We start from the raw sequence: 56,469 nt of genomic DNA, 5'->3' as shown, positions 1-56,469 counted from the left end.
CGACTGGTTGTTGACGGTGGCGGTGTACCAGTTCGACGCGGCGACGCCGGCCGGTCCCGGGTAGAGGCTCAGCGCCGGCCCGGCGCCGGGGGTGATGTCGCCGTAGGGCAGGGTGGCGCGGTGCGCGGCCACGTCGTTCAGCGTCGCCGCGGTCGAGCTCGCGATGCTGCTCGCGATCGAGTCGACGGTGCTGATGGAGCCGTTGATGTTCGTGACGGTGCCGCCGAAGTCGTACTGCTTGCCGGTGTAGGGCGCGCCGTTGGCGGAGGCGGGGTCGGCGGCCAGCGCCACCAGGACGACGGCGGCGAGGCCCGCGATGAAGGACTTTCGCATTGCAGCTCCCGAATCTGGCTCAGCCGAAGCGCAGCTGGTGCTCGGCGGTGGGATCCCAGGTGTTGAGCCCCGGCTGCCCGAACGCGGGCGCCAGGACGTAGTGGTCGAAGGTCTCGGCCAGCCGCTCGCGCAGCAGCGCGTGGTGGCGGGCCACCTCGCCGGCGGCGGCGGGGTCGTCGACGAGGTTGGTCAGCTCGTAGGGGTCGGCCTCGAGGTCGAAGAACTGCCAGGGCGTGCCGCCGTGGGCGTCGCCGAGGACGGTGTACTTGTAGCGGCGGGTCCGCAGCCCCCGCCAGGTCTCGGCGTGGAACGGGATGTTCGGGCGCATCTCGGCGACGAACTCCAGCAGCACGCCGTCGCGGTCGAGCCGGTCGGTCTCGCCGCGGGCCAGGGGCGTGAGGTCCCGGCCGGGCTTCGGGTCGCGCGGGGCGATCCCGGCCAGCCCCAGCAGGGTCGGGAAGAGGTCCTCGGTGCACGTCGGCTCGTCGAGCACCCGGCCCCCGCCGCCGACGTTGCCGATGATGAGCGGGGTGCCGATCGACTCCTCCCAGGGCCGCTGCTTGGCCAGCTCCCCGTGGCAGCCGAGCAGCTCGCCGTGGTCGGCGGTGAGCGCGATGACGGTGTCGTCGAGCGTGCCGGCCGCCCGCAGCGCCGCCACGAGCCGGCCGATGTTGTCGTCCAGGTTCTCGATCATCGCGTAGTAGACCCGCAGGTCGGCCAGCAGGCCCTCGCCGTGCGGGCCGCGCTTCTTGTACTGCTTGTCCGGCTCGACGTTCTCCCGCAGGACGATGTCGCGGTCGCGCCAGCGCTCGAGGTACTCCGGCGGCGCGGTGAACAGCGGGTGCGGCGGCTCGACGGAGAGCACCGCGGCGAAGGGCCGGTCCCGCGGCGCCGTGGCGTACTCGGTGGCCATCGCGAAGAGGTCGTCGGTCTGGTAGCCGGGCAGCTTGCGCATGGTCGGGTCGTCGTGGGTGGAGTACCAGGTGTCGTACGGGTCGTTGGCGATGTCGAAGCCGGCGAAGTGCCCGAAGCGGCCCTGGAACGGGCGCGGGACCGGGGTCCGGGACGCCTTGACGACGGTGTGCCCCGGGTAGTGGCCGAAGTTGCCGTACAGGTGCCACTTGCCGAACATCGCGGTGTCGTAGCCGTGGTCGTTGAACTCGTCGGCGAGGGTGCGCTCGGCCGGCGACATGCGCCACTCGATCGACGGGATGAAGCGGGTGTGGGCGTACTCCCCCGTCATCAGCGTGAAGCGGAACGGCACGCACACCGGGTAGGTCGACGACGCCTGGGTGAAGCGGGCGCCGGACTCGGCGAGGGCGTCGATGTTGGGCGTGTGGACGTTGGGGTCGCCGTAGCAGCCGAGCGCCTGGCGGCGCAGCTGATCGGCGATGACGAGGATGACGTTGGTCATTTGAGGCCGCCGGAGGTGAGGCCAGCGACGAATCGGCGCTGGAGCGTGATGAACAGCAGGAGCACCGGGACGAGCATGAACAGCGCGGCCGCGCTGGTGAGGCCCCAGTCGGTGGAGTTCTGGTCCTGGAAGGACAGGAAGCTGGTCGAGATCGGCCGCTTCGACGGGTCGTGCACGAACGTGATGGCCCAGAAGAACTCGTTCCAGGCCCACAGCCCGACGACGAGCGCCACGGTCATGAAGCCGGGCCAGGCCAGCGGCAGCATCACCTTGCGGGCGATCTGCACCTCGGAGGCGCCGTCGAGCCGGGCCGCCTCGACGAACTCCTTGGGCACCTTGACGAGGAACGAGCGCAGCATCAGGGTCGCAAACGGCGCGTCGGTCGCCCAGTAGATGACCATCAGGCCGAACAGGCTGTCGGTGAGGCGCAGGTCGGCCCAGAGCGAGAACAGCGGGACGACGAACAGCTGCACCGGCATGGTGCTGCCCAGGAACAGGTAGGCCAGCACCCCGCCGCCGCCGGGCACCTCGAGGTGGCTCAGCGCGTAGGCGCCCAGCCCGGCGATGACGCAGGTGCCGAGCATCGCCCCGAGCACCAGGATCGCGCTGTTGCGCATGGTGGTGCTGAAGTCGCCCTGCGACCAGGCGGTGGCGAAGTTGTCGAAGGTGATCGAGGTCGGCGGGGCCAGCGGGCTGGAGCCGATCTCGGCGTTGTTCTTGAACGCGTTGAACACCATGATCACGAACGGGCCGACGGCGAACAGCGCCAGCACGGTGAGCACGAGGTAGGCCACCGGGTGGCGGCCGCCGCCCGAGGGCCGTTTGCGTGTGGCCTCGGCGACCGGCGTGGACAGCTGCTGCGGTGGCGCGACGGTGGCCGTCACTCCTCCCACCCCTTCCGGCGCAGCCAGGCGTAGGCGGCCAGGACGAGGCCGGTGACCGCGGTCATGGACAGCCCGAGCGCGGCGGCGTACCCGGCCGAGTACTGGTTGAACGCCTGGTCGTACATGAGCGTGGAGACCACGTCGGAGGAGTTGGCCGGCCCGCCGTGGGTCATGATGAAGATGTAGTCGAACGCCTTGAGCGACCAGATGACCGTCATCAGCACGATGAACACGAGCGTCGGGCGGATGCCGGGCAGGGTCACCGACGTGAACTGCTGCCAGCGCCCGGCGCCGTCGAGCCTCGCCGCCTCGTAGAGCTGCACGTCGACGTTCTGCATCGCGGCGAAGAAGATGACCGCGAGGAAGCCCCACCAGTGCCAGTCGACGACGAAGTTGACCGCGTAGAGCGACGTCGCCGGGTCGCCGAGCCAGGCCTGGTCGAAGCCGAGCTGGGCGGCGATGCCGCTGTTGGGCGACAGCAGCATCTTCCAGATCGCCGCGTTGATGACGGAGGCGGTGACGTACGGGATGAAGAACAGCGTGCGGAACACCATCCGGAAGCGGCGCACCTGGTTGATGAGATGCGCGCCGAGCATGCCCAGCGCCATCGGCACGCTGAGGAACAGCACGAACCAGATGGCGTTGTGCAGCAGGGCCTCGTGCACCGCCGGGTCGGTGAACGCCCGGGTGTAGTTGTCGAAGCCGATGAGGTCGGCCGAGCCGATGCCGGTCCAGTCGGTGAACGAGTAGTACACGGTGGCGATCGACGGTCCGAGCACGACGAGCACGTTGAGCACCAGCAGCGGAGCCAGGAACGCCCAGCCCACCAGCGCCCGCCGCCACACCGCCCGGCGCCGGGTCGGGCCCGGTGCCGGGGCGGTCAGGGTGCTCACTGCGACGTCCGCGGCATCAGCTGCGGGATGTTGCCCTGCTGCCGCTCCGCGGTGAAGGTCGTGGCCAGCTGCTTGCAGTACTCGGCCGCGGTGATCTTGCCGGTGAGCACCTGCTCCAGGCCCTCGTAGACGAAGACGTCGGACTTCGGCGGCCACCAGGTCCAGGTGACGTACCCGTAGTTGCCGCTGCCGACCGCCTTGTCGACCTCGGTGAGCACGCGGGCCGCGCGCGGGTCGGTCTTCTGCGGGATCTCGTCGGCCTTGAAGGCGATCGGGATGTTGTACGTGGCGGGCACGTCGGACATGCGCTGCAGGGCGGCGGTGCGGTCGCCGTAGTACCAGTTGAGGAAGGCCGCCGCGGCGTCCTGGTTCTTGCTGGCCTGGTTGATGGCGAACGAGCCGCCGATGCCGATCGCGTAGCTGTCCGCCTTCGCGGTCGCCGACAGCGGCGGCATCGCCATCCAGTCCCACTCGTTGGTGTTGTTGCCGGCCTTGCCGAAGAACGCGCCGATGTTGCTCATGTACCACTCGCCCTGCGGGATGGTGGCGACCGTGCCCTTGCCCAGGCCGGCGCCCACCTCGGCGGCCGGCACCGAGAAGTACTTGCTGGCACCGCCGCCGATCCAGCCCTTGTCGAAGTAGGACTTGAGCAGGCTGACCGTGTCGACGAAGACCGGGTCGGAGAACTGGGTCTTGCCGGTCAGGGCCTGGTAGACCGCGTCGCCGCCGGCGAAGTTGTTCCAGAACAGGGTCATCAGCCACTCGCCGGCCGCGGTCCAGTCGGTGTTGGACGAGCCGAACGGGGTGATGCCCTGCCCCATCGCGTCGGCCGCGAACGCCTCGAGGTCGGCGCGGTTCTTCGGCTGGGTCCAGCCCTTCTGGGTGAAGAGGGTCTTGTTGTAGTACAGCAGCATGGTGTCGACCCGCATCGGCAGCGCGTAGAGCTTGCCGTCGGTGGTGAAGGCCTGCACCGCCCAGCCGGCGAGCTTGTCGTTCCAGCCCCACTGCTTGGCGTACGGGGTCAGGTCGGCCAGCAGGTGCGCCTTGCTCCACGCGATCGTCTGGGTGGCGCTCGGGCCGCGCACGATGTCCGGGCCGGAGCGGGCCTGCAGCGCCGTCTGCACCTGCTGGCGCAGGTCCTGGCCCTTGTAGTAGGTCGTCTTGACGGTGATGCCGGGGTTGGCGGCGTGGAAGGCGCCGATCACCTTCTCGTCGAAGTACTTCTGGTTGGCGTCACCGGTGATGTCGATCCACAGGGAGACCTCGCCCTTGCCGCTGCCCTTGCCGGCGTCCGCGCCGCCCCCGCACGCGGACAGCAGGCTCGGGGCGGCGAGGCCGGCGCCGGCCAGACCGGCGGCGGACAGGAAACGGCGGCGGCTCAACGAAGTGGTCATGACGAAACCTCATTCGGGGGTGTAGGGGTGATCTCGACCCGTTGGGTGGCGGTGCGGCCCTCGGTGACCCGCAGGGCCACCCCTCCCGCGGGGAGCGAGCCGTCCTCGAGGTCGAACAGGGTGTCGCCGTCGACGCCGGCGCGGATGCGGGTGCCGGTGACGGTCAGGGTGAGCTGGTAGGTGGTGCCGTAGGTCCACGGGAACGGGCGCTCGGCGAGCACCCTGTCGCCGCACACCAGCCGGGCGGTGTCCGGCCCGGCCAGCTCGAGCGCGTAGAAGCGGCGCAGGCCCTGGACCCGGGCGGCGAGTCCGGCGGCGGCGGCCAGGTGCGGGGTGACGTCGGCGGTCACCGTGTAGTCGCGCCACTCGAGGGCCCCGGTGACGAGCATGCCGGTGCCGGTGTTCTGCACGATCCGGAACGGCTCCGGCCAGCGGGCGTCGAACCGGTCCAGCGCCGGCACCCAGGCCCGCCGCCACATGGTGCCGCCGTCGTCCGGCCGGGTCAGGGTGACGCCCGGCGCGCCGCTCCAGTCGAGGTCCCGCAGCGTCGCCGGGCCCTCGGTGCGCAGCCCGACCGCGACGACCGGCCGGCCGCCGAGGTCCGGCACCGTCCACTCGGCCCGTCCGTCCACGAAGGACGGACCCTCGACCGTGCGTACCTCGTCGGCGCCGGTGTAGTACGACAGCACGAGCCGGGCCGGGCCGTCGCCGTGCGCGACGATCGTCTGTCCACTGTAGAGCGACGGGCTGGCGACGAGCGCGTAGATCGGCATGTCGCGGGCCTCGGGCGGGATGAACGTCGGGGTCAGTACGGTCGCCGCGCCGGCGATGGCCAGCCCGTCGCCGTGGTTGGCCACGCCGGTCCGGCCGTCCTCGGCCCGGAAGCCGTGCACGGAGCCCGGCAGCGCGAAGCCGAACCGCGGCGAGGAGGGCGCCGGTGGTTCCCCGGCCCGGGCCCGGCCCAGGCCGGCCAGGGCGAGGGCCTCGCGGGCGGCGTCGGTGACGCAGCCGCCGCCGTCGGCCGCGGGCAGGTACATGCGGTCGGCGACCGGGCCGCGCCAGTCCTGCCGGGACAGCCCGGCCAGCCCGCCGAACACGCCGCAGACCGCCCCGACGTTGCCGGCGTTGGAGTCGGTGTCCCAGCCGGACGTGCAGACGACGGTCATCGCCCGGTCGAAGTCGCCGCCGCTGTGGGCCAGCGCGGCCACGACGATCGCGTGGTTGGGCACGACGTGGCAGTTGCCGCCGTAGCGGTGGTAGCCGTACTCCTCGTCGATGCGCTTGCGGGTGGCCTTCCAGTCCCCGTCGCGGGCCCAGGCGCGCACGTCGCGGTGGATCCGGGCGATCAGGCAGTCCGACGGCACCAGCGCGATCGCGGTGTCCAGCAGCGCGTCCATGTCCGTGGCGGTGAACGCCCCGGCGACGAGCGCGGCGACCACCCGGGCCGCGTGGATCGCCTCGCCGTCGTGGCTGACCCGGGCCGCCCGCTCGGCCAGGTCGGCGGCCCCGGCGGGGTCGCCCGGGCAGGTCAGGGCGAAGCCCTCGACGAAGATCTGCGCGCCGACCTGCTCGGCGACGACCAGCCCGTTGCGCGCGATCGAGCCGCTCTCCGGCGGCCGGATGCCGGCCCGCATGCGCAGGTAGGCGGTGTGCTCGGTGGAGTTGCCGAGGCCGCCCCACCACAGCACCGACGTGTCGGGCACGATCTGGTCGAGCCAGGTGTCGCCGACGTCGGCGCTGCTCGGGTCGGGCCCGGCGGTGCGCAGGGCCCGCGGGAAGACGAACGTGCCGCTGATGTCGTCGTCGGTGACCAGGAACAGGTGGTGCTTGAGGGCGACGTCGGCGCGGTCGTTGACGTAGTAGGTGATGTCGCCGAGCTCGGCCTGGATCTTGTCGAAGGTCCAGCCCTCGTACGGGCGCCCGAGGTAGACCGCGATGATCTTCCCCAGCACTCCGGCGTAGACGCGCTCGGCGTAGTCGGCAGGCAGAACGGTCATCAGAACGGCACCCCCGCGCGAAGGACGATGTTGGCGTACGGCGTGTCCTCGCCCGTGCGCACGACGGCGCGGGCGTGGGCGGTGCGGGCCTTGAGCTCCTCGTGGCCGACGAGCTCCAGCGGCACGTCGCCGAGGCCCTCCCGCACGGCGGCGGCGAGCTTGTCGTCGGCGAGCTCCTCGGCCATCGTGGCCGCCTCGACCACCAGCTCCCCGAGGACCGGGCGCAGGACCGTGAGGAAGCCGGGCTCGCCGCGGCTGACGACCAGGTCGATGATCTCGACGCCGGCCGGCACCGGGAGCCCGGGGTCGGCCACGACGAGCAGGTCCCCGTGGCCCATCGCCGCGACGACGGCGAGCAGGCGCGGGTGCCAGAGTCCGGTACGGCGCATCAGGACCACCCCCCGGCCAGCGCCTCGACGGCCGCCCGGCCCGGCAGCGCGGCCTGGGCCCCGAGCCGGCCGGTGGCGAGGGCGCCCGCGGCCGCGCCGGTGCGCACCGCGTCGGTCAGGCCGCCGCCGGCCGCGAGCCGGGCCGCGAGCCCGCCGCAGAACGCGTCGCCGGCGCCGGTCGTGTCGACCACGTCGGCCGGGAACGCGGGCTGGTGCCAGTCGCCGGCGTCGTCGGCGGCGACGGCGCCGTCCGCGCCGAGCGTGATGACGCAGGCGTCGGGCCCCTGCTTGCGCAGCGCGGCGGCGACCGCGAGCCAGCCGGCCGGCTCGGCGGGGACCGGGCCGGCGGCCATCGCCACCGCCTCGGTCTCGTTGACCACGAGCACGTCCACGCGGCCGAGCAGATCGGCCAGGTCCGGGTCGTCGCCCTCGGGCGACGGCGCCGCGTTGAGCACGACCCGCGCCCCGGCGGCCCGGGCCGCGCCGGCCGCCGCGAGGCAGGTCGCCACCGGGATCTCGAGCTGCAGCAGCACCACGTCGCCCGGCTCGACCACCGCCGGCAGCTCCGCGAGACCGGCGGCGGAGAAGCGGAAGTTGGCGCCGGAGGAGACGACGATGGTGTTTTCCCCGTCGGCGGCGACGACGATCTGCGCGACGCCGGTGGTCGCGCCGTCCATCGTGGACAGATGGGCCAGCCCGATGCCCTCGGCGCCGAGCGCGGCGCGCAGCTGGGCCCCGAACGCGTCGGCGCCGACCGCGCCGAACAGCAGCGTCAGCACGCCCAGCCGGGCCGCGGCGACGGCCTGGTTGGCGCCCTTGCCCCCGGGCAGCAGCGCGGACTCGCTCGCCCGCCCCAGGATCGTCTCGCCGGGCTCCGGCAGCCGGTCCACCCGCGAGATGACGTCGACGTTGACGCTGCCGACGACGATGACCTTGTTCACCGCGCCCCTCCTTCCTGTTCCGGTGCCTGCTCGTGCTCGTCCGCGGCCTCGCCGCCCGGCGGGTCGGGGCACCCGCAGGAGCCCCGGGCCAGCAGCGTCACCGGCAGCACGGTCAGCTCCCCGGCCTCCGCGTCCCGCTCGGCGTCCATGGCGTCGAGCAGCCGGTCGACCACGACCCGCCCCATCCGCGCGAACGGCTGCGCCATCGTGGTGAGCGCCGGGGTCGTGTAGGCGGCCGCGGCGATGCCGTCGAAGGAGGCCACGGCCACGTCCTGCGGGCAGCGGATGCCCAGCTCCTGCAGGGCCCGCAGGACCCCGATGGCCTGCTCGTCGCTGGCCACGAACACGGCGTCGAAGGCCTGGCCCGCGAGCAGCTCCCGGGCGCCGAGGTAGCCGGCCCGGCGACCGAACGCGCCGTGCCAGACCGACATCTCGCTGGGCCGCACGCCGGCCTCGGCGAGCGCGTCGCGCCAGCCGTTGACCCGCTCGTTGGCCGGCACCACGTCCTGTGGCCCGGAGATGCAGGCGATGGCCCGGCGCCCGTGCTGGATGAGGTGCTCGACGGCCTTGCGGGCGCCGGCCCGGTTGTCGGCGAGCACGGCCGGGGCCGCGGCGCCCGGGATGCGGCGGTCCAGGGTCACGAACGGCACGCCCGAGCGCAGCAGCTCGGGCAGGCACCCGGCCGGCCCGTGGGCCGGGACCAGGAACAGCCCGTCGACCTGCCGGGCCAGGAAGGTGCGCACGTAGGTGGTCTGGCGGTCGTCGTCCTCGGCCGCGTTGCCCAGCAGCAGCGTGTAGTTCTCGCGGAACGCGGCCTCCTCGATCGCGTGCGCGAGCTGCGCGAAGAAGGGGTTGGAGGTGTCGGGCACGACGAGCCCGAGCGTCATGGTGCGGTTGGTGCGCAGCGAGCGCGCGATCCCGTTGGGGCGGTAGCCGAGCTGCTCGATCGCGGCGAGCACCCGGGCCCTCGTCTCCGGCGAGACGCCCCGCGGCCCGCCGTTGAGCACGTAGCTCACGACGGCCGGCGAGGTGCCGGCGAGTTTGGCGACATCAGCACGACGCGTGACCACGCATCCTCCAAGCAACCCGTGTTGCAGTTGATGTGATTGCGAGCATGTGACGAGCACGTTTACACGAGCAACACGTGTTGATTTGCCGTTACCCGATCGTGATCAATACCGTACGGTGCGCGCCAGCCCGGTCACATGACGTGACGAGGGTCACAGCGACGGGGGCCCGGCGCCCCGTCGGCCGCGGCGATCCCCAACCAAGTTCCAGCGGATTCCCAACCTCGCGGCCATCGTGGGTCGGCACACGACGAAAGGGACTTCATGCGCACCATTTTTGTCACCGGCTCGGTCGACGGCATCGGCCTGCGAACCGCGGCCCAGCTCGTCGCCGAGGGTCATCGCGTGATCCTGCACGCCCGCGACGAGGACCGCGCGGCGGTCGCCAAGGCGGCCCTGCCGGAGGCGGCCGGGATCGCGGTGGGCGACCTGAGCTCGCTCGAGGAGACCAAGGCGCTCGCCGGGTCGCTGGCCGCGTTCGGCCGCTTCGACACCATCGTGCACAACGCCGGGATCGCCCGGCTGGACAGCCCGCAGCGGGAGCTGACCGGCGACGGGCTGGAGTCGACCTTCCAGGTCAACGTGCTCGCGCCGTACCTGCTGACGGCGCTGCTGGCCCAGCCGGAGCGGCTGCTGTTCGTCTCCTCGGCGATGGCCGCGGACGGCGTCGTCGACCTCGACGACCTGCAGGGCGAGCGCCGGCCGTGGAACGGGACCGAGGTGTACTCCACCTCCAAGCTGCTGGACCTGATGCTCGCCGTCGCCGTCGCCCGCCGCTGGCCCGGAACGCTGAGCAACGCGGTCGACCCCGGGTGGGTGCGGACCAAGATGGGCGGCGACGCGGCGCCGACGAGCCCGGACGACGCCGCGCGGGCCCAGGTACGCCTGGCCGCCGGCACCGACCCCGACGTCCTGGTCAGCGGGCACTACTTCAGCGAGCGCGAGTGGCAGCCGTCCGCGGCCGTCCTGGACCCGGCGCTGCTGGAGAGCCTGCTTGCCCGCTGCGCCGACCTCACCGGTGTCCCACTGCCCGAGGCGTCCGTCCCGCCCGCGCATCCGGCACCGTGACCCCGGGCGAGATCACCCCGGCGCCGAGCGCGCGCGGCTGATCCCCGAGCGGGGAATCACCGAACGGGGAATCACCGAAGGGGGGATCCGACCGGAGCCAGGCCATCGTCTGCTCCACCGAGCGGTCGCGCCCGCGCGCCTCGGCCGCCGCGAACCGGCCCGGCGGGCTGCCCGGCGCAATCTCCGCGAGGTAGCCCGCCAGCTCGGCGTCCATCGCCTCGGCCTGGTATCCCGCGCGATCGCCCAGCGACCGCACCGTCGCGCGCAGCTCAACCGCGTCCTCGGCCCGGCCCGCACGGTCCATGAGGTGCGCGTGCATCGCCACGCTCACGAGCCACCCGGTCGTGTCCGCGCTGCGGTGAGCCTCCTCGAGCATCCGCCGGACCAGCACCGCGGCCGGGACGGGCCGGTCCAGCGACAGCTCGATCTTGCTCATCAGCCACAGCACGGACACCGTCGCCCAGCCGTGGCCGCACCGGTCGGCCTCGTGCAGGGCGGCGGCCAGCGTCGCCTTCGCCAGCGACGCGGGGCCGCACCGGCGCTGCGCCTCGCCGAGGCACATGAGCGCCTCCGCGGCCGTGGCCCGGTGCCCGACCGACCGGGCGAGGGCCAGGGCCTCGCCCGCGTGCCGCATCGCCACCGCCACGGTGCCGCCGCCGGCCTCGAAGTACGCGATCGTCGCGAGGACCTGCGCCCGGACCCCCAAGTCCTCGGTGGCGGCACCGTGCCGGGCGGCCACCGCCAGCGCCTCCGCGACCTGGTCGAGCGCCCCGCCGACGTAGCGCAGCAGCGCGAGGCCCATGGCCGCGCGGGCGAGCGGCGCGTGCCCGTGCAGCCGCGGATCGGCCCGCCGCAGCGCGAGCTCCAGATAGTGCCGGCCGTCGCCGGCGCGGCCCTGCCGGTACCAGAACCAGTAGAGCCCGCCGCCGATGCGCAGCACGGCCGCCGTGTCACCGGCCGCGCTCGCCCTTCGCAGCGCCGCCCGCACGTTGTCGCTCTCGATGTGCAGCCGCCGCATCCACCGGGCGCTGCCGGGCCCGCGCAGCTCGTCGCCGGCGACGTCCGCCAGCTCGCCGACCCAGGCAGTGTGCCGGCTGCCCAGCACCTCACGGCGGCCGGCGGGCGTGCGGCGCAGCGCGTACTGCCGGATCGTCTCCAGCATCACGTAGCGCCGGTCGTCGCCGTCGACCACGGTCGCCACGGTCACCAGGGACTTCTCCACCAGGCTGGTCAGGTCGGCCAGGGCGTCGCCGCGCCCGGTGACCGCCCTGGCCGCGGACAACCCGAACCCGCCCTCGAACACCGCCAGCGCCTGCAGCGACTCCCGTTCGGCGCCGTTGAGCAGGTCGTACCACGAGTCCATCAGGCCCAGCAGCGTGGTGTGCCGCGAGCTGGTGCGCTCCCCGGCCAGCAGCGCGAACCGGTCGTCGAGCCGGTCGAGGATCTGCCGTGGGGACAGGACACGGCACTGCGCGGCGGCGAACTCGATGGCCAGCGGCATGCCGTCGAGGGCCGCGCAGAGCCGGGCGATCACCCGCCGCTCGTCCGGGCCCGGCGACCAGCCGCTCAGCACGGCGGCGGCCCGCGCGACGAACAGCGTGACCGCCTCGCCCTCGACGCCGCCGGACAGCGGCGGCACCTCGAACAGGTGCTCCCCGTCGACGCGCAGCGACTGGCGGCCGGTGGTCAGCACGCGCACGTTCGGGCACGCGCCGAGCAGCGCGGAGACGACCGCACCGACCGCGTCGGCCAGGTGCTCGCAGTTGTCCAGGACGATCAGCATCGTGCGCGTGCGCAGCGCCGCGATCAGGGTGTCGAGGCCACCCGTGCCGGTGATGCGCAGCGCCGCGCAGAGCCGACCGGCGAGTTCCGCGGGCTCGTGCAGGCCGGCCAGCTCGACGAACCACGGGCCGTCGGCGTCGCGGCGCGCGCCGGCCACCGCCAGCGCGAGCCTCGTCTTGCCCATGCCGCCCGCGCCGGTGAGGGTGACCAGGCGGTGCCGGCTCAGCATCTCGGACACCACCTGCCGTTCGCGGGCCCGCCCCACCAGCGCCGAGATCGGGTGCGGCAGGTTGCCCGGGCTCCCGGCGGCCTCGGCGCGCTCGACGGGCGGCGCCGGCGTGAGCGCCCGGTCCAGGATGTCGTGGTGCAGCCCGGCCAGCTCCGGCCCGGGCTCCACGCCGAGCTCGTCCATCAGGCGGTTCCGCGCCTCCCGCAGCGCCGCCAGCGCGTCGCCCTGCCGGCCCTCCCGGTACAGCGCCCGCGCCAGCAACGCCCAGCCCCGCTCCCGCAGCGGGTGCTCGGCCAGGAACGCCCGCAGCTGCGCGGCGGCCGTCTCGTGCGCGCCCGACTCGATCAGCGCGGCCAGGCGGTGCTCCGCGGCCCCCGTCCGCAGCTCCTGGAGCCGCTGCGACTCAGCGAGGGCGAACGCGTGGTCGGCGCAGTCCGCGTACGCCGGCCCCCGCCAGAGGGCCAGCGCCTCGTCGAACCGGGCCAGCGCCGAGCGGGCGTCGCCGCCGGCCAGCAGGTCCCGGCCCCGGGTCACCGCCGCGGCGAACCGGTCGGCGTCGAGCGCGGCCGGCCCCAGCCGCAGCGCGTAGCCGGCCCCGTCGCGGACCAGCACCCGCCCGGGCTGCCGGGGCCGGCGGCCGGGCTCGAGGGCCCGGCGCAGGACGGACAGGTAGCCCTGCGCGGTGATCCGCGCGCTCGGCGGCGGTTCGTGCGGCCACAGGCAGTCGACCAGCGCGTCGATCGACACGAACCGGCCGCCGGCGATGATCAGGCGGCACAGCAGCGTCCGCGGTGCCGGGCCGCCCGTGGCGACGGCCCGGCCGTCGTGCCGCACGACGGTCGGGCCGAGCACGCCGAGCGTCAGGTCTGCCCGGGCCTCGGATGCAGCGGCCATGTTCACGACACCTCACGTGCGGTTCTGGATCTTTCCGTGACCGCCCACGGTTCCCGATGCGACCCTCGACTGTCAGCCGCATGTATGACAGCTGCGGGCCCGGCCGCGACGGTGGCCGCCCCGCGGCGCCGGTCAGCGCCACTCGACGAAGATCGCGTCGGCGCCCAGGGCGGACAGCTCGCCGGTGCGGTCCACCCGCTGTGGAGCCGAAGCCGGTGTCCGTCGCGGTGAGGTCGGTGAGCCGCCCGCCGCGCTCGACGTAGCCGGCGTGCGTCGCGCCGCTGCCGCCGTCCCGGATGACCACGGCCATCTTCGTGAAGTCCCGGTCGAACAGGGACCGGATCAGCCGCACGGCCGCCGCGCCGCCCTCGCCGTCGCGCGTGCTGCGGCCCAGGTCCCAGCGGGTCGGGCGTGCACAGCGCGACCAGGCCCGAGCGGACCTCCGGGGCGGCGCCGGCCTGCTGCTCGGTGGCCAGGACAGCGGCCGGGACCGGCCAGCAGCGTTGCGCTCGGGACCGCGAGGAGCCTCCTGGAGATGGGCATACGGATTGCGCCCTCCGTCCCGGAACTCATGCCGGCCGATGGAGCGCGGCGAGCAGGGACGCCCAGGCCAGGGCGAGCCCGATCGCGAGTGCGAAGACGACGTTGACCGGGCGCGATCCCTGCAGGGTGAGCAGCAGGCTCCAGGTGACGAGGAAGGCCGCAGCCGTCACGCCGCTGCAGGCCGCAAGGCCGCCGCGGCCGGTCGCGGCGAACCGCCGGGCGAAGACGAAACAGGCGGCGGCGAGCGCGAGAAAGGCGACCCCGGCGACGAGGAGGTGCGCCGCCGCGTGCCAGCTCATCGTGGCCGGGATGCCCCGCGCCGTGCCCGGTGGGAAGCCGTCGGCGGGGTCGGCCCGCAACGCGGCGGCGCCGAGCATCCCGGCCCCGAGGACGGCGATCAACCGGGGCCCCCACGTGGCGCCCGGGCCCGCCGCCCGCCCGAGGACCCGGTGCAGCCCGACCGCACCCGCCACGAACAGCAGGCCGCTGACCGCGAAGTTCGCGATCTGGATCCATCCCTGGTCGCCGTTGCTCAGCATGCTCGCCGGGTGCCGGCCGATGTCGAACCCGTCCCTGGTGAGCATCTGCAGGACGACCACGACGATGTAGAGCGGCCCGGCGAGCATGCCGCAGGTCAGCAATGCCTTGGTTGATCCGGCGGCGTTGTCGAACGTGTGCATGCCAGGACTATGTCAGCCTCGACTTAATTAAGTCAAGGCCTATATAGCCAGGCCGCCACCGGTCAGCAGGGCGTGAAGAACACCTGCCGGATGCCCGAGGTCACGCCCCAGCTGCCGGCGGGCTGGCCGCAGCCGGTCCACGACTGCCCGATGAGCTGGGTCTTCGCCGAGTCGGCGTAGTAGGCGAAGACGATGAGCAGGTCCCCGCCGGGTGGCGGCACCGGGATCGCGCTCGCGGGGGCCTGGGCGCCGGCGATGACGGCGCCGGTGACCACCAGGGCGAGCAGGGTACGGCGGAGCATGTCCTCTTCCCTTCGACGATGGGCTGTGGAGACGATGGGCTGTGCAGACGATGGGCTGTGCAGACGATGGGCTGTGCAGACGATGGGCTGTGCATCGGCTCGGCCGCGCGGACGGCGGGACCGTCCGCCCGGCGCGTTCAGGCGTCCGGCTCGATGTCGAAGCGCAGGGCCGACTCGGCGGCGGACAGGGACTCGGCCACGGCGGCGCGGCCGGGGCCGGAGGCGAGCAGGTAGCCGAGCTTGGCCCCGGCCCGGGTGTAGGGCACCACGGTGTCGCCCAGCGCCGCGGCCACGACCACGTCGGCAATCCCGGGCACCGCGCGCGCGGCCTCGATCCCGTCGACGCCGACGAGCTTGCCCTCCACCGGCGCGCCGAGCACCCGGAACGCGGCGTGACCGCGCGGCTCGGCGGACACCTCGACGCGCTCGCCGAGCGCCATGCGCACGTACACCTCGGTCGCGTCGACGCCGTAGGCGAGGCCGAGCAGCTCCGCGACGCCGTTGCCCCCGGTGCGCGCGCCCCACTCCCCCACCACGAGGCGGTCGTCGGGGGTGAGCAGCAGGTCGGCGTTGAGGGCGCCCCAGCGGTAGCCGAGCGCGGCGCACAGTTCGTCGAGCACCGGGCGGGCGCGCTCAGCCAGGTCCTCGGCCCGGTCGCCGCCCGGCATCCAGTGCTCGGTGGTGACGAAGTACGGCGGGTCGGTGAGCCGCCGCTCGGTGACCCCGGTCGCGGCGATCCGGCCGTCGACGACCACGGCCTCGGCGGTGAAGTGCCGGCCGGTCAGGTACTCCTCGACGATGACGACGTCCCGGCGGGAGAACGCGGCGGCCGCGGCGAGCGCGGGGCCGAGGCCGGCGGGCTCGGCGACGCGGGTGATGCCGCGGCTGCCACTGGAGTCGGTGGGCTTCACCATCAGCGGCCACGGCACCGCGGCGTCGCGCAGGCCCTGGCGTGCCTGCCGGTGCGGGCCCTGCCACCAGCGCGGGCCGGGCAGGCCCAGGCCGTCGCAGACGGAGCGGAAGTAGCCCTTGTCGACCGAGGCGCGCACGGCCTCCTCCGACAGCCCGCACGGCAGGCCCAGCCGGGTGGCCAGGGCGTACTGCGACGGCAGGTTCACGTCGCTGGCCGGGGACACGACGCCGTCGACGCGCCGGCCGCGCAGGGCGGCCACGATCGCGGGGACGGCGAGGGTGCTCACGTTGAGCAGCTCGTCGGCGACGGCGGCGCCGGGAGCGTCGGCCCGCGCGTCGGCGCAGATGGTGTGCACGCCGAGCGTCCGGGCCAGGCGGAGGGTGCCGAGCGCGCCGTCGGCGCCGCCCAGCACGAGCAGCGTCGTCATGAGGCGGCCGCCAGCCGGGCCGGGCGCTGGGCCGGGCCGGGCTCGAGCAGGTCGGCCGGGGCGATCGGGATGTTCGCCTCGCGCACCAGGAACAGCGGCGTGCGGGGCTGGCCGCGGCCGATGTGCACCAGGTAGCGGCCCATCACGGCCAGCGCGGCGAGGGCGATGCCGGCGGCGAGGCAGAGCAGCACCGAGGCGGAGACGCCGGCGAGGGTCACCGCGAGGCCGGCGAAGGCGAGCAGGGCGGCGAGCAGGCAGGCGGTGACCGCGGCGGCCATGGTCCGGTCGGAGTACGACACGAACAGCTCCACCGAGTGGCGGGCGAGGCCGCGCCAGCGGACCTTGGGCTCGCCCCGCAGCCGGGGGCGGTGCGCGGTCGGCACCGTCGTCCACGCGGCGGTCAGCCGGGGCACGGTGGCCAGGAAGTAGGGGGTGCCCAGCCGCAGGTCGACGATCCGGCGCGCGAGCGAGGCCCGCACGAGCCGGAACGTGGTGGCCCCGGCGGGCAGCTCGATGCCGAGCAGCCGGCGGGCGATGAGGTCGTGGATCTTCGAGGAGACGCGGCGCGACCAGCGGTCCTTGCGGTCCACCCGGATGCCGAAGACGGCGTCGTAGCCGGTGCGCGCGGTCTCGATCAGCCGGCGGCCCTCGGCCGGGGGGAATTGCAGATCGGCGTCGAGGTGCAGGATCCAGTCGTTGCGGGCGTAGCGGTATCCGGCCGAGAACGCCGGTTCCACCCCGAAGTTGCGGGTAAAGGATAAATAGGACACTCGTCGATCGCGGGCAGCCAGGGATCGTATTCGATCCAGCGTCTCGTCGGTGCTTCCGTCGTCCACGAACAGGATTTCGAGGTCATCGAATCCGGCCAATTCGGTCACGATCTCCTCGTAGACCGGGACGATGTTCTCCTCCTCGTCAAGGCAGGGAACGACGACCGTCAGCGTAAATGGATGCACCTGTAGGCCTTCCATCGTCACGGGGGTTGCACCGATCGCAGCGATGACTGCTGTCAATATCAATACCATCGTCGGACTTCCGATCCAAACGATCGTTTGAAACGATTACGATCAATGATCAAGGCGTCCACCGACGACGGGACTCTTCAATGTATGTACTCGGGTTGAGCCAACACCACGACTCGGCCGCCGCTCTGCTGCTCAACGGACAGATCGTCGCGTTCAGCGAAGAGGAGCGATTCACCCGAATCAAGCACGACGGGGCGTTCCCGGCGGAGGCGGTCAAATGGTGCCTCGCCCACGCCGGCATCACCCTCGGCGAGGTCGACCACGTGGCGTACTTCTGGCAGGCCCCGCGCGAGGTCCTGCACGCCGGCACCCATTTCCTGCGGCACCTGCCGGCGACCCTGGCGGTGTTCCGCAACGACGGCGGCGACTACGCGGAACGGGCCCAGAGCATGCGCTCGACGCTGTCGGGCGGAGGGGCCCAGACGCACTCGGACGACTATCACGTCGGCGGGGCGCTGTTACTGCACCTGCGCCGGTCCATGACGCTCGGGCGCATCCTGCGCGAGGCGGTGGGGTACAGCGGCAGAACGCACTTCAAGGTGCATCTCGTGGACCACCATCACGCCCACGCCGCCAGCGCGCTGCACCTGTCGCCGTGGACCGACGCGGCCCTGATCACCTGGGACGGCATCGGCAGCGACGGCACCTCCACGTTCCTCGGCGTCGCCGAGGGGGACCGGATCGTCGACGTGCGCCGGGTCAAGTTCCCCCACTCGCTGGGCGCGATGTACGCGTGCGTCACCGGCTGGCTCGGCTTCCACCCGGCCAAGGACGAGGGCAAGATCATGGGGCTGGCCGCCTACGGCAAGCCGACGTTCGTCGAGGACTTCCGCGAGCTGATCCGGCTCGAGGACGAGGGCCGCTACGCGCTGGACCTCAGCTGGTTCCGCCACCACGCGACCGGCAAGCACCGGGTCTCGCAGAAGTTCGTCGACCGCTTCGGCGAGCCGCGGCCGAAGACCCGCGACGCGGTGCCGCAGCACTACGCCGACATCGCCTACGCGCTGCAGAACACGCTGGAGGAGGCCGGGCTGCACGTGGCCCGCTGGCTGCAGGCGCACACCGGCCGCACCCGCCTGTGCACCGCGGGCGGGGTCGCGCTCAACAGCGTCATGAACGGCAAGATCCTGCTGGAGACCCCGTTCGAGGAGTTCTTCGCCCAGCCCGCCTCGGCCGACGACGGCTCCGCGCTCGGCGCCGCGATGATCGTCAGCAGCCGGCACGGGGCGCCCCGGCACCGGGGCAACTACATCTTCCTCGGGCCCGAGTACACCGAGGCCGAGATGGAGAAGGCGCTCGCCGAGGCCGGGCTGGCCTACACCCGCCCGGAGCGCATCACCCGCACGACCGCCGAGGCGGTCGCGGCCAGCAAGATCGTCGGCTGGTACCAGGGCCGCATCGAGGCGGGCCCGCGGGCGCTGGGCAACCGCTCGATCGTCGCGGACCCGCGCGGCTTCGACACCAAGGACCGGCTCAACGAGAAGGTGAAGCACCGCGAGCCGTTCCGCCCGTTCGCGCCGTCCTGCCTGGCCGAGCACGCGGGCGAGTACTTCGCCAGCGGCTACCCGAGCCCGGTGATGCTGCTGGTCTTCGACGTGCTCGAGCACCAGCGCACGGTGGTGCCGGCGATCACCCACGAGGACGGGACCGCGCGCGTGCAGACCGTCTCGCGCGAGGACAACGCGCTGTACCACGAGATGATCACCGAGTTCCACGGGCTGACCGGCGTACCGATGGTGGTCAACACCTCGTTCAACGACAATGAGGAGCCGATCGTCTGCACCCCGGCCGACGCGGTCCGCTGCTACCTCAAGACCGGCATGGACGCCCTCGCGCTCGGCCCCTTCTGGACGGAGAAGTCGTGATCCGACGCTGGGGCTGGCTACTGGCGGGCGTCGCCGGCGGCGCGCTGACCCTGCTGCTCATGGTGGTGATGCCACCGGACCGGACCATCGACAACCCCGCGGAGTTCGTGCTGCGCCTCGCCCCGGTCGTGTTCGCGGTGCTCGCCATCGGCGGGTTCCCGCAGCGGCCGGGGATCGGCCTGGCCCTGCTCGCCGTGGTCGTGGTCGGCTACATGGGCGTGGTCGACACGCTCTACACGCTGCGGGTGCTCGGGCTGGCCGACGCGACCGACCAGTCGGCGGCGTTCCCGTCGTTCTACCAGATGGCGATCTTCGTCAACGCGTTCACGATCCTCGCGGTGCTGTTCGGCTACCGGCTCGGCGGCGCGCCGTCGGGCCGGGTGCTGCGGCTGGGCTTCGCGGCCACGCTGGTGCTCGTCTCCGGGCTCAACGACATCACGTTCTTCTACCTCTACGACTGGCCGGAGGGGCGCCCCGAGCGCTTCACGTGGGCCTCGCACATCACGGTCTTCACCGGCTCGCCGGCCTCGCCCGCGGGTGCGATCGCCTTCTGCGCCGTGCACCTGGTGCTGGCCGGGGTCGTGCTCGCCCTGCCGTGGCTGCGCACCCGGCTGGACCCCCGGCTGCCTAGTCGACCAGCGTCAGCAGCTTCCGCGCCACGTTGATGCCCTGGCGCATCGCCTGGTCCATGTCGATGTACGTGTAGGTGGCCAGCCGGCCGGCGAGGACCCGCGGCGGGCCGGGAAGCTGGGCGAGCAGCTTCTCGTACTTGCGGTGCAGGTCCCGGTTGGTCCCCTGCACGTCGTCGACCGGGTAGTGGCGGGCCGGGGCGTTGGGGTACTCGTAACTGACCATCGTCCCCGGCTCCCGCTGCCCGCTCATCCACTTCGTCTCGATCGCGCGGGTGTGCGGGTGCTGCAGGCCGGGCGTGTTGAGCACCCCGGCCGACAGCACGTGCTCGGCGTCGGGGAACCAGCGGTGCACGAAGCGGACCCCGCGCCAGGCCAGCGGGCCCAGCGCGTCGGCGAAGAAATCGTCGAGGGCGCAGGTGAGCACGACCGCGGCGGCCCCGGCGCACAGCTCGTCCCAGTCGGCGACGGTGACCGGCGTGCCCAGCGTCACCGGCACGCCGCGCAGCAGCCCGTCGACGAGCCGCCGGTAGCCGCCCTCGGGCCAGCCCTGGTGCGGGTCGCGGAACAGGTCGAGGTGGCCGTCCTCGCGCAGCTCGATGCGGCGGGGCGCCCAGACCGCGGCGAGCTCGCTGGGCTCGCAGCCCCACTGCTTACGGGTGTACCCCTCGATGTACTCGCGGTACAGCGTCTCGCCCATGAGCTCGATGCACCACGCCTCGAGGTTGTCCCCGGACGGGCGCTCGGGGCGCGCGGCCAGCTCCCGCTCGATCACCGGCCACTGCGGCAGCTCGCGCAGCTCGGACAGCTGCGGCGGCCAGCTCATGATGCGGCCGAAGACCTCGGTGCGCACGCGGTGGCGGTACGGCCGCATCGGCACCAGCGTGTTGACCAGCCGCCACACCTCCTCGTCGGCGGTGTGGAAGATGTGCGCCCCGGTGGGCTCGTAGAGGATGCCGGCCGCCGACGCGGTGCGCAGCTGCCCGCCCCAGTCCGGGTCGGCCTCGATGACCTCGACCGCCCGGCCGGCCCGGCGCAGCTCGTGGGCGACGGTCGCCCCGGCGAGGCCGGCCCCGACGATGCGCACGGGGCGCGTGGCTGTGATCGACACTGATCAGCCTCCAGACCAGACCTCGGCGTCGGCCAGGAACGCGTTCGCCGAGGTGGCCGCGACCTCGGTGCCGCCCAGGCGCAGGCGGCCGCTCTCGCACGGGATGTACACGTTGGTGAGCCGCAGCCCGTTGCCCGGGAACGCCTCGACGCCGATCGCGCGCGGCTGCCCCGCCCCGGTGATCTCCAGCTCGACGTCGCCCGCGCTCGCGCGCAGCCCGGCGGCGTGGTCGAGCTCGAGGCGGACCGGCGCCACGGTCACGGCCGGCTCGGGCCACGGCAGCCCGGCGACCTCCGGGAAGTGCCGCACGAACCCCTCGCCGAGCCAGCGGCCCAGGTCCGGGGACTCGGTCGCGATCCGGACCTCGCCGTCGTGCCACACCACGAGCGCCGTTCCCGCGCCCCGCACCGACCAGTCGACCCGCCACGCGGAGGCGAACGCGACGGTCCGCTCGCCGTCGTGGAGCGTGAGACCGGGGTTCGCCCCGAACAACAGCACCGACACGCCACGAGCATACAAGCCATCGATGCCCATAAGCTGTTGTCATGCAGGGGAACCTTGCCGTGCAGTTCGCCGACCCGACCGCCGCCGACCCTCCGGCGGGCTGGGCCGAGCTGGTCCGCGACGCCCCGCTGCACCCGGTGTGGGACTGGTCGCTGGTGCGCGCCGTGGCCGCCGCACGCCGTGGGGCGACGGTCGCGGCGGTGGTGCGCGACGGGGACCGGACGGCCGCGCTCGTGCACGCCCGGCTCATCGGGCCGGGCGGGACGGTGGCCGACGTGGAGTGCCCGGGCTCGATGTCCCTGCCCGGCGTGGCGCTGCCCGGTGACCTCCCGCCCGGCCTCGCGCCCGGCCCGCACGAGCTGCTCGGCGCGGTGACGGCGGCGTTCGAGGCGGCGCTGGGGCGGCACCGGCGGCGGATACGCGCGGTGTCCTACCGGCAGGTCTACCCCGGCGCGCTGCCGGTGCTGGCGCGCGGCGTGGGGCTGGTGCGCCGCGGCGACGACGTGGCCGTGCTGCGCAACCGGTTCGGCAGCTACGAGGAGTACCTCGCGACGCTGCCCAGCAAGCGCCGGCGCGACCAGGGCCGGCTGGTGCGCCAGACCGACGGGGACCCCGGCGTGACCGTCCACTTCGGACCGGCGCCGGAGCGCTTCGACGCCGCCGCGTTCCACGCGCTCGCGGAGCAGACCGACCGGCGCAACCACCGCCGCCGGTTCCCGCCGCGGCGGCGCTGGTCGCTGGAGTTCCACGCCGCGCAGGCCGCGGTGCCGGGGGCGCGGCTGCTGCGCTACACCGCCGCGGACGGGCGGCTCGTGGGGGCCACCATCACCTTCGACCACCCGTCGGCGCCGCTGGCCGGGCCGTGGGCGGCGCTGGACCCGCACGAGGGCGGCCGGTCGGGGATCTGGTACGAGCACTTCGCCCGCTCGCTGCGCTGGGCCATCGAGTCGGGGCGCGGCGGGTACATCGCCGGCAAGGGGCTCATGGCGCAGAAGGCCGAGCTCGGCTTCGAGGCGGTGCCCCAGTTCACCGTGCTGCGCCGGCTCGCCGGGGCCGGGTGATCAGCGCGGCCGGCGCAGGACGAGCCACTGGGGGACGATGTCGTAGCCCAGCTCGGCCTTGAGCTCCACCAGCCCCTTGCCGCCGATGACCCCGGCCCGCCCGGACTCGATGGCCCAGCGCAGGATGCGCGCGTGCTGGTCGAACCACAGGCCCCGCGGCCCGCCCTCGTGCGGGTCCAGAGCGCCCCAGGGACCCGCCAGCGGTACCGATGGATGATCGAAGTTGATCCCCAGCCCGACGAGCTCCCCGCCGCGCTCGTAGCGGGCCGCCAGCACCCCCGGCACCGTGGCCATGGCCACCCGCAGCGGATGCGGCAGCCGCCGCGGCCGGGGCCACCGCCGGGTCTCGTGGCGGCCGCTGGTGGTGTCGGCGAGCGCGTTGAAGCGCTCGAGGTCGACGGGGCCGGTGAGCGGGCCGAACGAGGACTCCAGCCCGGGCTCGCGGGCCACGAGCTTGACCTGGCGGCGCTGGCTGGCCCGGCGCGACTGGCTCAGCCCGGCGAGGTAGCGCTCGTAGTCCTCGAAGGTGTTCGTGAACATGGTGACCGGCAGCCCGCGCCCCACCAGGCTCAGGCGCCCGGCCACGACGGGCAGCTCGCCGGCGAAGACCGAGCGGTACGCGACCGCGCGCACCCGCCGGTGCTCCTTGCGCAGCGCCGCCTCGAACGCGGCGAGGGCCGCGGCCAGCAGCGGCCCGTCGCCGGCCGCGCCGCCCGCCGGGTCGAGGACGCCGGGCAGGCCGCCGCGCAGCACCAGGCCGGGCATCGAGGACGAGCCCGGGCAGCCCACGTCGGCCAGCGTGCGGCCCGGGCCGGTCAGCCGGGCGTACACCAGGCCGGCCGTCTCGCCCCCGTCGCGCAGCAGCGCGGCCACGGCGGCGCCCCGGCGCGGGCCGGCCGCGGCGTGCACGACGGACCAGCGCCAGACCGGGTGCGCGGCGCCCTTGTCGACGAAGTCGTCCCAGCCGGGCGGTGGCTCGGCCTGGGCGGCATCGGCGAACTCCACTTCGAGTTCCATGCCCTTAAATATAGGGATGCGTGCGGGAACGGTGGCGCTCCTCGTGGCGGGGCGCGGCACGGCGCGGATCGCGCAGTGGGCGGCCGGCGTCGTGCTGCTGGCCGCCTGGGGCCCGGTCGCCTTCGCCGCCTACGCCGCCGCGACCGGGGTGATGAGCTGGCTCTTCGCCCTCTCGGGGGGCACCGAACGGGCCGCGCTCGTGCTCGTCGGCGCCCCCGGAGGCCGGCGGCTGGAGCCGCTGTTCGTGTGGTTCGCGCTGGCCCCCTTCGCGGTCGCGCTGCTGGGCTGGGCGGCCCTGGCGCTGCTGGTCCCGGGCCACGCCGCGGTCACCTACGCCGCCGCGGCCGCGCTCTACACCGGCACCGGGACCGCCACCGTCCTCGTCGGGCTGTGGCGGCTGCGCGGCGCGGCCCACGCCGACGCCGCCGCGTTCGCCACGATCGGGGCCGGCTACGGCGTCGCGGTCGCCCTGGCGCTGCTGGCCGGGGCCGGCGTCGGGGTCATCCTCGGCGTGCTCACCGCGACCGCCGGGCTCGTCACCGCCGTGCTGCTCGCCGCGCTGTGGCGCACGGTGCCGGCGCGCCCGGCGGTGCCCCGGGCCGAGGCGCTCGCGGCGCTGCGGGCGATGGGCCTGCTCGCGGCCGGCGAGGCGGTCGCGCTGGCCGGGGTCCCGGTGTTGTACGCCGAGCAGGCCGGACGCGTCCCGGCCCAGCAGATCAGCGCGTTCTACGTCGCGATGCTCGTCTCGGGCGCGGCCGGGGTGCTGTGGGGCTACCTGCTGCGGCTGTGGCAGCCGCGGCTCTCGGCCTGGCTGGACGCGCACCCGGGCCCGGCCGCCGCGCTGGTGCGCCGCGTGGCCCTCGGCGCGGCGCTGGCCGGGGCGGGCGTGACCGCGGCCGGCACCGCGGCGCTCGTCGCGTGGGGCCCGAGCGGGCCGCTGCTCGTCGCGGCCGTCGCGGCGGAGATCGCCGTCTACACGGCGGTCACCTGGGCCGGGTTCGTGGTCGAGAGCGGCGACGACCGCGCCCGGGCCCGCTCCACGCTCAGCGGCGTGGTGGCGCTCGCGGTGACCGCCGTGGCCGGCTGGTGGCTCGTCGAGGCCGGCGGGGCCACGGGGGCGGTGCTGGCGCTGGTCGCCGGGCTCGCCGTGCGCGGGCCGCTGCTGCGGGCCGGCGAGCGCTCGGCCCGGGCCGGCCGGTGACCGCCCCGACTTCGTCGGCAGGACGGCCACCGGAGTTCAGCCGGGCCCGTCAGGCCCCCGCGGTCGCGTGCCGGCCGGCCAGGTAGCCCAGCCCGAGCGCGCCGAGCAGGCCGTTGCCGGCCATGTAGCCGTCGGCGCCGGTGCCGCTGATGCCGGCCGCGGCGCCCCCGGCGGCGTAGAGGCCGGGGACGGCCACGCCGCCGCGCAGCACCCGGGCGTCGCCGTCGACGAGCAGGCCGCCCTGGGTGTGGAAGAGCGCGCCGGTGACCCGGACGAGGAAGTAGGGCGGGGCGATCGGCGGCTGCTCCCAGTGGGTGCGGCCGAACCGGTCGCCGGGGCCGGCCTCGGCCAGGGTCCGGGCGAGCGTCTCCGGCGCGCAGCCGATGACGGCGGCCGGGTCGTCGCTCCAGCGCACGCCGCCGGCGGCGTCGAGGTCGCGGTAGTCCTGGAACGGCAGGCAGGCCTCGTGGACCCGGTGGTCGCCGAGCATCCAGCCGATGGCGCCGGGCTGGGCCAGGACGCTGCGGGCGTACTCGGAGTAGCCGACGGTCTCGTCGCCGAAGCGCTCGCCGTGCGCGTTGACCATGATGCCGCCGTGCATGACGGCGGCCCAGGTCAGCAGGGTCGCGTGCGGCATCGCCCAGGAGCCGTGGCCCTGGTAGGCGTCGAGGTAGCCGGTGTCGAGGCCGAGCTCGCCGGCCAGCCGCAGCGCGTCGCCGCGGCAGCCCTCGCCGCCGGCGTAGACCCCGGCGGCGATCTCCGGGATGTACTCCTTGACGAGCTCGGCGTCGGCGCCGAAGCCGCCGGTGGCGAGCACGACCGCCCGCGCGGTGACGGTCTCGGTGGCGCCGCCGGGCCGGGTGAGCACGGCCGTCCACACACCGTCCTGTGTGGACAGTTCGGCCAGCCGGGCGGGGGCGACGATGTCGAGGCCGTCGAGGGCCGCGGCCGCGCGCAGCAGCCCGTCGAGCAGGTCGCGGCCGGCCCGGTTCGCGACGGTGTGGCAGCGGTACCGCGAGAAGCCCGGGTACTTGAAGTCGGTGACGAGCTCGAGCGGGATCCCGCACTCGCCGTCGAGCCACTCGACGAGCCGCGGCCCCACCCCGACGAGCGCCCGGGCGATGGTCTCGTCGGCCCGGCCCTTGGTCTTGCGGGCGATGTCGTCCAGGAACGTCCCGGCGTCGTCGGCGACCCCGGCGGCGGCCTGCCAGCGGGTGCCCGCGGCCGGGATCATCGCGGTGCTCATCGAGGTGTTGTTGCCGCGGGCGAAGTGCTCGAAGGCCTCGGCCACGACCACCGAGGCGCCGCGCTGGGCGGCGGCGAGGGCGGCGCTGAGGCCCGCTCCCCCGGCCCCGGCGACTAGGACGTCGACGTCGGTCATGTGCGCGCCTCCCGGGGGACGTTCCGATTTCGGGAACGGTGTTCCTGCAAGAACTCTAGGGGCGGGACGCGGCCCGGTCAATGCTCGCGCATCGTTCTTGACCTGCCAGAATCAGCGGCGGTACCGTTCTGCGGAACGGAATACCGATTATCGGTACGGACTGGCGGAGGTTCGACGGTTGGAGTTCACACGGGTGGCGCGCACCGACCCGGACCCCGCGGTCCAGGACGCCTACGCCAAGGCCGAGGGCCTCTTCGGGCACGTCAGCGACCTCTTCGCGATCCTCGGCAACGCCCCGGCCCTGCTGTCGGGCTGGATCGACCTGGTGCGCGCCCTGCGTGAGGGCCTTACCGTGTCGCCGGCCCTCTCCGAGCTCGTCATCATCCGCGTCGCCGAGCTGGTCGGCTCGCCCTACGTGGACACTGCCCACCGCCGCCTGGCCGCCGGCCTGGAGCCGCCGCCGGCGCCGCTCGCCGCCGCGGCCCGCCGCCTCGCCGAGGACGTCGCCCGCGACGGGCACGCCGACGAGGAGGCGCTGCGGGTGCTGCGCGCGGAGCTCGGCGAGCGGCAGCTGACCGAGCTGCTGGTGGTGGCCGCGTTCTACTGCGGCGTCGCCCGGCTGGCCAATACCCTCGGACCCCGCAACCGTTGAGCCCGCGGCCCGTAGGATCGGCGGTGCACGATGCTTGACTTCCGCGTGGATGAGGAGCCGGCCCGCATGCCGAAGATCGCCGAGCCGCGCGCCTCGGCCAGCACGGTCGACCGCGCGCTGGACGTGCTGCTGCTGTTCAGCAGCGTGCGCGCCACCACGCTCGGGGTCAGCGAGATCGCCCAGGAGCTGGGCATGTCCAAGCCGGCCGTGCACCGCGTGCTCACCAGCCTGCGCAGCCGCAACCTCGTCGAGCTCGACGAGGAGTCCCGCCGGTACTCGCTCGGGCTGCTGGCGGTCAGCATGGGCCTGCGCTACCAACGCGGCCTGGTCGCCGCCGACGCCGCCATCCCGGCGCTGCGCCCGCTCAGCGACGAGTGCCAGGAGACCACCACGCTGTCGGTGCGCTCCGGCGACCGGCGCTACTACGTCGAGCAGGTCACCCCGGACCGCCCGGTCGTGATGATGGTGCAGCTGGCCGTGCCGTTCCCGCTGCACGCGGGCGCGTCGTCGAAGGCGATCCTGGCGTTCCTGCCGGAGGCGCAGCGGGAGCGGTACCTCACCGGCCGCCTCGACCCGGTCACCCCGCAGACCCGCACCGACCCGCGGAGCCTGCGCCGCGAGCTGGAGCAGATCCGGGCGCAGGGCTACGCGCGCTCGTCCTCGGAGCGCCAGACCGGCGCGGCCGCCGTCGCCGCACCCATCCGCAAGGGCGGCGAGGTCGTCGCCGCGATGAGCGTCTGCGGCCCCGAGGCCCGCTTCGACGCCGACGCGCACGCCGCGCGCCTGCTGGCCGCGGTCGCGCGCATCACCGCCGAGCTGGACGCGGCCGCATGAGCACGAGCGCCAACGGCACCGACCCGGCGGAGGCCCCGGCCGGCGACCTCGGCGGCACCGCGGCGACCGTCGAGCGCGCCCTCGACGTGCTGATCTGCTTCGTGCGCAGCGACGCGCCGGATCTCGGGGTGACCGAGCTGGCGGAGAAGCTGTCGCTGTCCAAGGCGGCCGTGCACCGGCTGCTGACCTCGCTGCGCGGCCGCGGCATGGTGGAGATCGACGAGGCGACGCACCGGTACCGGCTCGGCCCGACGGTGCTGACGCTGAGCCAGTCCTACCTGTCGCGGCTGGACGTGACCGCGCTCGCCGCGCCGGAGCTGCCGTGGCTGTGCCGCGCCACGAACGAGACCGTGACGCTGTCCCGGCGCGCCGGGCTCACCCGCTACTACGTCGAGCAGGTGCTGCCCGACCGCGACGTGGTGCGCATGGTGAGCGTCGGCGTGCCGTTCCCGCTGCACATCGGGGCGAGCTCGAAGGCGTTCCTGGCCCACCTGACGGCGGCCGACGCCGAGACGGTGCTCGCGGGGCCGCTCGACGGACCCGGCGGGCGGCCGCCGCTGGACCCGGACGCGTTGCGCGCCGAGCTGGACGAGATCCGCACACGCGGCTGGTCGCACTCGCAGAGCGAGCGCGACCTGGGCACGGCGTCGGTGGCCGCCCCGATCCTGGATTACCGGGGCGAGCCGCGCGCGGTGATGAGCGTGTGCGGCCCGGCGGAGCGCTTCCGGCCGGAGGCGTGCGCCGCGGCCCTGCTCGAGGTGACGACCCGCCTCTCGCGCAAGATGGGCCACGGCGTCATCGCCTGAGGGACGGAGCCCTCCGGCCGTCCGCTAGGGCAGCGTCCAGCCGCCGTCGACGAAGAGCGTCTGCCCGGTGATCATCTGGTTCTTCGGGCTGAGCAGGAACGCGAAGGGCAGCACCAGCTCCTCCGGCTCCAGCAGCCGTCCGGCCGGGATGCGGGCCACGATGCCCGCGCTGTTCTCCGGCACGCCGAGGTAGTCGCGGTTCTGGTCGGTCAGCGTCGCGGTCGGGCCGACCGCGTTGACCCGCACCCCGCGCGGCGCCCACTCCGCGCCCAGCGACCGGGCCAGCATCGACACCGCCGACTTGCTGGCCGAGTACGCCGCCCACTGGTCGAACGCCGAGGCCGAGAACGTCGAGCTGGTGAGCACGACGGACCCGCCCTCGCCCAAGCGCTCGGCGGCCAGGCGGGTGGTGAGGAAGACCCCGACGACGTTGACGTCGAGGGTCTTGCGGAAGTCCTCGGCGCTGAACGCGATCGACGGCCGCACGAAGGCGATGCCGGCGTTGGCGACGGCGCCGAGCAGCCGGCCGGTGACCGAGACCGCGGTGTCGAACGCGGCGGCCATGGCGTCCTCGTCGGTCACCTCGGCCTCGACCGGGTGGATGGACAGGCCCTCGGCGCCGGCCAGCGCGTCCAGGCGCTCCTTGTCGCGCCCGACCGCCACGACGTGCATGCCCAGGCGGGCCAGGCCGGTGGCCAGCGCCGCGCCGATGCCGCGGGTGGCCCCGGTGACCAGGACGGTCTCGCCCGCGAGGCCGAGCGCGGCGCCGAGGGCCGGCGACTGCGCCGGATCCAGCGTGTTGATCATCTTGACACTCCCTTATGGACAGTGGACGACGAGGTCGACGGCGACGTCGCAGCCGGGCACCTCGTGCGACGACGGCGGGGCCTCGAAGAAGCCGGACGCCGGCAGGCCGGACGAGAAGGCACCGGTCCACGCGCCGGCGAACGCCCCGAGGTCGGCCATGTCGGTGAGGTACACGTCGGCCTTGACGGTGTTCTCGATGCTGGTGCCGGCCGCCTCGCAGATGCGCTGGACGTTGTCCTGGATGCGGGCGACCTGGTCGGCGATGTGCCGGCGGGTGTGCGGGGCGCCGGACTTCCAGCGCAGCGTGTCCGCGGACGGGCCGGTCGCCGTGCGGCCCAGCTGGGTCGAGAGGAACAGCAACGGGCCGGAGCGGATCGCCTGGGCCTCGTGGCCGAGCGGGGCGAGCGCGCCGGGGGCGTGCACGACCTCGCGCTCGCCGCCGTGCTCGGGCCGGGCGACGATGACGAAGATCTCGACGTTGCCGCCGTTGACGCCGCCGATGCCGGTGACCGGGACGATCGCCCGCGCGGGCGGGTGCTCGGGCCACTGCTTGGCGAAGACCTCGTCGACGGCGGGCATGTTGCGGATGCCGTGCGGGGTCAGGTACGTGACGACCTTGACGACGTTGTCCCACCGGGCGCCGCTGGCCTCCATGGTGATGCGGATCTGCCGTAGGGTCTCCTCGACCTCGGCGGCGACCTGGTTGCCGTACCAGATGTGGTGCGGCACCCGGGCGTTCGGGTGCAGGCCCGTCTCGAAGTCGGTGGCGATGAACCCGGCGCTGAACACCCACGGGCCGGACTCGACGCCGACGGAGTAGCCGCCGAGCGGGCTGTGCACGTCGTGGGCGTAGGCGCGCTTGGTGATCCCGCTGCCGGCGCGCAGCGCGACGAGCTGGACCTCGATCAGCTCCTCCGCGCTGACCAGCCGGTCCATGGGCATGAGGCAGCTGGCGGGGCGGTCGGCGAGCAGGAACTCGTCGCGGCTCTGGATGTAGGCGTGGGCCTGGTAGCGCCACTTCTCCCAGAACAGCTCGTAGGGGTCGCGCAGCGGCTCGTGGCGCTCGGCGGGCCCGTGGTAGCTCGGGTGCCACTGGTTGATGGACACGCCCAGGTCCAGGCCCGACCCGGCCGCCTCCAGGGTCGTGGACAGCCGCTGGTACACCTCCCGCACCTGCAGTTTCACCGGGTGCCCGCTGCTGTTGGGCAGCCCGGGCTCGACCCGGGCGGCCGGGGCGAGCGTGCCGGTGCTCCAGTCCACCGCCGACAGCGACGCGGTGAAGACGAACGGCCCGGCGGTGACGGCCGTGCTGCTGGGGTACCACTCCGGGAACTCGACGCCCGGCACCTCGACGACCTGACGGCCAGTGTCACTCATCTCGCACTCTCCTCACGAACTCGCGTCATGTCCAGAGCCCGCGGACGAACCGGCCGCAGCCGGTCTCCTCGAGCAGGTCCCGCTGCACCTTCGCGGCGTTCGCCACGGCCGTACGGCGGTCGGCGCCGACCGGCTCGCCGTCGCGCAGCACGGTGCGGCCGCGCACCAGCACGCGGTGCATCGCCTCGGGCGACGGGCCGCCGGACCACACGAGGTTGGCCAGCAGCGCGGCGGGCGGCGACAGGGTGGTCTCGGCGGACAGGTCCACGACCAGGACGTCGGCGTCCTTGCCGGTCTCCAGCGAGCCGATCCGCTCGGCCATGCCCAGCGCGCGGGCGCCGCCGATGGTGGCCAGCTCGATCGCCCGCTCGGGGCTGCCGAAGAGCAGCTCGGCACCGAAGACGCCCGGCCGGCGGACGCTGTCGCTGACCCGCTGGGCCATCAGGTAGCCGCGCATGCCCATCCACAGGGTCTGCCCGTAGGCCACGACGGGCCCGTCCAGGCCGAGCGAGGTGGTGACGCCGGCCTCGTCGTAGCGCCGCGAGTCGAACGTGACCATGCCGAGGATCAGCTCCATGTCCGGCACCAGCGACACCGACGCCCCGGCCGCGGCCAGCCGCTCGGCCTCGCCGTCGACCAGGCCCTGCGCGTGGATGGCGATCACGTGCGGGGCGAGCATCCCCTCGCTGTCGAGCCACTCGATCGAGCCGCCGGTCCAGCCGCGCCGCTCGGCGAGGTAGCGCTTGTCCATGTAGGACGGTGCGTGGATGTCGAACTGCTCGCCGTGCGCGACGGTCCAGTCGTAGAGGGCGTGCAGGTCCTCCGGCGTGCAGTAGGTGATGCCGATGGAGCCGGCGGTGACGGAGACGGTGTCGCTGTTCCACTCGGCGGCGATCCGCTCGGTCTCGGCCAGGCCGGTCCCGACGTCCTCGCGCAGGTCCTCCGGCACGGTGGTCGGCTCGTTGATGGTCAGCCGGGCGGCGCGCACCCGGATGCCAGCCTCGGTGACCGCGCGCAGCACGCCGTCCATCGAGCGCTTGTGCCGGTGCGTGAAGTGGTCGTCGGCCGTGGTGGTGACGCCGCTGCGCAGCAGGTCGAGCACCGGCGGCAGGGCGGAGGCGTAGGAGCGCTCCTCGTCGCAGGCGCCGGTCATCGGGTAGTAGAAGCCGTGCAGCCGCTCCTCGAACGTGGTCCCCTCGGCCATCCCGCGGATGCAGCCCTGCACCAGGTGCGTGTGCGTGTTCACCAGGCCGGGCAGCACGAGGAAGCCGGGCCCGCCGAGGGTCTCGGCGGCGGTCCACGGCGCGGGGCCGGCGCCGACGTCGGCGATCCGGCCGTCGCGCACGGCCACGTAGCCGTCGTCGATGACGCGCCGGTCGGGGTCGACCGTGACGATCCGGCCGAGGATGAGCGTGTCGCAGGTCCGGGGCGCGTCCATCAGGACTCCCCCTCGAACAGCCAGGCGTGGCCCTCGGGGTCGAGGAAGGCCCGGTAGCCGTCCGGGCCGTCGGCGAGCGTGCCGCCCGCGGCGACCACCGCGTCCGGGTCGACGCCGCTCAGCAGGCCGAGCACCGGCTCGGCGGCCAGGTCGCGGGCCGGGTCCTGGGCGCGGCCCCGGAACGCGATCTGCAGGGTGACGATCTCGTCGAGCGCCATCATGTAGCCGAAGCCCTCGGTGCCGCGCCGCTCCCGCCAGCCCAGGGCCGCGTAGAAGTCGCGGGCGGCCACGATGTCGGCGGCCTGGAAGATGACCCAGCCGATGCCGGTCACGGCCGGGGCCGGGCCGTCCAGCCGCGCGAGGGCGGCCAGGTCCTCCTCCCGGACGCTGTCGTCCATGCGCTGCTGCAGGCCGATCGGCTGGCCGGCCGGGTCGTGGAAGTACCCGAGCAGCGCGTGGCCCTTCATGTCGTACTCGAACGGCCGGTTGATCCAGGTCACCCCGGCGTCGTCGAGGCGCTTGACGGCCGCGTCGATGTCCCAGGTGCGCAGGATCGGGATGACGCCCTGCCGCTCCCAGCGGTCCTGGTACACGGGCAGGTCGGCGTCACCGGGGGCGAGCAGCAGCGCGGTGTCCCAGCCGGTGTCCACGGCGACCCAGCCGGGGCGGGGGCCGTCGGTGATCCCGGCGTCGAAGTGCCGGCGGTAGAACTCGGCGTCGGCCGCGGGGTCGGCGACCCGCAGGACGGCCGCGGTGAGTGCGGGTGGTGTCAACGTTCCTCCAGGAGCAGGTGGGTCAGGGCCGCCGGCGCGTCGAGCATCGCGTCGTGCCCGGCGTCCAGGTCGAGCAGCGGCCAGCCGGCGGCCCGGACCCGGTCGAGATAGGGCCGGGGCGCCGGGTTGGCGGTGCACCGGATGTAGGTGACGGGCGCGGTGCTGGCGCCGCGCAGCCGCAGGGGCTGGGTGAGGCAGGCGAAGGGCTGGGGCCGCAGCCGCCGCTCGGCCCAGGCGCGGACCCGCGGATCGCGGATGCCGAGCCGCGGGGCGCCGGGGACCGGCAGCACCAGCACACCGTCGCGCGCGACCGCGCGGGCCGCGAACTCCGCGCCGCGCGGGTGCACGTCCAGCGCCGACTCGCCGTCGAGCGCGACCGGCGCGTCCAGCAGCACCAGCCGGGCGACCGCGGCCCGGTCGGCCGCGCCGGTGGCGACGATGCCGCCGTAGCTGTGCCCGACGAGGGTCACCGGGGCGGCCGCGGCCCGCACGGCCGCGACCACCTCGGCGATGTGCCCGTCCAGATCCGCCTCGGGGTCCGCCTCGCCGGCCAGGGTCGGGGCCTGCACGGCGTGCCCGGCGGCGGTGAGGGCCGCCGCGACGGGCTGCCAGCACCAGCCGCCGTGGAACGCGCCGTGCACGAGCACGTACGTCCGGGGCATGCTCAGGCGGTCAGGTAGAGCTTGTCGAGGTACTGGTCGGTCTCCACCTCGGACTTGATCATCCCGGCGAGCTTCTTCGAGCCGGCGTCGATCCAGACGTCCTGGGTGAGGAACAGGAACGGCGCGTCGTCGTGCATGATCTGCGCCAGCTGCTTGGACAGCGCGCCGCGCTTGGCGTCGTCGAGCTCGGTGAGCGCCTGCTTGTAGAGCGCGTCGAACTCGGGGTTGCTGTAGTGCCGCGTCGCCGACGAGCCGATGAACCAGGCGAACGCGCCCAGCGGCTCGAGGTAGGGCCGGGTGAACAGGCCGTAGTGGAAGATGTCGGCGCGAGCCTTGCGGGCGTAGAACATGTCGGTCTGCAGGGTGGTGTCGGTCATCGCGGTGTACTGCACCTTGACGCCGACCTTGCCGAGCTGGTTCTGCACGTACTCGCCGATGAGCCGCCGCACGCTGCCCGGGCTCGCGAACGCGCTGGCCATGGTGATGGTGAAGCGGGTGCCGTCGGGCCCCTTCGGGTATCCGGCCGCGTCGAGCAGGCTCTCCGCCTTGGCCGCGTCGTACGGGTAGTCCTGCAGCGACTCGTCGTACCCGACCGCGCCGGGCGTGGCCAGCTGCCCGTTGCCGCCCTCGGTCTGGCCCTGCAGCACGTTCTTGATGAGCGTCTGCTTGTCGATGGCGTAGTTGAGCGCCTGGCGCACCTCCTTCTTGCCCATCGGGCCGCTCTTGGGGTTGCCGGAGTAGTCGACGGTGTCGAGGAACGCGCCGAGGTTGTTGCCGCCGGTGTACGTGACGACGTTGCCCCCGCCGCTCTTGATCGCCGCGAGCTGGGCCAGCGGCACCAGGTTGATGTACTGCACCTGCCCGGACGTGAACGCCGCGACCTGGGAGGCGGCGTCGGTCATCGACCGGATCGTCACCTTGGTGAGCGTGCCCTTGCGCCAGCCGTCGTCGAACTTCGTGAGCACCCACTGGGTCGTGTCGTGGCTGGCGAGCTTGTACGGCCCGGTGCCGATCGGCTTGTCGGCGAACGCGGCCGCCCGGGTCTTCTCGTCGGCGCCGAGGCCGGTGAAGTACTGCTCCGGCAGGATCGCGACGCGGGCGAGCTTCTTGAGGAACAGCGCGTCGGCCGACTTCATGGTGACCGTGACGGTGGACGCGTCGCCAGCCGTCACGTCGGCCATCGAGGTCATCAGCGACGCGGTGGCCAGGGTGCTGGTGGCCGCGCGCTTGAGGCTGAAGACCACGTCGGCCGACGTCATTGGCGCGCCGTTGTGGAACTTGGCGTCGGTGCGCAGGGTGATCTTCAGGCTGGTCGGGCTGACCTGCTCCCACGCGGTGGCGAGCATCGGCAGGATCGTCGCCTTGCCGGGGTCGAGGTCGAACAGCGCGTCGAAGATGTCGTAGCGGCGGGGGTTGCCGCCGAGCACGGCCATCGGGTCGAGGCTGGTGGGCAGGTTGCTGATGCCCATCGTCAGCTCCTGCACGGCCGCCTTCTCGCCGGTGCCGCCGGCCGGGTCGTCGCCGGTGCCGCAGGCCGCGAGGGTGGCCAGGGAGGCCAGGCCGAACAGGAAGCCGCGCCGGGAAACGTCTGCCATCAGAGGGTCCTTTCGGGGGTGGTGTGCAGCTGGGCGGCCGCCACGCGGTCGGTCTTGCCGGCCGGGGTCCGCGGAAGTCGTTCGACGTACCGGATCTGGTACGGGCAGGGCAGGACGGCGTCCAGCAGTTCGGCCGGTGAGGCGGCCGTCGTGCCGGGCGAGGGTTCGATGAGGACGGTCATGGCCGGGGTCAGCACCGCGTCGGCGACGCCGGGCAGCCCCCGCAGCCGCTCCTCGACGGTGACCGGCAGGATGGTCCGCCCGGCCACCTCGATGGCGTCGGCGGCCCGGCCGAAGACCTGCAGCGCGCCGTCCTCGGCCCAGGCGCCGACGTCGCCGGTGTCGAACCAGGACCCCTGCGCGCGGGCGGCGTGCAGGATTGGCGCCGCCGGGTCGGCGGCGAGCTCGTGAAGGTAGCCGGGCGCGACGGACGCGCCCCGCACCTCGATGCCGCCGCTCGCCGTGACCCGCACGTCGAGCGTCGGGGTGGGCGCGCCGACCCGGAACGGCTCGCCGAAGCGCGGCTGCCCGCAGCGGTCGACGGCGATGGAGCCGGCCTCGGAGGTGCCGTAGTTGAGCACCACCTCGGCGTGCGGGGCGAGGGCCCCGGCGAGCTCGTGCAGGAACCGCTGCTGCATGAGCTGGCCGGTGGCGACCGCGGTGCGCAGCCCGCGCCGCACGAGGGTCTCGGCGGCGCCGGCGGCGAGGATCGCCCGCCACTGGGGCGCCTGCAACGGCAGGATGGTGACCCCGCCGGCGCCGATCTCGTCCAGGGCCTCGACGCTGAACGCGTCCATGAGCAGCAGGGTGCCACCGAAGAGGAACATGGACCGGGCCGCGCCGGAGAGCACCGAGAGGTTGAACGGGCTGGCGACCACCCACCGGTCGGCCTCGCCGCAGCGGTAGGACCAGGAGCGGTGCCAGGCGTCGGCGACGTCGCAGCCGACGGTGCGCACGACCGCCTTCGGCACGCCGGTGCTGCCGGCCGTGAACTGGATGGCGCTGACGACGTCGGCGCCGCGCCCGCGGGCCCAGTCGGTGCCGTCCTCGGGCGCGGCCGCGAGGTCGGCGAACGTGCCCTCGGCGATCAACTCGGTGATGCCCAGGGCGTCGGTGATCTCGGGCAGCCGCGGCTTGAGCGACAGGCTCAGCATCGCCGGTTGCAGGCCGGCGGCCTGCGCGGCCAGGTAGAGCTCCGCGCCGATCGGGCCGGAGTAGGTGGCGATCCCGACCCGCTCGCCGGGCCGGCGGCCGCGCGCCCGGAAGCCGGCCACCAGGGCGCTGACCCGGTCGGCCAGGGTGCGGTAGTCCGTGGTCCGTCCATCGTGGACGATCGCGGGGCGGTCGCCGCGGTGCCGGGCGTGGCGGGCGACGGCGTCGAGGAGGTCCATCACGACCACCGCTGCCACACGGCGGCGCAGGCGTCCTCGGCGGCCGCGCGGGCCGCGGCCCAGTCGACGCCGACGAGCTGCCGGTCGCGGACCCGGATCTCGCCGCCGACCATGACGAGGTCGACGTCGTGGCCGCTCGCGTAGTGCACGACCGAGGCGAGCGGGTCGAAGACCGGGGCGCTCTCGGGCGCGGCCAGCTCGACGGCGACCAGGTCGGCGGCGGCGCCGTCGGTGAGGTCGGCGCGCAGGCCCAGGGCGGGCGCCGGGCCGGTCACGGCCGCGTCGAGCATGGTCGCCGCGTCCGGCCAGTCGGTGCGCCCGACGGCGATCTTGGCCAGCATCGCGGCCATCCGCACCTCGGTGACGAGGTCGGTGGTGAACGCGTCGGTGCCGATCGCCATGCGCACCCCGGCCTCGGCGAAGCGGCCGAACGGCGGCAGGATCGCCTCCCGGACCTTGCGCACGGCGCAGTGCGCGACGACGGCGCCGGAGGCGGCCAGCCGGGGCAGGTCGGCGTCGGGCAGGTAGGTGCCGTGGGCGCAGATGAGCCGCTCGCCGAGCAGCCCGGCCTCGTCCAGCAGCTCGACCGGGGTGCGGTCGAACTTGCGGCGCACCTCGGCGAGCTCGCCCTCGGACTGGCACAGGTGGGTGGTGACCGGGCAGTCCAGCTCGGCGGCGAGCTTCGCCAGCCCGGCGAGCACCCCCGGCTCGACGGTGTGCGCGCTGGCCGGGCCGAGCAGCAGCCGGATGCGGCCGCCGGCGCGCCCGTCGTGCGCCGCGTGCAGGGCGCGGAAGGCGTCGAGCTCGGCGAGCTGCTCCCGCTCGGGGCTGAGGTCCTCGCGGCGCTGCCGGTCGCCGTCGAGCGTGCCGAGGCGGTGCGCGACGTTCATCGGCAGGGCGGGCCCGGCCCAGGTGCGCACGCCCACGTCCTCGGCGGCGTCGAGGTACCCCTCGATGTCGACCGACGAGGTGGAGACCACGGTCGTGGTGCCGGTGCGCAGCATGCCCAGCAGGTCCCAGCGGACGATCGAGCGCAGCCCCTCGCGCAGCTCCGGCTGGTAGGCGAGCTGCCAGAGCCGGGTGAGCGGCACGTAGTACGGCGTGCCGGGGGCGAGCTTCAGGTCCTCGGCGATGCCGCGCGCGACCGGGCCGGCGCCGGCGTGTGTGTGCGCGTTGACCAGGCCGGGCAGCACCAGGTGACGGGGCAGTTCGACGCGCTCGGCGTCGATGCCGGCGTCGGTGGCGGCGGGCACCGAGGTGACCGTGCCGCCGTCGACCAGCAGCGAGGTCCCGGTCTCGACCCGGCCGCCGCCGCGGTAGACCCAGCGGGGCCGAAGGAGCGTCCGCATGACACGCACCCCTGTTCCTTCTTCCGGAATAGCATTCCAATTCCGAGAGCATGGCAGTCGGACAGGGCATTTACAAGAGGCCGAGAATGCATTTTCGCACACACCCTGAGCTGCCCGGACATGCAAATATTGCGGACGGTTTCGAGAACCGCCCGCAATATTTGGAAACGCATTGGAAACGAAATTCTTAGGGCAATTTCAGGGAGCCCGGATAATGGCACGCGACGAGCTGTCCCGGCGCGGTCTCGACGACGGGCGGCTCGGCCGTGCGGCAGTCGTCGCGGGCCACCGGGCAGCGGGCGGCGAACCGGCAGCCGCGGCCGTCCCAGGCGTCGGCGGCCTCGCCGGCCAGCAGGATGGGCTCGCGCCGGCGCTCCCGCTCGGGGTCGGCGACGGGCACGGCGCTCAGCAGCGCCGTGGTGTAGGGGTGCCGCGGGCCGGCGAACGCGGTGCCGGTGTCCGCGGTCTCGACGATCCGGCCGCGGTACATCACCGCGACCCGGTTGCACAGGTACTCCACGATCCCGAGGTCGTGCGTGATGAACACGTAGGTCAGCGCGAACTCCTCGCGCAGCTCCTTGAGCAGGTTGACGATCTGGGCCTGCACCGAGACGTCCAGCGCCGACAGCGGCTCGTCGAGCACGAGCACCCGCGGGCGCAGCACCAGGGCGCGGGCGATGCCGACGCGCTGGCGCTGGCCGCCGGAGAGCTCGTTGGGGTACCGGTCGGCCAGCTCCGCCCGCAGCCCGCACGCGTCCATGAGCGCCAGCACCCGCCCGGCCCGCTCGCGCCGGTTGCCCATCCGGTGGTTGAGCAGCGGCTCCTCCAGGCTCTGGCCGATCGTGCGGCGCGGGTTGAGCGCCGAGTACGGGTCCTGGAAGACGAACTGGACGTGCCGGCGGAACGCCCGCCGCTCCCGTCCGCGCAGCGCGAGGGCGTTGCGGCCGGCGACGGTGACCTCGCCGGCGGTGGCCGGCTCGAGCTGGGCCAGCACCCGGCCCAGCGTCGACTTGCCGCTGCCGGACTCGCCGACCACGCCGAGCACGTCGCCCTCGAAGACGTCCAGGTCGACGCCGTCGACGGCGCGGGTCCCGCCGTAGTGCCGGGACACGGCCCGGGCGGTCGTGATCGGTTCCGTGATCGGCTCGGTGACCGCGGTCATGACGCCTCCTCCGCGCGCAGGCAGCGCCAGGAGCGCTCCCCCGCGCTCGACAGCGGCGGGTCCTCCTCGTGGCAGCGCGCCACGGCGACCGGGCAGCGCGGGTGGAACGCGCACCCCGCCGGCATCGCCCGCAGGTCCGGCGGGAGCCCGGGAATCGAGGTGAGCGGGCGGGAGCCGTGCCCGCGCCGGGGCACCGCGCCGAGCAGCGCCCGGGTGTAGGGGTGGCGCGGGTCGGCGAACAGCTCGGCGGTCGGGCCGGACTCGACGATCCGGCCGCCGTACATGACGACGGTGCGCTCGCACAGCCCGGCCACCACGCCGAGGTTGTGGGTGATCATCATGACCGCCATGCCGTGCCGGCGGTTGAGGTCCTTGACGAGCGCGAGGATCTGCGCCTCGATGGTGACGTCGAGGCCGGTGGTGGGCTCGTCGGCGATGAGCAGCGCGGGCCGGTTGGCCAGCGCCATGGCGATCATCGCGCGCTGGCGCATCCCGCCGGACAGCTCGTGCGGGAACTGCCGGGCGCGCCCGGCCGGGTCGACGATGCCGACCTCGCCGAGCAGCCGTACCGCCTCGGCGTGCGCCTCGGCCCGCCCGACCGGCCGGTGCTCGCGGATCGCCTCGACGATCTGGTCGCCGACGCGGTGGTACGGGTTCAGCGCCGTCATCGGGTCCTGGAAGATCATGCCGATCCGGCCGCCCCGCACCGCGCGCAGGCGCCGCTCGGGCAGCCCGGTCAGGTCGGTGCCGTCGAAGAGCACCTGCCCGCCGGTGATGCGCACGGGATGGTTGAGCAGCCGCAGCACCGACAGCGCCGAGAGGCTCTTGCCCGAGCCGGTCTCGCCCACGATGCCGACGATCTCCCCGGGCGCGATGTCGAGGTCGACGCCGCGCACCGGGGTGGTGTCGCGGATCCCGACCGTGAGGTCGCGGATGCTCAGCAGCGCCTGGGTCATCGGGCCTCCCGCGGGTTGAGCACCGAGCGCACGGCCGAGCCGAGCGTGTTGACGGCGAGCACGGTGATCACGACCATGACGCCGGGGACGACGGAGTACCACCACGAGGTGTTCAGGAACACCCGGCCGCCGGCCATCATCGCGCCCCAGTCCGCGGTCGGCGGCTGCACGCCGGCGCCGAGGAAGCTCAGGCCGCTCTCGACGAGCAGCACGGCCGAGAACGTGAACGTGCCCACGACGATGGTGGTCGACAGGACGTTGGGCAGGATGTGCCGCAGCACGATCATGAGGTCGGAGGCGCCGGCGCCGCGGGCGGCGAGCACGTAGTCGGCGGTCTTCACCCGCAGGACCTCGGCCCGCACCACCCGGGCGAACTGCACCCAGCCGAACAGCGCCAGCACCAGGAAGACCGTCGACAGGCTCGGGCCGCGGGCGGCGACCAGGGCCAGGGCCAGCACCAGGTAGGGGAAGCCCAGCTGCGCGTCGACGACCCACATGATGACCGGCCCGACGACGCGGGTGTAGAGCCCGGCGAGGAGCCCCAGCGCGGTGCCCACCACGCCGGTGAGCAGCGCCGCGGCGAAGGCCAGCCCGAGCGCGGTGCGGGATCCGACGATCATCCGGCTGAGCAGGTCCCGGCCGAGCTCGTCGGTGCCGAGCGGGAAGGTCCAGGTGCCCCCGTCCCAGATCGGCTTGGCCAGGATGTTGGCGTAGTCCTGGTCCTCGGCGCCGTGCGGGGCGAGCGCCGGGCCGAAGACGGCCAGCACCGCGAGGCCGGCCAGCACGAGCAGCGACACGACGGCCGCGGGCCGGCGCAGCAGCCGCGCGGCCAGGGTCACCGGCACCGGCCGCGCGCGCAGCCGCACGACGGCGGCGGGGGCGTTGATCGGCACTGCCGTCATCGGAGCCCTCCTGTCTCTCAATGCACGCGCACGCGCGGGTCGATCCGCTCGTACGTCAGGTCGACGACGAAGTTGATCACCACGACGATGAGCGCGAAGATGAATGTGGTCGCCTCGACCAGCGGGTAGTCGCGGGCGGTGACCGCGTGCACCAGCAGCTGGCCGATGCCGGGCCAGGCGAAGATGGTCTCGATGAGCACCACCGCGCTGAGCATCTGGCCGAGGTCCAGGCCGGCCACGGTGACCAGCGAGGTGGCCACCGGGCGCAGCGCGTGCCGGCTCACCACGCGGCCCCGGCCCAGCCCCTTCGCCCGCGCGGTGCGGGTGAAGTCCTCCCGCAGGCTCTCGGCGAGCCCCGCCCGGGTGAACTGCAGCAGCCGCGCGATCGGGTGCAGGGCCAGCGTCACGACCGGCAGCACCCAGCTCAGCGGGTCGGGCGTGCGGATCGAGGGCACCGCGCCGAGCGTGACCGCGAAGATGAACACGAGCACGATGGCGAACCAGAACACCGGCACCGCCTGGCCGAACAGCACGACGGTGTCGACGAGCCGCTGGTAGGCGCGGTTGCGGGTCATGCCGGCCGCGATGCCCAGCGGGATGGCGACCAGCAGCGCGAACAGGAAGCTCACGGCGACGAGCTCGAGGCTGGCCGGCAGCTGCTTGAGGATCATCCCGAGGGCGTCCTGGCGGCTCTGGAACGACTCGCCGAAGTCGAAGCGCACCAGGTCGCCGAGGAAGGTGAGGTACTGCGCCCACAGTGGACGGTTGAGCCCGAGCTGCTCGCGGATCGCCTCGACCGCCTCCGGCGTGGCGTCCGGCCCGGCGATCGACGCCGCCGGGTCGCCGGACACCCGCAGGAGCACGAAGAGCAGCGTCATCACGCCGAAGAGCACCGCGATCAGGTGGGCCGCCCGCCGCAGCAGGAAGCGGCCGCTCACGGCGACTGCATGGCCGCGGCGGTGCGGGTGTCCTCGTCGAGGATCGCGCCGAACACGCGCCGGACGAATGCCGCGCGCTCGGCCGCGATCCGCTCGCGGACCTCGCCGCCGGGGACCAGCTCGTCGATCTGCTCGGCGGTGAGCACGCCCCCGCGCACGAGCAGTTCCTCCAGCACGATCGAGCGGTCGCGGAGGATCCACACCTCCGAGGCCAGCTCGGTGATCATGCGGGCCAGGTCGTCGAGGCGCCGGGACTCGAGGTACGGGCCGGCTTCTGCGCTCATCTTCACGCCTCCAATGGCTTGCGGCCGCGGGTGATCCAGGGGTACAGGCCGGGGCCGAGGCCGTACGCCTCGACGTCGACGAAGCCGACCTTCTTGAACAGCCCGGGCAGATCGAGCTGCAGCGCGGCGCGCCAGAACGGCTCGCCCCGGTTCTCGGTCTCCCAGTCGAGCACGACGGCGCGGAACGCCGACTGCTTCTCGTAGGGCGCGACGTCGCCGAAGACGATGTCGCCGCCCGGCTCCAGCACGCGGTACATCTCCCGCAGGATGGCCTCGGTGGCGCGGGTGGGCGTCTCGTGGAACAGGATGTAGCCGGTGACGAGGTCCACCGAGGCGTCGGGCAGCCCGGTCCGCTCGGCCCGGGCCTGGATCAGCTCCCAGCGCAGGCCGAGGTCGCGGGCGGTGGCGTGGGCGTACTGCAGCCCGGTGCGCGAGAGCTCCACGCCGACGAGCTGGGCGTCCGGGTGCACCTTGGAGATGGCCACGGCGTAGCGGCCGGTGCCGATGCCGGGCTCGAGGATGCGCCGGTAGTCCCGGCGCGGGGCCTCCAGCGCCGTCAGGTACCGCTGGTCGTTGAGGTCCTCGCCGGTCTTGACGGCGCCGACCCCGCCCGGGGCGAGCACGTAGGCGTAGGCGATGTCGTGGGTGACGACGCCCATGAGGTCGTGGCCGTCCCAGCCGCCCGTGGTCAGGTGGAAGCCCTTGGTCCAGTAGTCGGGGATCTCGACGTCCGGGTCGAGCGTCAGGGTGCCGGGCGCGTCGTCGGCGGCCAGCCAGGCGCCGATCCGCCCGCGGGCCTGCTCGGCGGCGGGCAGGGCGCGCACGTAGATCTCCTCGGCCACCCAGCGGGTCAGCAGCCGGTCGAAGCGCCACTCGGAGCTGTCGGCGAGCGCGCCGTAGACCGAGGCGCGCCGCTCGGCGATGGACAGGGGCGGCTCGGGCACCGCCGCCTCGTACTGCTGCGCGGCGGCCGGCTGCAGCACCCCGCCGGCGAAGCCCTGCACCGACCCGAGGAACTCCATGCCCGCGCGTCCGCGCTGCCGCATCGGAACGTCCATCGAACCCTCCTGTTCCTTTATTCGGAATCCTGTTCCAAGGAAACTAGCGGAGAGTTGAGCTGGGGAAACCCACCCGATCTGTAAAAAGGAGGTGTCGTTCCCCCGGCGCCCGAAACACGGTTGAAACATTTTCCGGCCGATCGCCGCGCCTGCTACGGTTCGGCTCGGAACGCCGTTCCGAGTAAGGGGAAGTACAGAACCATGCGTCGTGGGCTCATCGGGCTGCTGGCCGTGGCGTGCGGGCTCACCGCCGCCAATCTCTACTACGCGCAGCCGCTGCTGCCCGTGCTCGGCGACACCTTCGGCGTCGGCGACGTGACCGTCTCCACCATCGTCGTGGCCACCCAGATCGCCTACGCGATCGGCCTGTTCTTCCTCGGCCCGCTCGGCGACCGGGTGCAGGTGCGCACGCTGGTGACCGTCCTGCTGCTCGCGGGCGCGGCCGGGCTGACCGGCGCCGCCGCCGCACCCGCGTTCGGGGTGCTGCTGGCCGCGTCCGTGGTCGTCGGCGCGGTCTCGGTCGTCGCCCAGATCCTGGTGCCGTTCGCGGCCGGCCTGGCCACGGACGCCGACCGGGGCCGCGTCACCGGCACCGTGATGAGCGGCCTGCTGGCCGGCATCCTGCTGGCGCGGGCCTTCTCCGGCGTGGTGTCCGACACCCTCGGCTGGCGCTGGGTCTACGCCCTGTCGGCCGCGTTCATGCTCGGCCTGGCGGCGGCGCTGCGCGCGATGCTGCCGGTGCGCGAGCCCTCGACGACGGCCGGCTACGGCCACCTGCTGCGCAGCACCCTGGCCCTGCCGCTGCGCCACCCCACCCTCCGCCGCCGCGGCCTGTTCCAGGCGGCCCTGTTCGGCTCGTTCACCGCGTTCTGGACGACGATGGGCTTCCTGCTGACCCGCGCCCCGTACCACCTCTCGGAGCTGCACGTCGGCCTGTTCTCGCTGCTGGGCGCGGGCGGCGCGCTCATCGCCCCGGCGGCGGGCCGCTGGAGCGACCGCGGCTGGTCCCGCCGCAGCACGGTCGCGGGCCTGCTCGTGGCCGGCGTCGCGTTCGCCGCCGCCGGCGCGGTCACCGCGCTGCCGGGCCGGATCGCCGGCATCGTCGCGCTGGCGGTGGCCGCGCTGGTCATCGACGCGGCGGTGCAGACGCTGCTCATCACGAACCAGCAGGTGGTGTACCGGCTGGAGCCCTCGGCCCGGGCCCGCATCAACACCGTGTTCCTGGTGACCTTCTTCCTCGGCGGCGCGGCCGGCGCGCAGCTGAGCACCGTGGCCTGGCACCTGGGCGGATGGCCCGCGGTGGCCGGGTTCGGCGGGGCCCTGCCGCTGCTGGCGCTGCTCACGTACCTCGCGGGCGGCCTGCGCAAGGAGCGCGCGGAGGACGCGGCGCGCGCCGAGGCCCAGGTGCCGGTCGCCGCCTGAGCCCCGGCCCGTAGCGGTCCGTCGAGTCGACGGTCACCGATGATGACGGGGGTCGCCGGGATCGATGCCGGGCCGTACGCTCGGCCGCATGGAGCAGGACGCCAACGGTACGGGCGGGCCGGTATCCGGGCGGGCCCGCGTTCCCAGCGGCCCGCCGGCGGGGCGCGCCAGTGTGCCGGTCGGCCGCGCCGCGGTGGGTGGCTCGGCCGCGGTGAGCGGCTCGGCCCCGGTGGGTGACTCGCCCGCGGCGGGCGGCCCGGCCGCGGCCCGGGCCGGGGCACGTGCGAAGCGAAGACGCCGGCGCAACATCCTCATCGCCTCGATCGCCGCGTTCATCATGGTCGCCGGCATCGGCATGGTCTTGGGCACCTACTACTTCGACAAGGTCGCGCTGCCCGACGACATCGCGCTGGACCAGTCGACCACGATCTACTACTCCGACGGCCAGACCCCGATGGGCAGCATCGGCGAGAACCGCACGTCGCTGGCGTTCAAGGACATCCCGCCCGACATGCAGCACGCGGTGGTCGCGGCCGAGGACAACACGTTCTACACGAACGACGGCGTGGACTACAAGGGCGTCGTGCGAGCCGCGTGGAACAACGTCTCCGGTGGTGACCGGCAGGGTGCCTCGACGATCAGCCAGCAGTACGCCCGCCGCTGGGCCGATCTCGAGGGCGTCACCTACGCGCGCAAGCTCCGCGAGGCCGTCATCGCGCTGAAGCTCAACCAGCAGTACAGCAAAGACGAGATCATGACGATGTACCTCAACATCGTCTACTTCGGCCGCGGCGCCTACGGCGTCGAGGCCGCCGCCCAGGCCTACTTCGCCAAGTCCGCGAAGGACCTGAAGACGAACGAGGCCATGCTCCTCGCCGAGCTGATCAAGAACCCGGAGGGCACCGGCAAGGGCTCGCCGTTCGACCCTAACATCGACAAGGTGCAGTCGCAGAAGCGGTTCGAGTACGTCCGCGACCAGATGATCGAGCTCAAGTTCGTGCCCGCGGCCGAGGCCGAGACCCGGATGAAGTTCCCGGACAACGTCATCACGCCGGCGCAGGCGCGGGAGCGGGCGGTCGCGCGGCAGAACCTCGGCAAGCCCGAGGGCCTGATCATCCACCACGTGCTCGGCGAGGTCGCGGCGCTGACCGACCCGCGCACCGGCCAGCCGATCTACGAGGACACCGACGCCGACGGCAAGAAGAACTTCGACAAGATCCGCAACGGCGGCCTGAAGATCGTGACCACGGTCGACAAGGACATCCAGCAGATCGCGGTGAGCAAGGCCAGCCGCGCCAAGGGGTCCAACATGGAGAAGCAGCCGCCGAACCTGCAGGCCGCGCTCGTGGCGGTCGAGCCCGGCAACGGCGGCGTGAAGGCCTACTACGGCGGCGACGACGGCAACGGCTGCGACTACGCGAGCTACTACGTCGACCCGGTGCTCGGCACCGGCGGCCAGAGCTGCGGCGGCGGGCACCCGCCGGGCTCGACGTTCAAGGTCTACACGCTCGCGTCCGCGCTCATGGCCGGCTACTCGATCGACTCGATGTGGAACGGGGTGCCGCAGGACTTCCCCGGGCGCACCGCAGCCAAGCACAACCAGGTCAAGAACGCGACCGAGGGCACCGAACCGGAGTGCAAGTCCGGCTCCGGCAAGTGGTGCACCCTGGAGGAGGTCACGGTCCAGTCGCTGAACGTGCCCTTCTACGCGATCACGCTGGAGCTCACGCCGGCCCGGGTGATCGACACGGCCCGCGCGGCCGGGATCCGCAACATGTGGGCGACGGTGCAGGGCCAGGACCTGCCGCAGCGCATCGACCTGGAAAAGCTCAAGGGGGCCGAGGTGGCCCCGAAGTACTTCCAGGAGGAGGTGGGCTTCGGGCAGTACCCGATCACCGTCCTCGACCACGCGGGCGGCCTGGCGACCTTCGCGGCCCGCGGCAACGCCTTCAAGACCCACTTCCTCAAGGAGGTGTGGACCGGCGAGCGCAAGACCTACGGCGAGGTGCTCAAGGGCACCCGCGTCCCCGGCTTCTCCGAGCAGATGGCCGACGACATGGCCAAGGTGCTCATGGGCGTGCCGCAGCACTACGGGCTGAAGTCCCCGCACGGCTACCAGCTCGCCGCCAAGACCGGCACCTGGCAGCTGGGCAACACCACCTCGAACGCGCACGCGTGGATGGGCGGGTTCGTGCCCTACGACCCCGGCCGCAAGGCGCCGGGGCTGGCCGCCGCGGTCTGGGTCGGCAACAAGGACAAGGAGGTCGCCATCAAGGACCGCAACGGCAACAACATCATCGGCGGCAAGCTGCCCGGCCCGATCTGGGCCGACTTCATGGACACGGCCCTGACCAAGGTCAACATGCCGAAGATCAAGTTCCCGCGGGCGCCGATCACCGGCAACAAGGACGTCGGCACCGGGGTGTCGCCGCAGCCGAGCGTGCCCGGCTTCCCGGGCTGGCCCGGACCGGGCGACCCGGGCCAGAACCCGACCCGGCCGGGGCCGACCCGCCGGCGCTGACCAGCGCCGCGCGGGCCCTACAGCTTCACCAGGTCCGCGAGCACGGCTCCGTCGCCGGGCAGGCGCGACGGGGCCGGGCTGTCGTACACCACGAGCAGCCGGCGGTGCTCCGGCGGCCCCACGAGCGTGATGCCCTCGGCGTGGTCGTCGCCCTCGCCGTAGGGCAGGTCGAGCTCGCGCCGGACCGCGTCGCCGCGCACCACCTGCGGGGTGGCGGCGCGGGCGGCGTGGTGCCAGCGGTACAGGCGCACCGGGCCGTCCAGGTCCATCGACGGGCCCGCGAGCAGCAGCAGGTCGTCACCGTCCGGGCACATGTCGCGGATGCCGAGGCCACCGAGGGCGAGCACGTGCTTGCGGTAGCGCCGGCCGTCCTCGAAGGGACGCAGGCGCAGCCGCTGGGGGGCGTCGGGCCCGGCGTAGGGCCGCAGCTCCAGCACGATCGCCCAGCCGCGCAGCACGGGGCCGCGCAGGCCCAGGTACACCCGCTCGCCGTGCACCGCGATGCCCTCGATGTCCAGCCCGTTGTCCTTGCCGGGGATGGGCAGGAACGGCGCGAGGTGCGGGTCGTCGCGCAGCAGGTCGCGCAGGTTGTCCTCGCCGCTGAGGATCGCCGCGTGCTGCCGGCCCGCCTCGGTGTCCACCCACGGCACCGGCTCGCCGCCGGCGATCGGCAGCCGCACCAGGATCTGCCGGTTGTCCTGACCCTCGACCCGGGCGAGCCGCTTGAGCGGCTTGGCGCCGTCGTGGTGGGCCTTGATCTGCTTGCGGCGCAGGCTGTGCGAGCCGACGGCCCACAGGAACGGCCCCGAGCGCGCCAGGCCCTCGATGTCGGCCTCCTCGTCGGCGTCGGCGCCGGGCAGCGGCACGAGGTCGGCGAGGCGGTAGCTGGTCTCGTCGGTGTAGCGTCCGGGCTCGACGGGGTCGTCGGCCACGAGCCGCTCGATCGTGGCGGTCTCGTCGCCGGCGACCCAGAGCACCGGCCCGTCGGCGCGCACGGCGGAGAGGTTGGTGTGCGTGGTCGCGGCGCGGGAGCGCTCGCCGAGGTACAACCGCACGGTTCGTTCGACTGTCACCCACGCATCGTGACATCACCGCGACATCGGGATGATCACGTAGGGCGAATCCCCTAGCGCAGCAGGTCGGCGATGCGTTCGAGGCCCTGGCGCAGGCGGCGGAAGTACGTCGCCCGGCTCAGGTGCAGGCGATGCGCCACCAGGTCGTGGCCGCCCGTGCCGCGCAGGTAGTACTCGTGCAGCACCGCCGCCGCCTCGCGGTGCGTCGGCGAGGCCGAGGCGGCCAGCGCCAGGATCGCGGCGGTCAGCTCCGGGTGCCGGCCGGCCCGCCCGGAGGCGCTCCAGGCCCGAGCGCACGGCGGCGAGGTCCGGCTCCGGCTCGGGCGGGGCCTGCAGGCCGGTCAGCCACGCGGGCAGCGGAAGCCGCGGGCGTAGACGGCGTTGGCGCGCCCGGCGGCCTCGGCGTGCTGCTGGAGCAGGGGTTCGAGCACCGGGGCGGGGCCGGCGCCGAACGGGGTGAGGTTGACCATGCCGACGGGGCGGTCCTCGCCGTCGACGAGCATGTGGAAGCCGTGCTCGGCGCCGTCGAGCCAGCGCTGGAGCATCCGGTCGGCGCCGCGGTCGTCCAGGCCCTCGGTCGCGGCCCGCTGGCGGGTCAGGCGGCCCATGGCGCCGGCGTCGGCGGCGGTGCCGGGCCGCACGCGCATCGGGCCGGGCGGCTCGGCGAAGAGGTCGGCGCGCGAGCCGGGCCCGCAGCCTCGCGTCGCCGGCGCGCGCGACCCGGCCGTGGCGGCGAGCGACCGCCCTGGCCGCCAGCCGGCGTCGCCGGTCCCGGTCTGCGCCAGCGGTACGCCCAGTCGAACACGAACCGGAAGGGCTCCACGACGGCGAGGCCGTGGGCGTCGGCGCGGACCACGCTGAGCCGGGCGAGCGTGTCGAAAGCCGCGGGTCGAGGTGCCGGCCAGCGCGGCGAGCAGCTCCTCGTCGGCGCCGTCGACGGTGGCGAGCACCGACAGGCCCTCGGCGTCCAGGTCGGGCGCCTCGCCGCGCAGGCGGTGCAGCAGCACGGGCGCGGCGGCGAGGGGGCCGGGCGCGCGGTCGGCGCCGGCCGGCAGCACCCCGGCGACGGCCCGGGCGAGCAGCGGGATGCCCCCGGCGAGCCGGACGGCGAGATCGTCGGCGACCAGCGCGCGGATCGCCTCCGGCGGCCACGGGGCGAGCTCGACGAGGGCGACCGGGTCGCCGCCCCAGGCCGGCCGGGTCGCGAGGGGCCGGCGGGAGGCGACGATCGCGACCGTGCCGGCCGGGGCGCGCTGGAGGCGGCGGCGCGCGGCGCGGATGCGGGGCTCGAGGAGGACGAATGGATCTCCGCCGGATCCGCACCATCGCAGCGGCCGCGCTCCTGGCCGGGGCCGCCGCCGTCGCGCTCGACGCCCAGCCGGCCGCGGCCGCCGTCACCGGCTGCGTCTACGGCTCCAACCTGTCCCTCGACCAGATGTCGGCGACGTGCACCACGACGCTCGCCGAGCGCTGGTACCTGCGGCTGACCTGCGAGCGCCTGGGCACCGGGCGCGACATCTACGCCAACGGGTCGCTCGTCTACGGCCCGGGCCGCGACACGTCGATCGCCCGGTGCCCGCTCAACACCGAGATCGTCGGCACCGCGATCGCCTACCTGTAATTCACCCTCGCATTCGCGGAATCGGGCAGCGAGGGTTCCGTCGGCGGGTGGGTCTCCGGTTCCATGGTCCCCATTCCCTCGACCAGGGAGGTTATGTGGGATACAGAAGGAAGCTCACCGGCGCCGCGGTGCTCACCGCGACGCTGACGCTGACGGCGGCGGGCCTGGTGCCGGCCCCCGCCAACGCCGAGGCCGGGGCCACGACCGAGTACACGGTCGTGGCCGCGGACAACGTCTCCACGGCCGACGCCACCGCCGCCATCGTCAAGGCCGGCGGCAAGGTGACCGGCGGCACCAGCGACGTGGGGATGTTCACGGTCCTCGCGCCGCAGAACGGCTTCGTCGAGAAGGCCGCGAACGCGGCCGCGCTCGTCGGGGCGACGCGCAAGACCGTGATCGGCCACGCTCCGAAGAAGGAGCAGGCGGGCGACGTCGAGCGCGAGGCCCAGCAGGCGGCCGCGAAGCGGGGCGGCGGCAACAAGCCGGCCACGGCCGGGATGGACCCGCTGGACGACAAGCTGTGGGGCCTCACGACCGTCCGGTCGGACAAGGCGCGGAAGGTCAACGCGGGCGACAAGCGCGTGACCGTCGGCATCCTCGACACCGGCGTGGACGCGTCCAACCCCGACATCGCCCCGAACTTCAACTGGGCGCTGTCGAAGAACTTCGCGAAGGACATGCCCGACATCGACGGGCCGTGCGAGGTCGCGAGCTGCCTCGACCCGGTCGGCACCGACGACGGCGGCCACGGCACGCACGTCGCCGGCACGATCGGCGCGGCGGCCAACGGCATCGGCGTCTCCGGTGTCGCGCCGAACGTGTCGCTGGTCGAGCTCAAGGGCGGCCAGGACTCCGGGTACTTCTTCCTGGAGCCGGTCGTCAACGCGCTCGTGCACGCGGCCAACAACGGCATCGACGTGGTGAACATGTCGTTCTACGTCGACCCGTGGGCGTACAACTGCGTCGCCAACCCGGCCGACTCCCCGGCCGCGCAGGCGGAGCAGCGCACGATCATCAAGGCGATGTTCCGAGCCCTCACCTACGCGCACACCAAGGGCGTGACCCTGATCAGCGCGCTGGGCAACAACCACGAGGACAAGGGCAAGCCGCGCACGGACATCTCCAGCCCCGACTACCCGGCGGACTCGGCCTACGACCGGCCGATCCAGAACAGCTCGTGCTGGGACCTGCCGACGGAGGGCCCCTTCGTCATCAGCGTGTCCTCGCTCGGCCCGTCGCTGAACAAGGCCGACTACTCCGACTACGGGGTGGAGCGGACCGCCGTCTCGGCACCGGGCGGCTACTTCCGTGACGGCCTGGGCACCGACACCTATCGGACCGTGGGCAACGAGATCCTGTCCACGTACCCGAAGAAGGTGCTGCAGGAGGAGGGCTCGGTCGACGCGGACGGCAACGTCCTGCCCGAGTTCGCCGACTCCGTCTTCAAGCAGTGCAACGCGGCCGGGCAGTGCGGGTACTACACCTACCTGCAGGGCACCTCGATGGCCTCGCCGCACGCCGCCGGCGTCGCGGCGCTGATCGTCAGCGCGCACGGCAGCAAGCAGGGCCGTAACGGCTTCGGCCTGGAGCCCTGGAAGGTGGAGTACCTGCTGCTCAGCACGGCCGCGGAGCACGCGTGCCCCGAGCCGCGCACGGTGTCGTACGTCAACGTCGGCCGCTCGGCCGAGTTCGACGCGACCTGCGAGGGCAGCAAGCAGTTCAACGGTTTCTACGGCCACGGCATCGTCGACGCCTACGCCGCGGTCACCGCCCACGCCTGGTGGGAGCACCACTAAGCACTGGAGCCGGGGCCGTCTCCTCGCGGGGCGGCTCCGGCGCCCGGTACTCGCGCTCGAGGTCCTCCAGGGCCGCGCGCAGGGCCGCCAGCCGCTCCTCGATGCCCTTGTTCACCGGGGGCGGCGGCTGCTTCTCCGACTCGTGCGCCTCCTGCAGCGCGTTGAGGACCACGCCGACGAGCAGGTTGGTGAGCAGGTACGACGCGGTGATCATGTACGACAGGTAGTACAGGACGCCCCACTCGGTGACCTCCCGCCCGGCCCGCAGCGTGTCGGTGATGCCGTCCAGGGACAGCAGCAGGAACAGCGACAGCATGGCCTGCCCGACGGTGCCGTACTGCTCCGGGTACGCGGTGCCGAAGAGCATCCAGCCGACCATGGCGTAGCCGTAGAGCACGAGCAGCGTGATGAGCAGGAAGCTGCCCAGCCCCGGCAGGCTCCGGCGGATGCCGACGAGGATCACCCGCAGGCTCGGGAAGAGCCGGAACGCGCGCACGATCCGGGCCAGGCGCAGCAGCCGCAGCAGCGTCACGTTCTCGCGCACGCCCGGGATCAGCGGCGCGACGATGATCGCGAGGTCGAACAGGTTCCACCCGTCGCGCGCGAAGCCCCTCACGTTCGCGGCGAAGCGGATCAGCAGCTCGACCGAGAAGCAGCCGAGGAAGACGTACTCCAGCGTGTGAAACGCCGGTCCGGCCTCGTCGACGACGCCGTGGTAGGTCTCCAGGCCCAGCGTGGCCGCATTGAGCACGATCACGACGAACGACGCGGCGTTGAACCACGGCGCGGCGACGATCCCGCGGCACACGGCCGCGACCCGCACCGCCGGACTGTTTTCCACGGGGCGGCAGCCTACACAGTGCCGGTGCCGCCCGGGTCCGTGCCCTCCGCCCGGCGGGCCCGCACGCCGCGGGGCCCGTGCGTGCGCAGGCCCGAGCGCCACTCGACGGCCTGCTCGGGGATCTGTACCCGGCCGTCCAGCACCGTCAGGGGCCTCGCGGATCAGGGCCGCGGCGATCGGCTCGCCCGGGCAGCGGTGCGGGCCGCCCTCCCGGCCGGCGGCGGCCAGCGACAGCAGAACCGTCTGGCCCGCCTCGATCGTGGCGTCCGCGAGCCGGACGTCCTCGGTGGCGAAGCAGGGTGTCGCGGGCCCGCACGGTTGCCGAGCCCGGGCCCACGACCCGGTTCGCCCAGGCCGTGTACGCCTCGCGCTGGGCTCGCGGCAGGCCCAGCCAGTCCGCCGTGGCCGCGGCGACGTACGGGCCGGCGAAGTCCTGGACCAGGTCGAAGCGCTCCCCCGCGGCCAGGAGCGCCTGCTCGGCCGCCCGGCGCAAGCGCGGCCGCGAGCGGTGCGCGGCCGCGCGGTCCATCAGCGGGCTCACCAGGCGCCGCAGCCGGCGGTGGTCGTCCGGCTCGGCGCTGATGATGGTCTCCCGGAACGCCGGCGGCAGGTCGTAGCCGCGGTAGTCGGCGCCCGCCGCGTGGCGGGGGCAGGGCGACAGCCGCGGGTCGGCCAGCGCGGCGACCACGTCGCGGCGGCGGCGCAGCAGCCAGGCCGGGCCGTCGTCGGTGGCGACGCGCACGGGGTCGCCGGGTCTGCGTATGTCGATGGCCCACCGTATACCCGCTCGCGGCCTCAGCGCCGGGCGAGCAGCCGCACGGTCGCGCCGGTCAGCACCAGCCCGAGCCCGGTCAGCAGCATCAGGCTCAGCGCGACGCCCGTCACCGGCAGCGTGCCCGTCGCCGGGGCCGGTGCCGGTGTCGTGACGGCCGCGGGCTGGACGGTCAGCGCCAGTTTCAGGGTGTGCGCGGCGCCGTCCGGGCCGGTGCCCAGGGCCACGAAGGCGTGCTCCCCCGCGGGCAGGTCCGCCGGCACCGTCACCGGGACCGAGAAGTCGCCGTTCGCGTCCGCGGTCACCGTGGTCAGGACCGTCGGGCTGGAGTACACCGTCACCGTCACGGTCGAGTAGGGGGCGAAGCCCCTCCCTGTGATCACGATGCGCTTGCCGGGCGGGACGGTGCCGGTCGGGCCCTGGTCCGTCACCAGCGTCAGCGGGGTGTCGGGCACGGTCGCGGGCGGGGTGGGGGTCGTCGGCGCGACCGCCGCCGAGGGCGGGCTCGCGGCCGAGTCGCCGCCGTGCGCGCCCTTGGCCACGACCGTGACGGTGTACGACTTGCCGCCCTCGGCCCCGAGCACGCAGCTCGTGTCCGTGGCGCTGCTCGTCTCGCACGTGGCCGGGCCCGGCGTGGCGGTCGCGATGTAGCCGGCGATGCCCGAGCCGGGGGTGCCCGCCGTCCACGAGACGGTGATCGAGGCGATGCCCGCCACCGCGGTCACGCCCGCCGGGGCGCCCGGGGCCACGCCCGGGGTCGTCGTCGCCGGGGCGCTGGGCGCGGAGTCGCCGGCCGGGGAGTGCGCGACCACGGTGATCGTGTACCGGGTGCCGTTGGTGAGGCCGGTGATCGAGCACGTGGCCGCCGTCGCGTCGCAGCTCGCGCCGCCGGGCTGGGCGGTGGCCGTGTAGCCCGTGATGCCCGCGGCCGAGGCCGGCGGGCTCCACGTGATCACGGCCCCGCGGTCGGCCGGGGCCGCGCTCTGGATCGCCGGCGGGGTCGCGGCGGCCAGGGCGGTGATCGGGCTCGACGCGGAGGACCGGGTGCCCTCGACGCCACCGCGCAGCGCGGAGACCGAGAAGGTGTACTCCACCCCGGCGCTCAGCCCCGGGACCGTGCACGGCGACGCGGCACAGTCCACCGTGGACCCGCCGGAGACGTGCACCCGGTAGCCGTCGACGGTCCCGCCCGGCCCGGTCCAGCTGACCGAGACGGTGCCGGAGCCGTTGACGGTGACCGGGCCGATCGCCGGGGCGCCCGGCGCCGCCACGGCGACGGCCGCGGCCGAGGCCGCGGACGCGACGCCGCCGCCGGCCTGGTTGCGGGCGCTCACCCGGAAGCGGTACGACGACCCCGCGGTCAGGCCCGAGACGGTGCACGACAGCCCGGCGGGGGCGGCGCAGTCCCCGGTGGACACCGCCGCGAACGCGCCGCCGTCCTCGGACATCTCGACGCCGTAGCCGGTCACCGGCGGGGCGGGCGCGGTCCACGTCAGGCTCAGGGCCCGGTCGCCGCTCACCGTCGCGACCGGCGTGCCCGGGGCGCCCGGCACGGCGACGGCGACCACGGCGGCCGACGGCGCCGAGGCGCTGCCGAATCCGGCGTCGTTGCGGCCGGTGACCCGGAAGCGGTAGGAGACGCCCGCGGTCAGGCCCGGGATCGAGCACGACGCGGTGGCGGGCGCGGCGCAGTCCCCGGTGGACACCGTGCTGTAGGCGCCGCCGCCGGCCGAGACCTCGACCCGGTAGGCGGTGACCGGCGCCGCGGGCGCGGTCCACGTCAGGTCCAGCACCGCGTCGCCGCCCACGACCGCGCTCGGCGGGCCGGGGGCCGCGGGCGGGTCGAGCGCCGTGACCGCGGACGACGGCGCCGAGCGGGCGCCCTCGACCCCCGCGCGCAGCGCCGAGACGGCGAACGTGTACTGCGAGCCCGCGCTCAGCCCGGAGACGGTGCACGGGGAGGCGGAGCAGTCCACTGTGGACCCATCGGAAGCGTGCACGCGGTACGAGTCGGCGCCGCCGGGCGGGGCGGTCCACGCCACCGACACCGTGCCCGGGCCCGTGACCGTCACGGCGCCGATGGCGGGCGCGTCCGGCGCGGCCACGGCGGTGACGGCGGCCGACGGCGCCGACGCCGGGCCGAGGCCGGCGGCGTTGCCGGCCGAGACCCGGAACCGGTAGGAGCCGCCGCCGGTGAGGCCCGAGACCGTGCACGACGTCGTCGCGGGCGCGGCGCAGTCCCCGGTGGAGACCGCCGCGAACGCGCCGCCGTCGCCGGACACCTCGACCTGGTAGCCGGTGACCGGCGGGGCGGGGGCGGTCCACGTCAGGCTCATCGAGCGGTCCCCGGCCACGGCCGCGGTGGGCGCCCCGGGCGCGGCCGGCACGTCGAGCGCGGTCACCGGGCCGGACGCCGACGACTTGGCGCCCTCGAGCCCGGCGGCGAAGGCGGAGACGGCGAAGGTGTACTGCGACCCCGGCGTCAGCCCCGAAACCGCGCACGGCGACGCGGGGCAGTCCACGGTGGAGCCGTCGGACGCGTACACCCGGTAGGAGTCGGCGCCGCCGGGCGGGGCGGTCCACGTCACCGAGACGACGCCTGGGCCGGTGACCGTCCCGGCCGCCGCGGCCGGGGCGGCCGGCGACGTGCGGACCGCGACCGCGCCGGACTGCGCCTGGCCGTCCACGGTGGCCTGCACCGAGCCGGCGCCGTTGGCCGTGCCGGTGAACGTGGCCGTGGCGGTGCCCGTGCCGGGCTGGATCGCGGCCTGCTGGGCCGAGAGCGTCCCGCCCGTCGCGGACCAGGTCACCGCGGCCCCGGTGAGCGCGCCGAGCTGGCCGGCGGGCACGCTCGCCGACGCCGAGTCGGTGAGGAAGCCCGCCGTCGCCGTCGCCGTGGCGCCGGTGAGGATCGACGCCGGCACCACCGCGACGCCCAGCCGCAGCACGGGTGACGCGGTCAGCGTGCCCGCCGCGTTGACCACGGCGTCGCAGCCCGCGCCGCCGCCGGCCCCGGCGTTGCAGCCCCACCAGTCGCGCGTCGCGGTGAGCGTGCCGCCCGCGTGGTACAGGCCGGGCGTGTTGCCCGTGATCCGGCTGTAGGTGACGCTCGCGCTCCCGGCCACGTACAGCGCGCCGCCGAGGCCCTGGGCGCCGCCGGTGCCGGACGCGGTGTTGGCGGTGAACACGGTGCGGGTGAACGCCGGGGTGCCCGACTGGACGTAGACCGCTCCCCCGCGGGCGTCGGCGCCGCTGCCGGTGCCGGTGGCGCTGTTGGCGTCGAACGTCGTGTCGGTGACCGTCATCGAGCCGCCCGCGACGTCGGCGCGCACGGCCAGCGCGGCGCCGCCGCTGGGGGTCGCGCCCGGGCCGGACGCGCTGGTGTTCGCCATCGTGTTGGCGCGGAAGGTGCTGCCGTCGATCGTGAGGGTGTCGGTGGCGTGCTGGGCGGAGAAGTACACGCCGCCGCCGGGGCTGCTGCCGGAGGTGTTGCCG

51 protein-coding genes (2 of these 51 only partly in view) are annotated in these 56,469 nt (G+C 74.1%); 12 read left to right on the top strand and 39 right to left on the bottom strand.

Translation table 11 applies throughout. From position 1 onward, the window contains the following. The 9 genes in view from AC6JBM_RS03675 to AC6JBM_RS03635 are tightly spaced (at most 19 nt apart) and all read right to left on the bottom strand, a layout consistent with a single transcriptional unit that may run on beyond the window. A protein-coding gene (locus tag AC6JBM_RS03675; RefSeq protein ID WP_497982200.1) for a glycoside hydrolase family protein crosses the window boundary here: on the bottom strand, window positions 1–333 show its 5' end (the start). Its footprint begins 1,278 nt before the window's first position; the window shows 333 of its 1,611 coding nt (coding positions 1–333); the start codon lies at window positions 331–333; its stop codon lies off the left edge, out of view. Window positions 334–352: 19 nt separating this feature from the next. Beyond that, window positions 353–1,747 carry a sulfatase family protein gene (locus tag AC6JBM_RS03670; RefSeq protein ID WP_497982199.1) on the bottom strand — a complete coding sequence of 465 codons (1,395 nt, stop codon included), beginning with the start codon at window positions 1,745–1,747 and terminating at the stop codon, window positions 353–355. Then, window positions 1,744–2,631 (bottom strand): carbohydrate ABC transporter permease, encoded by an 888-nt coding sequence (locus AC6JBM_RS03665; RefSeq protein ID WP_497982198.1) that lies wholly within the window; start codon window positions 2,629–2,631, stop codon window positions 1,744–1,746. Before AC6JBM_RS03665 ends, AC6JBM_RS03670 begins: the two co-directional genes overlap by 4 nt. Next, window positions 2,628–3,524, bottom strand: a complete 897-nt coding sequence (locus AC6JBM_RS03660) for a carbohydrate ABC transporter permease (protein WP_497982197.1) — start codon at window positions 3,522–3,524, stop codon at window positions 2,628–2,630. Before AC6JBM_RS03660 ends, AC6JBM_RS03665 begins: the two co-directional genes overlap by 4 nt. Continuing rightward, window positions 3,521–4,918: an ABC transporter substrate-binding protein gene (locus AC6JBM_RS03655; RefSeq protein WP_497982196.1), complete on the bottom strand. Its 1,398-nt coding sequence runs from the start codon at window positions 4,916–4,918 to the stop codon at window positions 3,521–3,523. The genes AC6JBM_RS03660 and AC6JBM_RS03655 overlap by 4 nt, the downstream gene beginning before the upstream one ends. Next, window positions 4,915–6,915, bottom strand: a complete 2,001-nt coding sequence (locus AC6JBM_RS03650) for an ADP-ribosylglycohydrolase family protein (RefSeq protein ID WP_497982195.1) — start codon at window positions 6,913–6,915, stop codon at window positions 4,915–4,917. The genes AC6JBM_RS03655 and AC6JBM_RS03650 overlap by 4 nt, the downstream gene beginning before the upstream one ends. Further along, window positions 6,915–7,304 (bottom strand): D-ribose pyranase, encoded by a 390-nt coding sequence (rbsD, locus tag AC6JBM_RS03645; protein WP_497982194.1) that lies wholly within the window; start codon window positions 7,302–7,304, stop codon window positions 6,915–6,917. The genes AC6JBM_RS03650 and rbsD overlap by 1 nt, the downstream gene beginning before the upstream one ends. Further along, window positions 7,304–8,245, bottom strand: a complete 942-nt coding sequence (locus AC6JBM_RS03640; RefSeq protein ID WP_497982193.1) for a ribokinase — start codon at window positions 8,243–8,245, stop codon at window positions 7,304–7,306. Before AC6JBM_RS03640 ends, rbsD begins: the two co-directional genes overlap by 1 nt. Further along, window positions 8,242–9,315, bottom strand: a complete 1,074-nt coding sequence (locus tag AC6JBM_RS03635) for a LacI family DNA-binding transcriptional regulator (RefSeq protein ID WP_497982192.1) — start codon at window positions 9,313–9,315, stop codon at window positions 8,242–8,244. The genes AC6JBM_RS03640 and AC6JBM_RS03635 overlap by 4 nt, the downstream gene beginning before the upstream one ends. Before the next feature lie 261 nt (window positions 9,316–9,576). Here AC6JBM_RS03635 and AC6JBM_RS03630 point away from each other — a divergent pair, with 261 nt between their 5' ends. Further along, on the top strand, window positions 9,577–10,380 hold the full coding sequence (locus AC6JBM_RS03630; protein WP_497982191.1) for an SDR family NAD(P)-dependent oxidoreductase: 804 nt from the start codon (window positions 9,577–9,579) through the stop codon (window positions 10,378–10,380). Here AC6JBM_RS03630 and AC6JBM_RS03625 read toward each other — a convergent pair. The 5 genes from AC6JBM_RS03625 to AC6JBM_RS03605 form a co-directional block, all read right to left on the bottom strand. Further along, a complete protein-coding gene (locus AC6JBM_RS03625; RefSeq protein ID WP_497982190.1) occupies window positions 10,325–13,285 on the bottom strand; it encodes an ATP-binding protein in 2,961 nt (986 codons plus the stop codon). The genes AC6JBM_RS03630 and AC6JBM_RS03625 overlap by 56 nt on opposite strands. A gap of 569 nt (window positions 13,286–13,854) precedes the next feature. Beyond that, a complete protein-coding gene (locus AC6JBM_RS03620; RefSeq protein ID WP_497982189.1) occupies window positions 13,855–14,508 on the bottom strand; it encodes a DUF998 domain-containing protein in 654 nt (217 codons plus the stop codon). Window positions 14,509–14,570: 62 nt separating this feature from the next. After that, window positions 14,571–14,810: a DUF6289 family protein gene (locus AC6JBM_RS03615; protein ID WP_497982188.1), complete on the bottom strand. Its 240-nt coding sequence runs from the start codon at window positions 14,808–14,810 to the stop codon at window positions 14,571–14,573. Between the two features lie 137 nt (window positions 14,811–14,947). After that, entirely contained in the window at window positions 14,948–16,150 is a 1,203-nt protein-coding gene (locus AC6JBM_RS03610) for an ATP-grasp domain-containing protein (protein ID WP_497982187.1), read from the bottom strand. Further along, the gene (locus AC6JBM_RS03605; protein WP_497986407.1) at window positions 16,147–17,121 is read right to left on the bottom strand and encodes a glycosyltransferase family 2 protein; all 975 of its coding nucleotides are present in this window, start codon (window positions 17,119–17,121) and stop codon (window positions 16,147–16,149) included. The genes AC6JBM_RS03610 and AC6JBM_RS03605 overlap by 4 nt, the downstream gene beginning before the upstream one ends. A gap of 149 nt (window positions 17,122–17,270) precedes the next feature. On the opposite strand from AC6JBM_RS03605, the gene AC6JBM_RS03600 reads away from it, so the two are divergent. Further along, window positions 17,271–19,040, top strand: a complete 1,770-nt coding sequence (locus AC6JBM_RS03600; RefSeq protein ID WP_497982186.1) for a carbamoyltransferase family protein — start codon at window positions 17,271–17,273, stop codon at window positions 19,038–19,040. Further along, the gene (locus AC6JBM_RS03595) at window positions 19,037–19,705 is read left to right on the top strand and encodes a hypothetical protein (protein WP_497982185.1); all 669 of its coding nucleotides are present in this window, start codon (window positions 19,037–19,039) and stop codon (window positions 19,703–19,705) included. Before AC6JBM_RS03600 ends, AC6JBM_RS03595 begins: the two co-directional genes overlap by 4 nt. Here the strand turns inward: AC6JBM_RS03595 and AC6JBM_RS03590 are convergent. Together AC6JBM_RS03590 and AC6JBM_RS03585 are read right to left on the bottom strand one after the other, a co-directional pair. Further along, window positions 19,668–20,780 carry a UDP-galactopyranose mutase gene (locus AC6JBM_RS03590; RefSeq protein ID WP_497982184.1) on the bottom strand — a complete coding sequence of 371 codons (1,113 nt, stop codon included), beginning with the start codon at window positions 20,778–20,780 and terminating at the stop codon, window positions 19,668–19,670. The two genes, AC6JBM_RS03595 and AC6JBM_RS03590, sit on opposite strands and share 38 nt — an antisense overlap. Before the next feature lie 3 nt (window positions 20,781–20,783). Beyond that, window positions 20,784–21,284: a hypothetical protein gene (locus AC6JBM_RS03585; RefSeq protein WP_497982183.1), complete on the bottom strand. Its 501-nt coding sequence runs from the start codon at window positions 21,282–21,284 to the stop codon at window positions 20,784–20,786. Between the two features lie 41 nt (window positions 21,285–21,325). Here AC6JBM_RS03585 and AC6JBM_RS03580 point away from each other — a divergent pair, with 41 nt between their 5' ends. Then, complete coding sequence (locus AC6JBM_RS03580; protein ID WP_497982182.1) at window positions 21,326–22,345, top strand: hypothetical protein; 1,020 nt, start codon at window positions 21,326–21,328, stop codon at window positions 22,343–22,345. On the opposite strand, the gene AC6JBM_RS03575 is transcribed toward AC6JBM_RS03580, so the two are convergent. Further along, the gene (locus AC6JBM_RS03575; RefSeq protein WP_497982181.1) at window positions 22,346–23,362 is read right to left on the bottom strand and encodes a hypothetical protein; all 1,017 of its coding nucleotides are present in this window, start codon (window positions 23,360–23,362) and stop codon (window positions 22,346–22,348) included. 16 nt (window positions 23,363–23,378) lie between these two features. Between AC6JBM_RS03575 and AC6JBM_RS03570 the strand changes: the two genes are divergently transcribed. After that, entirely contained in the window at window positions 23,379–24,563 is a 1,185-nt protein-coding gene (locus AC6JBM_RS03570) for a hypothetical protein (protein ID WP_497982180.1), read from the top strand. A gap of 49 nt (window positions 24,564–24,612) precedes the next feature. Here AC6JBM_RS03570 and AC6JBM_RS03565 read toward each other — a convergent pair whose 3' ends face one another. Next, window positions 24,613–25,944, bottom strand: coding sequence for an FAD-dependent oxidoreductase (locus AC6JBM_RS03565; protein WP_497982179.1), 1,332 nt, complete (start codon window positions 25,942–25,944; stop codon window positions 24,613–24,615). Window positions 25,945–26,122: 178 nt separating this feature from the next. Between AC6JBM_RS03565 and AC6JBM_RS03560 the strand changes: the two genes are divergently transcribed. Genes AC6JBM_RS03560 through AC6JBM_RS03550 form a run of 3 tightly spaced genes read left to right on the top strand, consistent with a single transcriptional unit; the run spans window position 26,123 to window position 28,236 of the window. Further along, complete coding sequence (locus AC6JBM_RS03560; RefSeq protein WP_497982178.1) at window positions 26,123–26,596, top strand: carboxymuconolactone decarboxylase family protein; 474 nt, start codon at window positions 26,123–26,125, stop codon at window positions 26,594–26,596. A gap of 45 nt (window positions 26,597–26,641) precedes the next feature. Further along, window positions 26,642–27,430, top strand: coding sequence for an IclR family transcriptional regulator (locus AC6JBM_RS03555; protein ID WP_497982177.1), 789 nt, complete (start codon window positions 26,642–26,644; stop codon window positions 27,428–27,430). Continuing rightward, complete coding sequence (locus tag AC6JBM_RS03550) at window positions 27,427–28,236, top strand: IclR family transcriptional regulator (RefSeq protein WP_497982176.1); 810 nt, start codon at window positions 27,427–27,429, stop codon at window positions 28,234–28,236. Before AC6JBM_RS03555 ends, AC6JBM_RS03550 begins: the two co-directional genes overlap by 4 nt. Before the next feature lie 24 nt (window positions 28,237–28,260). Here AC6JBM_RS03550 and AC6JBM_RS03545 read toward each other — a convergent pair whose 3' ends face one another. The 14 genes from AC6JBM_RS03545 to AC6JBM_RS03480 all read right to left on the bottom strand — a co-directional run bounded on the left by AC6JBM_RS03545 (window position 28,261) and on the right by AC6JBM_RS03480 (window position 42,928). Beyond that, a complete protein-coding gene (locus AC6JBM_RS03545) occupies window positions 28,261–29,043 on the bottom strand; it encodes an SDR family NAD(P)-dependent oxidoreductase (RefSeq protein ID WP_497982175.1) in 783 nt (260 codons plus the stop codon). Window positions 29,044–29,055: 12 nt separating this feature from the next. Beyond that, entirely contained in the window at window positions 29,056–30,420 is a 1,365-nt protein-coding gene (locus tag AC6JBM_RS03540) for a Rid family hydrolase (RefSeq protein WP_497982174.1), read from the bottom strand. A 25-nt stretch (window positions 30,421–30,445) separates the two neighbouring features. After that, complete coding sequence (locus tag AC6JBM_RS03535) at window positions 30,446–31,858, bottom strand: amidohydrolase family protein (RefSeq protein WP_497982173.1); 1,413 nt, start codon at window positions 31,856–31,858, stop codon at window positions 30,446–30,448. Continuing rightward, a complete protein-coding gene (locus AC6JBM_RS03530; RefSeq protein WP_497982172.1) occupies window positions 31,858–32,631 on the bottom strand; it encodes a VOC family protein in 774 nt (257 codons plus the stop codon). Before AC6JBM_RS03530 ends, AC6JBM_RS03535 begins: the two co-directional genes overlap by 1 nt. Then, entirely contained in the window at window positions 32,628–33,293 is a 666-nt protein-coding gene (locus AC6JBM_RS03525; RefSeq protein WP_497982171.1) for an alpha/beta hydrolase, read from the bottom strand. Before AC6JBM_RS03525 ends, AC6JBM_RS03530 begins: the two co-directional genes overlap by 4 nt. A gap of 2 nt (window positions 33,294–33,295) precedes the next feature. After that, a complete protein-coding gene (locus AC6JBM_RS03520) occupies window positions 33,296–34,888 on the bottom strand; it encodes an ABC transporter substrate-binding protein (protein ID WP_497982170.1) in 1,593 nt (530 codons plus the stop codon). Continuing rightward, window positions 34,888–36,279 carry a class I adenylate-forming enzyme family protein gene (locus AC6JBM_RS03515; RefSeq protein WP_497982169.1) on the bottom strand — a complete coding sequence of 464 codons (1,392 nt, stop codon included), beginning with the start codon at window positions 36,277–36,279 and terminating at the stop codon, window positions 34,888–34,890. Before AC6JBM_RS03515 ends, AC6JBM_RS03520 begins: the two co-directional genes overlap by 1 nt. Then, window positions 36,279–37,628 carry an amidohydrolase family protein gene (locus AC6JBM_RS03510; protein WP_497982168.1) on the bottom strand — a complete coding sequence of 450 codons (1,350 nt, stop codon included), beginning with the start codon at window positions 37,626–37,628 and terminating at the stop codon, window positions 36,279–36,281. Before AC6JBM_RS03510 ends, AC6JBM_RS03515 begins: the two co-directional genes overlap by 1 nt. A gap of 187 nt (window positions 37,629–37,815) precedes the next feature. Beyond that, on the bottom strand, window positions 37,816–38,790 hold the full coding sequence (locus AC6JBM_RS03505) for an ABC transporter ATP-binding protein (protein WP_497982167.1): 975 nt from the start codon (window positions 38,788–38,790) through the stop codon (window positions 37,816–37,818). Then, on the bottom strand, window positions 38,787–39,746 hold the full coding sequence (locus AC6JBM_RS03500; RefSeq protein WP_497982166.1) for an ABC transporter ATP-binding protein: 960 nt from the start codon (window positions 39,744–39,746) through the stop codon (window positions 38,787–38,789). The genes AC6JBM_RS03505 and AC6JBM_RS03500 overlap by 4 nt, the downstream gene beginning before the upstream one ends. Further along, window positions 39,743–40,648: an ABC transporter permease gene (locus AC6JBM_RS03495; protein ID WP_497982165.1), complete on the bottom strand. Its 906-nt coding sequence runs from the start codon at window positions 40,646–40,648 to the stop codon at window positions 39,743–39,745. The genes AC6JBM_RS03500 and AC6JBM_RS03495 overlap by 4 nt, the downstream gene beginning before the upstream one ends. Before the next feature lie 17 nt (window positions 40,649–40,665). Continuing rightward, window positions 40,666–41,586 carry an ABC transporter permease gene (locus AC6JBM_RS03490; RefSeq protein WP_497982164.1) on the bottom strand — a complete coding sequence of 307 codons (921 nt, stop codon included), beginning with the start codon at window positions 41,584–41,586 and terminating at the stop codon, window positions 40,666–40,668. Continuing rightward, window positions 41,583–41,870 (bottom strand): hypothetical protein, encoded by a 288-nt coding sequence (locus AC6JBM_RS03485; protein WP_497982163.1) that lies wholly within the window; start codon window positions 41,868–41,870, stop codon window positions 41,583–41,585. The genes AC6JBM_RS03490 and AC6JBM_RS03485 overlap by 4 nt, the downstream gene beginning before the upstream one ends. A 2-nt stretch (window positions 41,871–41,872) precedes the next feature. Next, on the bottom strand, window positions 41,873–42,928 hold the full coding sequence (locus AC6JBM_RS03480) for a class I SAM-dependent methyltransferase (protein WP_497982162.1): 1,056 nt from the start codon (window positions 42,926–42,928) through the stop codon (window positions 41,873–41,875). Between the two features lie 201 nt (window positions 42,929–43,129). Between AC6JBM_RS03480 and AC6JBM_RS03475 the strand changes: the two genes are divergently transcribed. Together AC6JBM_RS03475 and AC6JBM_RS03470 are read left to right on the top strand one after the other, a co-directional pair. Further along, the gene (locus AC6JBM_RS03475) at window positions 43,130–44,350 is read left to right on the top strand and encodes an MFS transporter (protein WP_497982161.1); all 1,221 of its coding nucleotides are present in this window, start codon (window positions 43,130–43,132) and stop codon (window positions 44,348–44,350) included. An 88-nt stretch (window positions 44,351–44,438) separates the two neighbouring features. Beyond that, the gene (locus AC6JBM_RS03470; protein ID WP_497982160.1) at window positions 44,439–46,871 is read left to right on the top strand and encodes a transglycosylase domain-containing protein; all 2,433 of its coding nucleotides are present in this window, start codon (window positions 44,439–44,441) and stop codon (window positions 46,869–46,871) included. 17 nt (window positions 46,872–46,888) lie between these two features. Here AC6JBM_RS03470 and AC6JBM_RS03465 read toward each other — a convergent pair whose 3' ends face one another. The 3 genes from AC6JBM_RS03465 to AC6JBM_RS03455 all read right to left on the bottom strand — a co-directional run bounded on the left by AC6JBM_RS03465 (window position 46,889) and on the right by AC6JBM_RS03455 (window position 49,002). Further along, window positions 46,889–47,944: a DUF3616 domain-containing protein gene (locus tag AC6JBM_RS03465; RefSeq protein ID WP_497982159.1), complete on the bottom strand. Its 1,056-nt coding sequence runs from the start codon at window positions 47,942–47,944 to the stop codon at window positions 46,889–46,891. 53 nt (window positions 47,945–47,997) lie between these two features. Continuing rightward, window positions 47,998–48,129, bottom strand: coding sequence for a hypothetical protein (locus tag AC6JBM_RS03460; protein WP_497982158.1), 132 nt, complete (start codon window positions 48,127–48,129; stop codon window positions 47,998–48,000). A gap of 156 nt (window positions 48,130–48,285) precedes the next feature. Then, entirely contained in the window at window positions 48,286–49,002 is a 717-nt protein-coding gene (locus AC6JBM_RS03455) for a GNAT family N-acetyltransferase (protein WP_497982157.1), read from the bottom strand. Window positions 49,003–49,244: 242 nt separating this feature from the next. Between AC6JBM_RS03455 and AC6JBM_RS03450 the strand changes: the two genes are divergently transcribed. Both AC6JBM_RS03450 and AC6JBM_RS03445 read left to right on the top strand, forming a co-directional pair. Continuing rightward, on the top strand, window positions 49,245–49,565 hold the full coding sequence (locus AC6JBM_RS03450; RefSeq protein ID WP_497982156.1) for a hypothetical protein: 321 nt from the start codon (window positions 49,245–49,247) through the stop codon (window positions 49,563–49,565). 95 nt (window positions 49,566–49,660) lie between these two features. Continuing rightward, the gene (locus AC6JBM_RS03445) at window positions 49,661–51,361 is read left to right on the top strand and encodes a S8 family serine peptidase (protein ID WP_497982155.1); all 1,701 of its coding nucleotides are present in this window, start codon (window positions 49,661–49,663) and stop codon (window positions 51,359–51,361) included. On the opposite strand, the gene AC6JBM_RS03440 is transcribed toward AC6JBM_RS03445, so the two are convergent. The 4 genes in view from AC6JBM_RS03440 to AC6JBM_RS03425 are tightly spaced (at most 53 nt apart) and all read right to left on the bottom strand, a layout consistent with a single transcriptional unit that may run on beyond the window. Beyond that, window positions 51,330–52,202, bottom strand: a complete 873-nt coding sequence (locus AC6JBM_RS03440; protein WP_497982154.1) for an ion transporter — start codon at window positions 52,200–52,202, stop codon at window positions 51,330–51,332. The genes AC6JBM_RS03445 and AC6JBM_RS03440 overlap by 32 nt on opposite strands. Window positions 52,203–52,213: 11 nt before the next feature. After that, a complete protein-coding gene (locus AC6JBM_RS03435; protein ID WP_497982153.1) occupies window positions 52,214–52,345 on the bottom strand; it encodes a hypothetical protein in 132 nt (43 codons plus the stop codon). A gap of 2 nt (window positions 52,346–52,347) precedes the next feature. Then, complete coding sequence (locus tag AC6JBM_RS03430) at window positions 52,348–52,944, bottom strand: cytochrome P450 family protein (RefSeq protein ID WP_497982152.1); 597 nt, start codon at window positions 52,942–52,944, stop codon at window positions 52,348–52,350. 53 nt (window positions 52,945–52,997) lie between these two features. Further along, a protein-coding gene (locus AC6JBM_RS03425; RefSeq protein ID WP_497982151.1) for a fibronectin type III domain-containing protein crosses the window boundary here: on the bottom strand, window positions 52,998–56,469 show its 3' portion. It continues 638 nt past the right edge of the window; only the last 3,472 of its 4,110 coding nucleotides appear in the window; its start codon lies beyond the right edge, outside the window — the gene reads right to left on this strand; its stop codon occupies window positions 52,998–53,000.

It is taken from the genome of Dactylosporangium thailandense, assembly GCF_059739745.1.
The sequence above is the reverse complement of the archived record's forward strand: the minus strand, read 5'-3'. Positions and strand labels throughout refer to the sequence as shown.

Coding starts and splice junctions, on each gene's coding strand:
- AC6JBM_RS03670 (WP_497982199.1), bottom strand. CDS start 1,747: ATGACCAACGTCATCCTCGTCATCGCCGATCAGCTGCGCCGCCAGGCG.
- AC6JBM_RS03655 (WP_497982196.1), bottom strand. CDS start 4,918: ATGACCACTTCGTTGAGCCGCCGCCGTTTCCTGTCCGCCGCCGGTCTG.
- AC6JBM_RS03650 (WP_497982195.1), bottom strand. CDS start 6,915: ATGACCGTTCTGCCTGCCGACTACGCCGAGCGCGTCTACGCCGGAGTG.
- rbsD (WP_497982194.1), bottom strand. CDS start 7,304: ATGCGCCGTACCGGACTCTGGCACCCGCGCCTGCTCGCCGTCGTCGCG.
- AC6JBM_RS03630 (WP_497982191.1), top strand. CDS start 9,577: ATGCGCACCATTTTTGTCACCGGCTCGGTCGACGGCATCGGCCTGCGA.
- AC6JBM_RS03625 (WP_497982190.1), bottom strand. CDS start 13,285: ATGGCCGCTGCATCCGAGGCCCGGGCAGACCTGACGCTCGGCGTGCTC.
- AC6JBM_RS03620 (WP_497982189.1), bottom strand. CDS start 14,508: ATGCACACGTTCGACAACGCCGCCGGATCAACCAAGGCATTGCTGACC.
- AC6JBM_RS03615 (WP_497982188.1), bottom strand. CDS start 14,810: ATGCTCCGCCGTACCCTGCTCGCCCTGGTGGTCACCGGCGCCGTCATC.
- AC6JBM_RS03610 (WP_497982187.1), bottom strand. CDS start 16,150: ATGACGACGCTGCTCGTGCTGGGCGGCGCCGACGGCGCGCTCGGCACC.
- AC6JBM_RS03605 (WP_497986407.1), bottom strand. CDS start 17,121: ATGGAAGGCCTACAGGTGCATCCATTTACGCTGACGGTCGTCGTTCCC.
- AC6JBM_RS03580 (WP_497982182.1), top strand. CDS start 21,326: ATGCAGGGGAACCTTGCCGTGCAGTTCGCCGACCCGACCGCCGCCGAC.
- AC6JBM_RS03575 (WP_497982181.1), bottom strand. CDS start 23,362: ATGGAACTCGAAGTGGAGTTCGCCGATGCCGCCCAGGCCGAGCCACCG.
- AC6JBM_RS03570 (WP_497982180.1), top strand. CDS start 23,379: ATGCGTGCGGGAACGGTGGCGCTCCTCGTGGCGGGGCGCGGCACGGCG.
- AC6JBM_RS03565 (WP_497982179.1), bottom strand. CDS start 25,944: ATGACCGACGTCGACGTCCTAGTCGCCGGGGCCGGGGGAGCGGGCCTC.
- AC6JBM_RS03550 (WP_497982176.1), top strand. CDS start 27,427: ATGAGCACGAGCGCCAACGGCACCGACCCGGCGGAGGCCCCGGCCGGC.
- AC6JBM_RS03545 (WP_497982175.1), bottom strand. CDS start 29,043: ATGATCAACACGCTGGATCCGGCGCAGTCGCCGGCCCTCGGCGCCGCG.
- AC6JBM_RS03540 (WP_497982174.1), bottom strand. CDS start 30,420: ATGAGTGACACTGGCCGTCAGGTCGTCGAGGTGCCGGGCGTCGAGTTC.
- AC6JBM_RS03535 (WP_497982173.1), bottom strand. CDS start 31,858: ATGGACGCGCCCCGGACCTGCGACACGCTCATCCTCGGCCGGATCGTC.
- AC6JBM_RS03525 (WP_497982171.1), bottom strand. CDS start 33,293: ATGCCCCGGACGTACGTGCTCGTGCACGGCGCGTTCCACGGCGGCTGG.
- AC6JBM_RS03520 (WP_497982170.1), bottom strand. CDS start 34,888: ATGGCAGACGTTTCCCGGCGCGGCTTCCTGTTCGGCCTGGCCTCCCTG.
- AC6JBM_RS03515 (WP_497982169.1), bottom strand. CDS start 36,279: ATGGACCTCCTCGACGCCGTCGCCCGCCACGCCCGGCACCGCGGCGAC.
- AC6JBM_RS03510 (WP_497982168.1), bottom strand. CDS start 37,628: ATGCGGACGCTCCTTCGGCCCCGCTGGGTCTACCGCGGCGGCGGCCGG.
- AC6JBM_RS03505 (WP_497982167.1), bottom strand. CDS start 38,790: ATGACCGCGGTCACCGAGCCGATCACGGAACCGATCACGACCGCCCGG.
- AC6JBM_RS03500 (WP_497982166.1), bottom strand. CDS start 39,746: ATGACCCAGGCGCTGCTGAGCATCCGCGACCTCACGGTCGGGATCCGC.
- AC6JBM_RS03495 (WP_497982165.1), bottom strand. CDS start 40,648: ATGACGGCAGTGCCGATCAACGCCCCCGCCGCCGTCGTGCGGCTGCGC.
- AC6JBM_RS03485 (WP_497982163.1), bottom strand. CDS start 41,870: ATGAGCGCAGAAGCCGGCCCGTACCTCGAGTCCCGGCGCCTCGACGAC.
- AC6JBM_RS03480 (WP_497982162.1), bottom strand. CDS start 42,928: ATGGACGTTCCGATGCGGCAGCGCGGACGCGCGGGCATGGAGTTCCTC.
- AC6JBM_RS03475 (WP_497982161.1), top strand. CDS start 43,130: ATGCGTCGTGGGCTCATCGGGCTGCTGGCCGTGGCGTGCGGGCTCACC.
- AC6JBM_RS03470 (WP_497982160.1), top strand. CDS start 44,439: ATGGAGCAGGACGCCAACGGTACGGGCGGGCCGGTATCCGGGCGGGCC.
- AC6JBM_RS03450 (WP_497982156.1), top strand. CDS start 49,245: ATGGATCTCCGCCGGATCCGCACCATCGCAGCGGCCGCGCTCCTGGCC.